This is a genomic window from Lunatimonas lonarensis, from assembly GCF_000390185.1.
GTDB classification, from domain to species: Bacteria; Bacteroidota; Bacteroidia; order Cytophagales; family Cyclobacteriaceae; genus Lunatimonas; species Lunatimonas lonarensis.
Genome location: NZ_AQHR01000056.1, coordinates 1 through 57671, shown reverse-complemented (window position 1 = coordinate 57671; position 57671 = coordinate 1). Strand labels below are relative to the sequence as shown.

General features: G+C 48.4%; 38 protein-coding genes (1 of these 38 running past the window's edge). 21 read left to right on the top strand and 17 right to left on the bottom strand.

Annotated features, from left to right (window positions below; genetic code table 11):
• The 6 genes from ADIS_RS09445 to ADIS_RS09420 form a co-directional block, all read right to left on the bottom strand.
• On the bottom strand, positions 1-1559 hold the 5' portion of the coding sequence (locus ADIS_RS09445) for a DUF1553 domain-containing protein (RefSeq protein ID WP_010854238.1). It extends 1258 nt beyond the left edge of the window; the window shows 1559 of its 2817 coding nt (coding positions 1-1559); it begins with the start codon at positions 1557-1559; its stop codon lies off the left edge, out of view.
• Positions 1560-1741: 182 nt separating this feature from the next.
• Entirely contained in the window at positions 1742-3511 is a 1770-nt protein-coding gene (locus tag ADIS_RS09440; RefSeq protein ID WP_010854237.1) for an arylsulfatase, read from the bottom strand.
• 157 nt (positions 3512-3668) lie between these two features.
• Entirely contained in the window at positions 3669-5150 is a 1482-nt protein-coding gene (locus ADIS_RS09435) for an alkaline phosphatase D family protein (protein WP_051113295.1), read from the bottom strand.
• Between the two features lie 35 nt (positions 5151-5185).
• The gene (locus ADIS_RS09430; RefSeq protein ID WP_010854234.1) at positions 5186-7060 is read right to left on the bottom strand and encodes a sulfatase family protein; all 1875 of its coding nucleotides are present in this window, start codon (positions 7058-7060) and stop codon (positions 5186-5188) included.
• 126 nt (positions 7061-7186) lie between these two features.
• On the bottom strand, positions 7187-9346 hold the full coding sequence (locus tag ADIS_RS09425; RefSeq protein ID WP_010854233.1) for a glycoside hydrolase family 31 protein: 2160 nt from the start codon (positions 9344-9346) through the stop codon (positions 7187-7189).
• Between the two features lie 21 nt (positions 9347-9367).
• Positions 9368-10645, bottom strand: coding sequence for a Gfo/Idh/MocA family protein (locus ADIS_RS09420; protein WP_010854232.1), 1278 nt, complete (start codon positions 10643-10645; stop codon positions 9368-9370).
• Between the two features lie 368 nt (positions 10646-11013).
• Between ADIS_RS09420 and ADIS_RS09415 the strand changes: the two genes are divergently transcribed.
• From ADIS_RS09415 to ADIS_RS09390, 6 genes are read left to right on the top strand one after another with little or no spacing between them, the layout of a single operon-like run.
• Entirely contained in the window at positions 11014-11862 is an 849-nt protein-coding gene (locus ADIS_RS09415) for a heme/hemin ABC transporter substrate-binding protein (protein ID WP_010854231.1), read from the top strand.
• Positions 11863-11912: 50 nt separating this feature from the next.
• On the top strand, positions 11913-12941 hold the full coding sequence (locus ADIS_RS09410; protein ID WP_010854230.1) for a FecCD family ABC transporter permease: 1029 nt from the start codon (positions 11913-11915) through the stop codon (positions 12939-12941).
• 1 nt (position 12942) lies between these two features.
• Positions 12943-13749: a heme ABC transporter ATP-binding protein gene (locus ADIS_RS09405; protein ID WP_010854229.1), complete on the top strand. Its 807-nt coding sequence runs from the start codon at positions 12943-12945 to the stop codon at positions 13747-13749.
• Between the two features lie 2 nt (positions 13750-13751).
• On the top strand, positions 13752-14798 hold the full coding sequence (locus ADIS_RS09400; RefSeq protein WP_010854228.1) for a hemin-degrading factor: 1047 nt from the start codon (positions 13752-13754) through the stop codon (positions 14796-14798).
• Between the two features lie 42 nt (positions 14799-14840).
• Positions 14841-17165, top strand: coding sequence for a TonB-dependent receptor plug domain-containing protein (locus ADIS_RS23555; protein ID WP_035805404.1), 2325 nt, complete (start codon positions 14841-14843; stop codon positions 17163-17165).
• Positions 17166-17184: 19 nt separating this feature from the next.
• Positions 17185-17958 (top strand): HmuY family protein, encoded by a 774-nt coding sequence (locus tag ADIS_RS09390; RefSeq protein ID WP_238325418.1) that lies wholly within the window; start codon positions 17185-17187, stop codon positions 17956-17958.
• Between the two features lie 201 nt (positions 17959-18159).
• Here the strand turns inward: ADIS_RS09390 and ADIS_RS09385 are convergent, their stop codons facing one another.
• Positions 18160-19710, bottom strand: a complete 1551-nt coding sequence (locus ADIS_RS09385) for a RagB/SusD family nutrient uptake outer membrane protein (protein WP_010854224.1) — start codon at positions 19708-19710, stop codon at positions 18160-18162.
• Positions 19711-19750: 40 nt separating this feature from the next.
• Positions 19751-22951, bottom strand: a complete 3201-nt coding sequence (locus ADIS_RS09380; protein ID WP_155907337.1) for a SusC/RagA family TonB-linked outer membrane protein — start codon at positions 22949-22951, stop codon at positions 19751-19753.
• A gap of 814 nt (positions 22952-23765) precedes the next feature.
• On the opposite strand from ADIS_RS09380, the gene ADIS_RS09375 reads away from it, so the two are divergent.
• Together ADIS_RS09375 and ADIS_RS09370 are read left to right on the top strand one after the other, a co-directional pair.
• Positions 23766-26912, top strand: a complete 3147-nt coding sequence (locus ADIS_RS09375) for a SusC/RagA family TonB-linked outer membrane protein (protein ID WP_010854222.1) — start codon at positions 23766-23768, stop codon at positions 26910-26912.
• 26 nt (positions 26913-26938) lie between these two features.
• Positions 26939-28780 (top strand): RagB/SusD family nutrient uptake outer membrane protein, encoded by a 1842-nt coding sequence (locus ADIS_RS09370; protein ID WP_155907335.1) that lies wholly within the window; start codon positions 26939-26941, stop codon positions 28778-28780.
• 104 nt (positions 28781-28884) lie between these two features.
• Here ADIS_RS09370 and ADIS_RS09365 read toward each other — a convergent pair whose 3' ends face one another.
• Positions 28885-30162, bottom strand: a complete 1278-nt coding sequence (locus tag ADIS_RS09365; protein WP_010854220.1) for an ADP-ribosylglycohydrolase family protein — start codon at positions 30160-30162, stop codon at positions 28885-28887.
• A 129-nt stretch (positions 30163-30291) separates the two neighbouring features.
• A complete protein-coding gene (locus tag ADIS_RS09360) occupies positions 30292-30999 on the bottom strand; it encodes a glycosyltransferase family 2 protein (protein ID WP_010854219.1) in 708 nt (235 codons plus the stop codon).
• A gap of 278 nt (positions 31000-31277) precedes the next feature.
• Between ADIS_RS09360 and ADIS_RS09355 the strand changes: the two genes are divergently transcribed.
• A complete protein-coding gene (locus ADIS_RS09355; RefSeq protein ID WP_010854218.1) occupies positions 31278-32789 on the top strand; it encodes a Gfo/Idh/MocA family protein in 1512 nt (503 codons plus the stop codon).
• Between the two features lie 124 nt (positions 32790-32913).
• Here the strand turns inward: ADIS_RS09355 and ADIS_RS09350 are convergent, their stop codons facing one another.
• From ADIS_RS09350 to ADIS_RS09325, 6 genes are all read right to left on the bottom strand, one after another.
• Complete coding sequence (locus tag ADIS_RS09350; RefSeq protein ID WP_010854217.1) at positions 32914-34599, bottom strand: L-lactate permease; 1686 nt, start codon at positions 34597-34599, stop codon at positions 32914-32916.
• Between the two features lie 26 nt (positions 34600-34625).
• Positions 34626-36515, bottom strand: a complete 1890-nt coding sequence (locus tag ADIS_RS09345; RefSeq protein ID WP_010854216.1) for an aldolase/citrate lyase/malate synthase family protein — start codon at positions 36513-36515, stop codon at positions 34626-34628.
• Positions 36516-36779: 264 nt separating this feature from the next.
• Positions 36780-37940: a mannonate dehydratase gene (gene uxuA / locus ADIS_RS09340; RefSeq protein WP_010854215.1), complete on the bottom strand. Its 1161-nt coding sequence runs from the start codon at positions 37938-37940 to the stop codon at positions 36780-36782.
• Positions 37941-38113: 173 nt separating this feature from the next.
• Entirely contained in the window at positions 38114-39535 is a 1422-nt protein-coding gene (locus ADIS_RS09335; protein WP_010854214.1) for a Gfo/Idh/MocA family protein, read from the bottom strand.
• A 37-nt stretch (positions 39536-39572) separates the two neighbouring features.
• The gene (locus ADIS_RS09330) at positions 39573-40412 is read right to left on the bottom strand and encodes a ThuA domain-containing protein (protein WP_010854213.1); all 840 of its coding nucleotides are present in this window, start codon (positions 40410-40412) and stop codon (positions 39573-39575) included.
• A 40-nt stretch (positions 40413-40452) separates the two neighbouring features.
• Positions 40453-41703: a DUF6807 domain-containing protein gene (locus ADIS_RS09325; RefSeq protein ID WP_081634903.1), complete on the bottom strand. Its 1251-nt coding sequence runs from the start codon at positions 41701-41703 to the stop codon at positions 40453-40455.
• 154 nt (positions 41704-41857) lie between these two features.
• Here ADIS_RS09325 and ADIS_RS09320 point away from each other — a divergent pair, with 154 nt between their 5' ends.
• Both ADIS_RS09320 and ADIS_RS09315 read left to right on the top strand, forming a co-directional pair.
• The gene (locus ADIS_RS09320) at positions 41858-42883 is read left to right on the top strand and encodes a LacI family DNA-binding transcriptional regulator (protein ID WP_010854211.1); all 1026 of its coding nucleotides are present in this window, start codon (positions 41858-41860) and stop codon (positions 42881-42883) included.
• Positions 42884-42894: 11 nt separating this feature from the next.
• The gene (locus ADIS_RS09315) at positions 42895-44031 is read left to right on the top strand and encodes an endo-1,4-beta-xylanase (RefSeq protein ID WP_010854210.1); all 1137 of its coding nucleotides are present in this window, start codon (positions 42895-42897) and stop codon (positions 44029-44031) included.
• Positions 44032-44152: 121 nt separating this feature from the next.
• Here the strand turns inward: ADIS_RS09315 and ADIS_RS09310 are convergent, their stop codons facing one another.
• Positions 44153-46501, bottom strand: coding sequence for a PSD1 and planctomycete cytochrome C domain-containing protein (locus tag ADIS_RS09310; RefSeq protein ID WP_081634901.1), 2349 nt, complete (start codon positions 46499-46501; stop codon positions 44153-44155).
• Between the two features lie 397 nt (positions 46502-46898).
• On the opposite strand from ADIS_RS09310, the gene ADIS_RS09305 reads away from it, so the two are divergent.
• The 10 genes from ADIS_RS09305 (at position 46899) to ADIS_RS09260 (ending at position 57594) form a co-directional block, all read left to right on the top strand.
• Positions 46899-47372 carry an Lrp/AsnC ligand binding domain-containing protein gene (locus tag ADIS_RS09305; RefSeq protein ID WP_010854208.1) on the top strand — a complete coding sequence of 158 codons (474 nt, stop codon included), beginning with the start codon at positions 46899-46901 and terminating at the stop codon, positions 47370-47372.
• A gap of 257 nt (positions 47373-47629) precedes the next feature.
• On the top strand, positions 47630-49075 hold the full coding sequence (gene sufB, locus ADIS_RS09300) for a Fe-S cluster assembly protein SufB (protein ID WP_010854207.1): 1446 nt from the start codon (positions 47630-47632) through the stop codon (positions 49073-49075).
• A gap of 18 nt (positions 49076-49093) precedes the next feature.
• Positions 49094-49855 (top strand): Fe-S cluster assembly ATPase SufC, encoded by a 762-nt coding sequence (sufC, locus tag ADIS_RS09295; protein WP_010854206.1) that lies wholly within the window; start codon positions 49094-49096, stop codon positions 49853-49855.
• A 211-nt stretch (positions 49856-50066) separates the two neighbouring features.
• Entirely contained in the window at positions 50067-51374 is a 1308-nt protein-coding gene (sufD, locus tag ADIS_RS09290; protein WP_010854205.1) for a Fe-S cluster assembly protein SufD, read from the top strand.
• 4 nt (positions 51375-51378) lie between these two features.
• Positions 51379-52599 carry a cysteine desulfurase gene (locus ADIS_RS09285; protein ID WP_010854204.1) on the top strand — a complete coding sequence of 407 codons (1221 nt, stop codon included), beginning with the start codon at positions 51379-51381 and terminating at the stop codon, positions 52597-52599.
• Positions 52600-53034 carry a SufE family protein gene (locus ADIS_RS09280; RefSeq protein ID WP_010854203.1) on the top strand — a complete coding sequence of 145 codons (435 nt, stop codon included), beginning with the start codon at positions 52600-52602 and terminating at the stop codon, positions 53032-53034.
• 16 nt (positions 53035-53050) lie between these two features.
• Positions 53051-53383, top strand: coding sequence for a DUF59 domain-containing protein (locus ADIS_RS09275; RefSeq protein ID WP_010854202.1), 333 nt, complete (start codon positions 53051-53053; stop codon positions 53381-53383).
• Between the two features lie 14 nt (positions 53384-53397).
• On the top strand, positions 53398-53817 hold the full coding sequence (locus tag ADIS_RS09270; protein ID WP_010854201.1) for a BrxA/BrxB family bacilliredoxin: 420 nt from the start codon (positions 53398-53400) through the stop codon (positions 53815-53817).
• 301 nt (positions 53818-54118) lie between these two features.
• On the top strand, positions 54119-55405 hold the full coding sequence (locus ADIS_RS09265; protein WP_010854200.1) for a citrate synthase: 1287 nt from the start codon (positions 54119-54121) through the stop codon (positions 55403-55405).
• Positions 55406-55881: 476 nt separating this feature from the next.
• Complete coding sequence (locus tag ADIS_RS09260; protein WP_010854199.1) at positions 55882-57594, top strand: DEAD/DEAH box helicase; 1713 nt, start codon at positions 55882-55884, stop codon at positions 57592-57594.
• Positions 57595-57671 lie beyond the last annotated feature (77 nt).

The following is a 57671-nucleotide window of genomic DNA, read 5'->3' as shown; positions in this document are numbered from 1 at the left end:
TACATTCCATACTCTTTGTTCTTTTTTTCCTTTTCGTCGTATTCTGTTCGGAACTTCCTTTCCAAGGGTAGGTTTCCTATGAGTTTGCCTTCTTTCGAATCCAAGCGAAGCTGCATATTCCCCATGCTCTTTTCGGTCCGGTACCTGAGCATCATTCGATTTTTGCCTGTAAAGGGTAGTTGCTTGATGCGGGAGTACACACTATCGGCCACCTTGAAGGTAGATGTGCCCAGCACAGGAAGGCCTTTTTCAATCTGCTCAAAATAATGGGGGTGTAGTTTGGGCTCACCGATCCGGATCAGCTTTTCGAAATAATCGACCTTAGCATCACGTTCAGACGGAGCTACCGTTTCAGCAACCCATTTTTTAATACTTGCAAGCTTTGCCTGATCTTCCTCCTCCTTGTACTGTATCAGTACGGGAGCTTCGCTGGGTATATCTGCATCCGCACTCTGATTAAAAAATGCATAGGAACGGTAAAAGTCCTCATGGCGTATGGGGTCGTAGGGATGACTGTGGCATTGGACACACTCCATCGTCGTACCTTGAAGGACCGACCAAGTCGTGTTGACCCGATCTATCAGAGCCGCCACCCGAAACTCCTCGTTGTCCGTTCCCCCTTCATCGTTGTTCATTGAATTTCGGTGAAACGCCGTGGCAATGTACAGCTCATCGGTTGTATTGGGCAGCAGGTCCCCTGCCAACTGCTCGGTAACAAACCGGTCGAAGGGAATATTATCATTTAGCACCTTGATCAACCAGTCCCTGTACTTCCAAATACTGCGGTGTCGATCAGATTCATAGCCCTTGGAGTCGGCGTACCGGGCCAGATCCATCCACATCGCCGCCCAACGCTCTCCATAGGCGGAGGATGAAAGCAATCGATCCACCACCCGCTCATACGCTTCCGGCGAATCGTCCTCGATAAATGCCGTTACCTCCTCCAAAGTGGGAGGAAGGCCCGTAATATCTAAACTGACACGGCGCAGCAAACTAAACCGATCCGCCTGCGGATTGGGCTGAAGCTTCTCCTGCTGTAATTTTGCCAGGACAAATCGATCTATGTCGTTCTTTACCCAAGGAGAGGAAACGGACGGTACAGTTTGGGGCTTAGGAGGTATGTAGGCCCAGTGGTCCTTCCATTTCGCTCCCTGATTGATCCAACGAGTCAACAGGTCGATCTCGTCATCACTCAAAGGATCTGCTTCCAAAGGCATCCGTAATTCGGGATCATGATGCTTAATGCGTTTGATCAACTCACTTTTGCGCACGCTTCCGGGGACAATGGCACGTTCACCCGATTCGTTCACAACGAGTGCTTCCTCTTCAAAAAGCAAACTGAAGCCACCAGATTTCTTAACCCCGCCGTGACAGGCAATGCATTTCTTGTTAAAAATGGGCCGGATATGGGTATTGAAATCCACCTCCTCTCCCAGGACGAAGGCAGGCAGGTATTTATGCTTATTCTCTAATGAGACCGAATAGGCGATCCAAGAAAACAGCCAAGTGAGGACGATGACGGAAACCAATACTTTCCATCTCTGGGTGATAAAATTCATGGGGATTGAGGCAATACGTTTGATTTTTTTTGGTCTAGCTATTCTCCAATAAACGCCATCAAATTAAGTAAATAAGGGGTCAATTCAAAATCACTTTTTGCAAAATCAAGCAAGTCACCCTCTCCCTCCGTGGCTGGCGAACCAAAGTTGGGGATAAGTGGTCATTTAAACGGATGAAGCACTCATAAATCGGTTCTCTCCACTTCAATCCAAAGTGGAAGGATATTTTTTCCTCCTCCGGCAAAGAAGGGAATCAGGTCACATTCTTCGCCCGAAAGGCGCACCCTTTCCCAAATAATGGTATCCTCCCCCAAGATGGTATGCTCTTTTTGCAGGACTCTGCTGCCCAGCTCTACGTTCATCCTGCCCGGGTGCTCCAAGGGATGTAAAAACCTAAAACGGAACGTATACACGCCTTCTGTAATCTTCACTTTCCAAAGACCAAATACCTCGTCCTGCGTCCAGATACCCCGCTGTCCACCTGCGTCATTTCTATTTAAAAAAACTGGATTTTCATAAACGGTGCCGATCCCTATGGGATGTTCCTTTTTGAAGTTAGGGGAATTGGTCAGCTCCTCCAATAGATTGTCCAGATCCACTTTCATTTTTGCAGTTAGGATTGGATTACGTGCACGTAAGTCATCCTGCTCAAACGGATCTTCTTCTATGTCAAACAACGCGAAGTCGCCCGGCACAGCGTCAAATCCTGCGTTTCCCACCAGCCGCAGGGAGCCTTGTTGGAGTGCCATATTTTGGTAGGGTTCAGGGTATTTTCGTGTCCAATAAAAAAACAGTGATCGGGTATCGAAAACAGGGTCCCCCTTGCCATCTATCAGCGACAGGAAACTCCGTCCATCCACCACCCGGTCAGCCGGTACGCGGGCACCTGTGATTTCCGCCAGCGTGGGCAATACATCGATATGGGCCAAAGTTTGATCTATATCCACCGGTCGACGCTCCATTCCCGGCATCCGCATCAGAAAGGGCACCCTGACTCCTCCGCGAAAAACCGTTCCTTTGAGTCCCCGCATCCCACCGTTGTACCTTCTCTGCTGGGGTCCGTTGTCTGTCATGAATATGAACACTGTATTATCCGCAATATTCAGATCGTCCAAGGCCTGCAGCAGCCTGCCCACGTTATCGTCGATGTTGGACACCATGGCATACACTCTGCGGGCATCTTCCTTGTCCTTTTCTGACATGAGGGAAAAAGGAAGCTCCTCCCCTTCCCAACCACTGGAAGGGTCAATTTCTCTGTACCGCTCATAATATTCATCGGGAACCTGAAGCGGGGTATGCGGCGCATTGAAGGACACGTAACAAAAAAAGGGACTATCCGCTTGCGCTTCAATGAAGCGTATCGCCTCCTCGGTAAATATGTCCGTACAGTAGCCCTCAAACGGTTTCTGTTGGTTGTTTTGCCAAAGAACGGGGTCGAAGTAGCTCCGGTCTCCTTGGAAAAAAGTAGTGAAATCGCCCGGCTGGCCCATTCCCCCTGCCAAATGGATCAGCGACTCGTCAAAACCCTGCTCACTGGGCCGGTAAGGGTAGTTGTCCCCAAGGTGCCACTTGCCAAATATCCCGGTGCGATAACCCGCTTCCTTCAGCATTTCAGCGATGGTCACCTCGTCGGAAGCCATGGTGGCGCCGCCGTTATAGGTATCACGAACACCTGTTCGTAGGGAATAGCGGCCCGTCATCAGGCTAGACCGTGTAGGCGCGCACACCGGGGACACATAAAACTGGTTTAACCGTACACTCTCTCCGGCCAATGCATCCAACACAGGTGTTTGGACATGGGGATTGCCTGTATATCCCAGGTCTCCATAGCCCTGATCGTCAGTGATGATAAGTATGACATTGGGAGATATGGCCGATTGGGAAAAGACACTGAAAATGGGAAAAAACAAAAACGTCAATAGGACGGAAATAAGCTTGCAGGCAGGGTTCATGGTTATTCTGGGGAAAAACTTGGTGAAGAGTGACGGTTCCGAAAGCTAAATAAAGGCCTAATGGCTCAAAAACCTAGCAATAATTTATAAATCAACGGCTTAGAACCAGTATATGTGTGCATTATTTTTGAAAGTGGCGAGGACAAGAAAGTCAGGTTCAGGGAGGGGTCAACTCACTTCTTTTTAGGTTTAACGTATATAACACATCGCCATCTTCCCGAACCAACCGAAACGTGACCTCCGGATCGTCCAGGTGGGTTTCAAAGGTAAACTCCCCAAATGCGTAGGTATTGTCAAAACCAAACAACTGGGTTTCCCACGCAGGATCAATGGCTACAGGGCCATGCCTGCCTCCCAAACTTGCAGGCTCAAACTCATAAAACCGAAACCCCGAACTTCTTGGAATCGCAAACCCCCTGGCTCCGTGTCGGTCACCGGAAATCAACAAAACGCCGGGTATCCGGTGCTTTTCGATCAACTGAAAAAACCGCTCCCTTCCGACCGGATCCCAAACTCCCCAAGAGTCTTTTCCACTGGACACATAATCGCTCCACATGGTACCGCAGGATAGAATGATAAACTTTCCGCTCGCAGACAGCAGTTGCTGCTCCAACCATTCCATCTGATCGTTTCCGAGGAAGGCACCGGTTTTTTCATCCCTGAAGTATCGGTTATCAACCATTATTACATCCACAGACCCGATGGAGGTCTTAAAATATACGCCCTCCTGCTTTCGCTCGTTTCCAAAGCCTGGATTGGCCCAGGAGCGGGTAAAAACTTCCCGGATCGCCGATCGGTCCGCTTCAGTAAACCCGTCGGGAACCCCCGACAGATCATCGTCCATGTAATCATGATCGTCCCAGGTAGCATATACAGGAACCCGTGAACTTAACTGCCGCCATGCAGGAAACTGGTCACGCATTAAATAATCAAAGCGGTGCATACCAATCTGATTCCGCCGATCCTGAACAGCAATATCACCGCCCAACAACATGGCATGTGGCTTTCTGGCCAGAATCTGTGTCACTTGATGGGTATTGCCCAAGCCCCATCGGTGAAAACAGGTTCCAAACGCAACGCGAAGGGATGAATCCCTCGGCAGGGTATTCAGGGTCAATATGGAATCCCCTGCCCATTCTACCTTATTTATGATTATCTTGACCGGATAGGATCTGCCTGCTTCCAAACCGGAGATCTGAAAAACAGCGCTCAGGTCGGTTTTTACCTCCGTTCGGATAGGCCCAAGTGTTCGCCTCTCCTGCCCATCCTGCACCCATATCTCCACTTCTGCGGGTTGGGCTGTACGCAGCCAAAGATCGGCACCTTCTTCCGACACTGCTCCCCAAATCGGCCCTCCCAGAAGCAGTTCTTTTCCGGATTCCACCCAGTCCAGGTAGCCAGGATCGCCCACTAAGTCTCCAAAGTCGGCCTGTATATCACCGGAGAAAACAGTATAGGCAATGGCAGCCAATTCATTTTCCCTAGCCAGATCCAGGTCCGGTGTCCAATGGTTCAGCATATATAGACTGGTTTCCAGAGACCGGTTTTTGCTTAACTGCTGATGGGTTCGATCGCCCACCAGCTGCCCAAAGGAAAAAAGCGGCACCCAAACAAGCAGCAATACCAAGCTTGATCTCATGTACTTTACGTTTTGAAATTCATGACACCTACCCATTACCAGTTTATATCTATGCCTACCGATGCCGGCTCAATGGCCCATTTTGAAAGCAGAAACCTCGCCATGCGCAGGTCATAGTTATGGTTCTTAAACTCCCCAATCCGCTTCACCATCGCCACAACCGCATTGCGGACAGCTGGACTGTTATCATCGACGTTGTCGATCACATTGAGCGCATGGGCACGCAAAAATGCATTTTCTGACTGCAACGCCCGTAAAAGGGTTTGCCTACCAGTTTGAATCTCCCGTAACCCATAAAGGCACTCTGCGGCCACAATTGCCCCGTTGTGGTCGTAGTCCGATGCGAGCAAGATCAGCTGATCTTTGACCGGTTCGGCTGCCTTTCCCTGAATCAACAAGCCCGTAGCGCCCCAATAGGACAGGGCCGGATCAGTGGACTCCAGCAACGCCACCAATTGGGAAATTTCAGCATTCGGCCCAACGGCAAAATCCGCTGCATCGACCAACGTCTCGAGATCAACCGAACCCGAACGCATATATTCGTATGCAGATGTATGTTGGGTTAGGTCTACCAAAGTGGCCTCAGGTATAAACCCTGCATCCCGAATACCCAGTATCCAATTGCGGTTGGCATTGCGCATTCGGGACAACACGGCTTGGTAGGCAGGATCAGCGGCGAGATTAGTCACTTCCCAAGGGTCATTTTCCGTATCATATAGCTCTTCTACCGGTTTGGTATTCCAGAAGACGGATTGCACTTCGTTGCATTCGCCGGCCAAATAGGCCTGCTCCCAAGATCGGATGGAAGGTGCCCGCCACAGGTATTCTATAAACTGCCCATATATACGGTAAGGCATGTAGTTCTTGATATACCGGTATTTTTTGTCCCGAACTGCCCGACTCATGTCGTACCGCTCATCCATCCGTCCACGAAACATAAAGGCATACTCCGGATCCTCGGTCTTCTGTTTGCCCAAAAACGCATGTCCTTGAAGGTAGTCGGGGATGTCTGTACCTATGATACTAAGCAGCGTAGGTACCAAGTCTACAAAACTGACAAGCCTATCCACCTTGGAACCGGGCTTTTCGGCGGGATACAGATGCTTGTATTTTTCAGGAATATACACGATAAAAGGTACCCGGGTGCCAGACTCGTACACAAATCGCTTGCTTCGCGCCAGCACGCCACCATGGTCTCCGTAGTAGAAGATGATGGTGTTTTCCTTTTCTCCCATCTCTTCCAATTCCTGGAGTATCCCCCCCATCCAGGTGTCCATATCCTCTACCTTGTCGTAATATTGGGCCCAGTCGTGGCGCATGTCCGGCGTATCCGGGTGATAGGGAGGCAGCTTTACCTGCTCCGGATCATGCCTCAGCTCATTCAAGGGCGTTCGGGTATGTAGGGAACTCTCATGGGAAACGGTGGAGTTAAATATGGCGAAAAACGGTTTGCCCTCAGGTCTGTTCTTGTAGTGAGCCTCTCTTCCCAGTTCGTCCCAGGTATTTTTGGTCAACTCAGGATTAATGTTAAAATCCTCCTTTTGGTTATTGGTACAATAATAACCCGCTTCCCGCAGGTATTCGGGATAAAGCTTCACAATCGATGACTTGTCGTAATAGCTCCGCATGTGTTCATGACCACCCGAATTGGCATACACACCGGTGATAATGGTATTGCGGGTAGGTGCGCAGACAGGCGCATTGGCGTAAGCGTGGGTATACAGGAACCCTTCTGCCGCCAATCTATCCATGTGGGGAGTAGTGGCAAAATCATCTCCGTAACAGCCGGCAAAGGGGCTGTTATCCTCGCTGGTAATCCAGAGAATATTAGGCAGGGGCAACTCGCTCTCTTCGGGGGGCGTACAGAAAAAACACAAAAATGGAAGCACCCATAAGCAAAGATTTTTCATATCGGGTTATATTGGATTAAACGGAAACAATTGGGAAGATAGAAAATATTTCTACCGAAGGCCAATTTCCCAACGATTTCTAGGGCATTTCACGAGGATTTTTAGTCTATCAACACCTTTTCAGGTTTATCTTACCGTCATGAAACGCCAGGATATGGATGCCAAATTGTCCGGCTTCCCTTTCTCCGGCTTGGAAACCTCACCCTTCCATGCACCGTTCCTCTGCTTTGTGACAGAAAGACGCCTCCAAGAATAGGCTCCTTGCTCAAAATCGAAGGTTTCCCCGTCATCATCGTACAACAGGTATTCACCCGGCCTCTCCCCATAATGCCTGACTTCCAACGTGTATTTCTCTCCCTTTTTGGGAGCATGCATCCGTACCTCCGTCATCGGAATGATTCCTCCATCCTTCACAAACACCGGAATCTTGTCCAAACCGGGGGTCACCGTAATGATCTCTCCATCCCCTACATAATCCCCGGTATAAAAATCAAACCATTTGCCGGATGGCAATACCACCTGCCTGGAGGTTTCTCCTGCAAACATAGGTGCCACCAAGAGGTATTCGCCCGCCATATACTGGTCCTTTACCTCCTTTCGGGTTGCTTGGGCATAGGGATTGGTTTCCAAATCGGCGTCCTGGTCGGAAACAGTAATAAGCTGGGAAGCATCCGAAAAACCTGGCTCCAAGCTCATTCCCCGAAAGGGAGGTGTTCCCTCAAAGTGGTACTTGGCAAATTCGGAATACCAGTACGGCATCATCTGCATCCGCAGGCGAGCCATGAGCCTGACCTCATCTTCCACTTCCGGGAAGGACCATGGTTTGGTGCCACTGGCCCAGGCATTGATCATCGCCATAGGTGAAAAAACCACCGTCTGCATGCGTCGCAGCCATTCTTCGGCCGTCTTGGATGCCCTCGCTTCCGGCGTCCACAACACGCCGGCGTAGCCGCTATTGATCAGTGCTGTGATAAAATCCCTATGATCGTAGTTATCATTATAAATAACATAGGGAAAAGACGTACCGCCCCCATTCGAAGCACGAACCAGCCCATAAGTCCGTTGGTTTTTTTGCCGAAAGAGATCCATACTCTGTTTTTGAACCAATAAGCCATAGGTCTGCCGCATCTGCTCTGCGGAGTATCCGGAGGGAAATCGCGCCACGTCGGGCCACAGCCACTCGTCAAAGCCGTCCACCTCGTCGATCTTATACCCACTGGCTCCTTTGTCCAGGTGTTCCTGCTCAAAAATCCCCCAAAATATCCGTTGACTCGCTTGAATCGTAAGGTCTGGCACCACACCGGCCCATACCGTATGGGAACCCGTAAACGGCAATATATCCCCATAAATGGGCGAATCCGGAGACACAAAGGGGTTTACCCAAAGATTGATCCGAACGCCTCTGTCCTTTAAATCCCGCATAAACCCTTCGGGATCGGGAAATCGCACCGGATCCCAAACAAAGGTGTTGGGATAGGATTTGCTTAACCATCCGGGTTCCAACCCCACGAAATCCAAGGGAAAACCCCGCTCCTCAAACGCATCGACCTCTTCCCTAACCTGCTCATCCGAAAACAGGCGATGGACACGTTGGGTAAAACCCAAGCCCCAACGGGGAGGCAAAGGCCCACCCCCCGTAAACAGATTATATCGGCGTACCGCCTCCAAAGGAGTTGGCCCCGCAAAAACAAACACTTCCACACCAGCCGAGGGGATGCGCATCTCTACCGCATCGGAATAGGGATTGGCACTCCAGTCCTTATCCGTGTTACGGTCACGCGCCTCGGGCGGGTTGGGGCTGTCCCTACGGGAAGCTGTGCCGGCATAGACATCGATGTACCTGGCTGCGTTGACAAAAACACCATACCCGCGGGACGACACATAAAAGGGCACCGGTGCATGGGTGCGTCCATTGTCCGCATTGCCATAGTGATCTACATGCAGTCTAAGAATCCTGCCCCGTTGGTGTACGGTTTTGAACTGTAGACCAAATCCGAACAGCTGCTCTACCCGCTCGAGGGGAAACCGCAACTGTGTTTGATTTTCCGTCACTTCGCCCACGATTTGTCCTGCATCTAACGGAAAGGTCACTTCGCTCATCGCTGCCAATGCTTCCATTTTCGGGGCGATACCCGCCGCGGTGAGCAGGGTAAACTCATCGGGTACGCCGACCACCGTCCTCCAAACCCCGGGGGCCACCTTCTCCCACTTCGCTTGACCGAAAGAAGGCAAAATAAACAGAGTGACAACACCAAAAAAGCAGATATTACGTTTGGTAAGGATCATCTTCGGTAAATCAGGTTTTAACTAACGATCAAATTGTAGTAGATTTAAACGAGGGTCCAAAGATTCATTGGAGAAAAGCATCTCGTTCCAAGTAACCGATCGCTGACCCGTAGCTGCCTGCCGCCCCAAAATGGCAGTCAGCGTGGAATCTACGGCAGCGTCCAGTTCATTTAGGTGGTTGCCGGATACGATGCTGTTTATAAAACTGCTCACCTTCTTTTCGTTCGAGTCATGGAGGGAAGACGTAAATACGCCCGCTGCCTGTGCCTCGCGGCTCGCCTGACTGGTGCTTTCACGCAAAATCCCCGAATCCCATGTATTTTCTCCATTTATATACACTCCCCCACTGTAGGTCGCTACGGCAATGCCTTTCGATCCGATAAAGCGGGCACATACATCTCCAAAGGTGCTTCCAAACTGGGTAGAATGGAAACTGACAGTGATGTCCTTTGGATATCGGTAGATCACTTGGTAGTTTTTGAAAGCGTCGCCAAACCCATTGCCCCCGTTATATCCGCCCATTCCAATGGCGCTTATCGGCGTTGTACCCAAGGCCCAGTTGCAGACATCCAGCATATGTACCCCCTGATCCAACAATATTCCACCGGACAGATCCCGGAAGAAGAACTGATTCCTGATGCGCACCTCATCATGGGACATGTCAGGTGATTGGATAATCGGTAGTCCTGAAGAGAAATAGTACAACTGCGCATTGACAACATCTCCAATCGCTCCCTCGTGGATACGCTTCATCAACTCCACGTAGGGCGTTGCATAGCGGATCTGAAACCCAAACACGGCACTTAGATTGGTGATGCCTTTACCGGCAGCCGTGATCCGACGGCACCCCGCAACGTCCATGGCGGCAGGCTTTTCACAATAAAAATGTTTGTTTGCGGCAATGGCTGCTTCTACAAATTCCGGATGGGTATAGGCGGGGGATGCAATGATGACGGCGTCCAATTCCTTCATTTCCAATAGACGTAGATAGGCCTTTGACCCTTGGTACACATGGGAGGCTGATACGGGAGAAAGCCCTTTGGCAGTATTAAGCGCATCCAGTTTAGGCTTGGCGGTCTGAAGTTTATCCCCAAAAAGGTCTGCCATCCCTACAATATGTATAGGGGTATGTTTGGACATGGCGGTGATTACCGAGGTACCCCGGTTGCCACAGCCGATGATGCCTACACGGATCGCCGTGTTTGCTTTGGTGCCAAAAGCCGCCGCAGGGCTCAGCACGGTAATAGCGGAAAGAGCAGCGGCGCCTTTTATAAAGGATCTTCTGTTTGTTGAAATCATTTGCTTTTTATCTATTCCCGGATTGGTTATGACAAATGCCGCTAAGCCATCAGACCAGACACAAGGCTGATACATCAGGAAAAACGGCGTGTTCCAATTTAGCGGTTTTTGCCGACTATTCCCTGCACAAACTACGGATTCCTTACATCGTCTAATAGGTTGTTTCTGCAAAACAACACCGCTTGTTGTCTAAAGGATAAATGATAATCAACTGCTTGATAGGGATTTATAGATATTCTCTATCGCTATTTTCGTCTAATTGACGCCTTATCAAAAATCCGTCACGATAGAAATTATCAATTAATTTTTATTTGGATTTAATCTAATTAGTTTGATATTTGCCTATTATTTAAAATTGATCTTAATAAATGAAATATACGCAACTCCTTTTCCTTCTCCCTTTGGTGCTTGCCTGTTCGTCACCGAAGACCGAAACCCCGGCTAACGAAAAAAAGCTGATCACTGCGGGTGGTACCATTACAGAAATTGTGCACGAACTTGGATACGGTTCCGGTATTATTGCCACAGACATTACATCCACCTATCCGATTACCATGCAGGAACTCCCCTCTATTGGCTACCGCAACCAAATCAAGGCTGAGGGTATCCTTGCACTTGGAGCCGATATCCTGCTTGTAGAAAAGGGGTACCTCACAGAAGATGTGGTACGACAGCTAAAGCAGGCAAACGTAGCGCTGCATGAATTTGAAAAGCCAAAGGACCTGAACGGTACCTTTCGTATCATCGGAGAGTTGGCAGAATTTCTTCAGGTTCCGGACAGGGGCGAAAAGCTGAGCGGCCGACTTCGTGAAGATATCGCTGATTTGGAAGCCTATCTTGCCACCGTTGATCGGCAACCTACCGCGGCCTTCGTGATGGCCCGGGGCACCGAGACCGTGTTTATAGCGGGCGAAGGTACTTTTGCCGAATCGCTTTTTGAGCTCGCAGGTTTTCGGTCGGTCGGTAAGGGCTTCAAAGACTTTATACCACTTACTCCCGAGGCATTGATCAAGATGAATCCGGATTATCTTCTCTTTTTTGAATCAGGTCTACAGTCCCTGGGCGGCCTGGAGGGGGTTAGACAAATACGGGGCATTGAAGAAACCAACGCATTAAAAAACAACGGCATACTTGCTTTTGACGGCCTTTATCTTTCCGGTTTTGGCCCGAGGGTGGGAAAAGCAGCATTGGAGCTTGCAAAAAGTGCCAGAAACTAAACGATATGTACACCGTCAGTTCTCCTCCTAAGCACGCTTCAAAGAAATCAATGCAAAACTGGGTTTTATCAGGGATGGGTATTGGCTTACTCGTTCTAGCCGTATTTTCAGTGACCATAGGTGCATTCCCGGTATCCATACAAAATACCCTTTCTGTTTTGCTTAACCAGCTGGGATTGCCGATCCATTGGCATTCCACGCAAGAGGCCAATGTGCTATGGCATATTCGGATCCCCCGGATTTTGCTGGCTTTGTTGGTAGGTGGGGGGCTGGGCGTATCGGGTGCGGCGCTCCAAGGACTATTCAGGAATCCGCTTGTGGAACCCGGACTGATCGGTGTGAGCAGCGGAGGTGCCCTTTTTGCCGTTGTTTTTATTGTATTTGGTTCCCTTTTTCCCTGGGCTTTGAACCTGTTCGGTAGTCTGGGGCTTCCCCTCTTTGCTTTCGTGGGCGGGCTTGTAAACGTACTGCTGGTCTATCACCTGGCAAACCATGGTGGAAGAACCGATATTTCGCTTTTGATTTTGGCCGGGGTTGCGCTTACCGCCCTCTCGGGTGCATTAATAGGACTATCGTTGTTTTATGCCGATGAAGCAGCACTAAGAAACTTCACTTTTTGGAGTCTAGGAGATGTGGGGGGAGCAGACTGGGGCAAAGTACAGATAGGCTTATTGTTCATATTGATTCCCTCTTTTGCCATTGTTTTTCAGTACCGAAACCTGAATGCACTTGCCTTAGGAGAAAATGAGGCCTTTCACATGGGGGTAAGTGTACAACGGGTAAAATATACTATCCTGTTTCTTAGTGCATTGACAGTGGGCGTAGGCGTTTCCATGACAGGCACAATCGGATTTGTAGGGCTGATCGTACCCCACTTGATCCGGCTAAAATTTGGAGCAGATCACAGGTTGGTGCTGCCGGGTTCCTTTTTGCTTGGGGCCGGACTCCTTACCGGTGCTGATCTGCTGGCCCGCACCTTGGTTATGCCCGCCGAACTCCCCATTGGCATCATTACCGCCATCCTTGGATCTCCCTTTTTCATTTGGCTGATTATAAACGTAAAAAAAATCCGAACCTAACATGCTCGAGGCAAAAAAACTTCATTTCTGCATAAAGAAAAGGCCGATTTTACAACAAGCGGATTTCTACATTGAGGCAGGAAAAATGACCGCCTTAGTAGGCCCAAATGGTGCCGGCAAATCCACGCTGTTCAAACTACTTTCCGGAGAGGTCAAGTGTCAGCACGGTTCTATTACCTACAATGGACGCCGTTTAGAACATCTGAAAACCAACCAATTGGCGACGATAAGGGCTGTAATGCCCCAGCACAGTACCGTTATCTTTCCATTTCGGGCACGTGAGATCGTTGAGTTGGGATTGGTGCTTTCCAATAAGTCCTTTGCTCCTGACACCCTCCAAGAAGTAATGACTGCAACATCCACCTGGCATCTCCGCGATCAGCTGATGGAAAACCTTTCTGGAGGCGAGAGGCAACGCGTGCAATTGGCACGCGTGCTCGCACAGATCTGGGGGACTAGTCCCTTTCCTCGATACCTCCTCTTGGATGAACCCACTTCAAGCATGGACATTGCCCAGCAACATCAGGTGATGCAGGTAATCTCCCAGCTTAAGGAAAGAAACATTGGTATCCTGGTGATCCTGCATGACCTCAACTTGGCCGCCAATTATGCCGATAAGGTGGTACTGCTGAAAAACGGCACCATGGTGAATCATGGGCCAACCCGGGAGATCATGACCCCAAAAAACCTGCATCAGGTATTTGACTACCCGATTCAGGTCAGTACAGGTGATCCCCATCAACCCCTCATTATCAGCAGCCTTCCTACCAATAAGCCTGCACCTATGTACAACTACAAACTAGCATAAAGATGGAAACAACACTGCATGAAACAACCGCAAACGCGCTTAAAGACGCTTGGGCATCGCTAAGGGCAACCCAACCAACCCTTCGGATACGAGATGCGGCAAAGGCACTGAACGTATCCGAACTGGAACTTCTATCCACCACGCTGGGAAAGGACACAATTCGACTAAAAGAAGATTGGTCGGCCATACTGTCAGCATGTAAAACCCTCGGAAAAGTAATGTCCCTGACAAGAAACGAAGGATGTGTGTTGGAACATAAAGGCAGCTTCCAAAAGATAAGTATTCATGGCAGAGCCCCGCATCAAATCGCCACCGTTATTGGGCCTATCGAACAACGGGTATTCTTTAGCAAATGGAAATATGGATTTGCGGTCGTGAATGAAACGCCAAGAGGCCCCCTGAAAAGCCTACAGTTCTTTGATCAAGCGGGTGACGCAATTTTAAAAATCTACCTACAAGAAAAAAGCAACTTGGATGCATACGCCCTATTGGTGGATTCATTCAAAATGGAGGACCAAAACCAGCCGGTTCTTGTAAATCCATTTCCACCTGAAAACTACGCAGGTTCTGTAGACCACCTTGCATTGACCGAAGCCTGGGAAACGATGAAGGACACCCATGACTTTTTTGGGATGCTCCAAACCTTTAATATCCATCGACTTGATGCCATCAAGTGGATTGGGAAAAAATGGGCCTATCCAGTTAATAGGCTGGTCATCCGCACGGTTCTGGAATCTGCTTCGGCTGAGCAAATTCCCATCATGATCTTTGTCGGAAACAAAGGCAATATTCAAATACACCAGGGAAAAGTACGAACTATCCGGCAGATGGGTAACTGGCTCAACGTATTGGATCCTGAATTTAACATGCACCTGGATGAATCTCAGATCGATGCTGCGTGGGTAGTCCACAAAAATACAGCGGATGGGTTGGTGTCTTCTATAGAACTATTCGACAAAAATAAAGACCTGATTGCCCAGTTTTTTGGACTTAGAAAACCCGGCCTCGCCCAAAGTGCCCGTTGGAAAGAATTGGTAGATAGCCTTTGATTCCTCCCGGTGGACTTACCCGCCAGGATTAAATTTTACCTTATGAATAGAAGTAGGCTTATTATAATCAAAGGCGTATTCTGCCTGGTTTTCTTTGCCGGGCTTGAGGTATGGGCGATTTCGGACTACCCTATCGTGCTGAGAGATCGGGGTGGAAATCCCATCCCTCATGCCATCATACGTATTGAAGGCAGCGAAACGATTGAAATGATTAAGGTTTCAGCAGATGGCAGCTTTGAGTTACCCGACCACCTGGATCCAGCGAGTTGGGTTGAAATAACTGCCATGGGTTACGATCCCTTGAAGGTCCAACTCAAAGACCTAAGGTCAGTGTCGGCGATAAACCTCAACGAAAGAGTCGGCCAGCTGAATGAAATAGTCGTTTCGGCCACCCGAACAGATCGCAGTCTGGAAAATCTACCTATGCCGGTTACGATCATCGGAAAAAGCCAAATTCAGGAGACAGGAGGCATGCGCCTTTCGGAGGTGCTCCGAGAGCAAACCGGCCTACAAGTGATTGCCGACCATGGTGCAGGCCTCCAAATGCAGGGGTTATCTTCCGACTATATCCTGATTTTGCTGGATGGTGAACCTCTGGTGGGGCGAACAGCAGGCACCTTCGACCTAGACCGACTCGCAGTTTCCAATATCGAGCGCATAGAAGTTCTTCGGGGGCCCTCCAGTGCTATCTACGGCAGCGAAGCCATGGCGGGCGTGATCAATATCATCACCAAAAGCAGCCAACACGTTGTTTCCGCCAACCTTGATGCCCGGTTTCGGTCGTTCAATACCAGCGATGTCAGTGCCGATCTCGGCCTTACCAAAAGCGACTGGAGTGTCTACGCGTATATCAACCACTACGCTACCGACGGATTTGACCTCACCCCAGAAGTGGTGGGCATGACGCAAAGCCCCTTTCAGGCCAATACCGGACAGGTCAAAATCGGCAGAAAATCCAACAAATGGGATATAAAGGTTTATTCCCGCCTTTACCGCGAAAACTCGACCAATGCAATGGAAGTAAGGGAAGGATCTAATCAGCGGCTCGTGGACATGCAGGGGCAACGGAACGACCTTAACCTCAACCCTACCGTTAGCTTCCGTCCCAATGAACATTGGCTACTGACCCTGCGGACCATGAGCTCTGTATTTGAAACCGAAATGCTCTCCCTGTTCCAGGAAGACGACTCCTTGCTAGACCGTCAGGATTTCCGCCAACAATACCATCGGTCTGAGCTGCAAATAGACCATCAACTAGCCAAAAAACAGTTGCTCACCCTTGGATTGGGCCACCTGATAGAGTCAGTAGACGCTACTAGATACGACGATAAAAACCGCTTTGATGCCGGTTATATGTTTCTGCAACATCAGTGGGATCCGACCGAAAAGTGGAATCTCGTGTCCGGGATCCGTGCCGACATCCATAGCCAGTATGGTCGGCAGGTTAGTCCGAAAGTATCCGCCATGTATGCCTTTAATGGGAAGTTTCGCTGGCAGGCCTCGATAGGAGCGGGGTTCAAGGCACCTGATTTCCGCCAGTTGTTGTTGAATTTCAACAATGCCTCATCGGGATATTATGTTTTTGGTGCCAATTTGGTCCAAGATGGCATCCAACGCCTACAGTCCCAAGGATTGGTGCAGCAAATTCTGCTGGAACCCGGCCAGTTTGGGGCGTTGGAAGCGGAAACCTCACGCGCTGTCAATACCGGGTTCCGATGGAACATACATAAGGATTTGTTATTTACAGGAAACTTCTTCCTCAACCACATCACAAACCTAATAGAGACCGCACCGGTAGCCAGACTCACCTCCGGACAGAACGCCTTCTCCTACTTAAACGTAGCCAGCGTGGTAACGCGTGGACTTGAAGTAGACTGGAACTACCGGCTATCCGCAAGCCTTCAGCTATCCCTTGGCTACATGTTTTTGGATGCCCAAGACTTGGACGTAGTAGCGAAAATATCAAATGGCGAATTATTTACCCGTGATGCCCAAAACCGAACACGACGGGTAACACGTGCCGATTATGGAGGCCTTTTTAACAGAAGCCGACACAGCGGAAATATAAAGGTAAACTACCGAGAACAGCATACGGACATACACGTAGCGCTAAGGGGTATCTACCGGGGCCGATTTGGATTCGGAGACCTGAATGGGAACATGATTTTGGATGACCCTTCAGAATATGCAAGGGGCCTGACAGCTTGGAATATAACGCTGCACAAAACCCTATCAAACGGCCTAACCCTGGAACTAGGCGGAACCAATCTTTTGAATCAACTAAATACGTTCGATCCGACCAATCCGGGAAGGACGCTATTTGCGGGAGCCCGGATCCCCCTTCATCAACTGGTCAAAAACAACTGAAAACAATAAATTTCTATATATGATTAAATCAAGCCCACCGTGGGCGGACGGGCATGCCGTAGACGTCACACGCGGGGATGACTATCAGCAATGCTGTCTGCAGGTAGACAGGGATTTCCCCGCAGTTTCGGGACAAAGTATGATCACAAAAAAAAACAAGTATAGACAGATGAAAAAAATGATTTCCTCACTCTCCAGTTTCGTGCTAGTAGCCTTTATGGCCGGTTGCAACAGCAATGACGACAACGCCCCTTCCCTTCCTCTGCAAGCCGTTTTGGTGGAAAACATCCATGCGCCAAACGACCTCATTGACCGGAGCACCGGTGAGATCACAGAAACACGGCCATTCCGCTATTTCAGCCTTGAAAATAACCAATTGGTAGAAAGCCAAAGTGGCAATTGGGATATCGGGTTCAAAGGAACGACCATTATCGTAAACGGTGGCATCAGCGGATCCGGTAACGCACAGGGAGCGGTTGTTTCCGCTATCTTTGACGAAATAGAAGTTGTTCCGTCATCCGCTACCTTTGTAAGCGATGGCCCGGAAGGATTGGCGATTCCCTCGGGATCCGGCAACGGGTGGTACAACTATAATTTTCAAACTCATATCGTAAGTCCCATACCGGGAAGGGTTTTGTTGTTTAAAACCAATGCAGGTAACTATGCAAAAGTTGAGATTCTTTCCTACTACCGGGATAATCCACCATTGGCTGAAGTAAATGGCCTTACAACTCCAAGTCCATACTATTCTTTTAGATACGTTCTACAGCCTAATGGGTCAAAAACTTTCTAGCGGGCAATTTATGGTTGTTCTCCCCTGAGCATTTAGGAAAACTTTATGCCCAATGAATGCCACGCAACGGAATGATAATAATGGGGCATTCCATCCCGATAAACCGGCACAAGTTGTGACCGCTAAAAAACAATTATAGACAGATGAAAAAGCGGTCGAAATTCGACCGCTTTTTTACTTTTATCCTAGTTCGTCCCTTTTTTACGGATAGTCCGGATTCTGGGGAGTCAAATTGGGGTTGTTCTGCATCTCAGGCAGTGGATAAGGCATCAGTAGGTGCATGTTACGTAGCGGCTGATTAGAGCTAAGGTTAACGTGTCCCACGAAATTGTCGAAGCCATTGGTCAGCTCGTTATACACCTTCCTGAGTCGGATCATATCAAACCAGGTAATCTGCTCGTAACACAACTCATGCCAGCGTTCTCTCCAAACGGCCTCCCGGAAGCTGTTTGCATTGAATTCACCCAGTGCAGGGGTTTCCAATCTGGCACGGTCCCGGATGCGCTTTAGGCTTGCGTGGGCCAGTGCATTGGGCCCACCCACCTCATTTTGCGCCTCGGCATACATAAGCAATACCTCGGCATAGCGGATCAGCGGAACGTTCAGGTTGTTGGCACGGTTGCCGGGAACCCCGAAGGTACCGAGGGCTGCCCGGTTAAAGTGCTTGAATATGTAGGGAGCACCCAAATCAAAGGGGGCACCGCTTCCGTTCGTAAAGTAACTAGTGTAGAAGAAGCCTTCCTGGTTGATCACTCTTCTATCACCCGGCTCGTAGGAATTGTAGAATTCGATCGTAGGAACGGTACTACCAGTTCCCGAGGGACCCTGAAACGTTACCGGCTTGAAGTTCGGAAACATATTGTTCATGGGGTTTCCTGCCACAATCACGTTGTATTGGATCATAAAAAGGTGCTCCAACCGGTTGCCGTTGTTTTCATTGTGAAGGTCTCCGTAATTCGGGTATAGGTTGATGGAACCCGGATTACCGTTGGCATATTCGATTACCTCCAGGGACTTATTGGCGGCCAACTGGTAATACTGATTACCTCTGCTCAACGGGAAACCCGCCATGGTTAGGTATACCTTAGCCAATTGGGACTTTACCGCCGCCAAGGATATCCGTCCACTATGGTCCATCCATGGTAGGCCTGCGGCCTCTGCGGCCAACAAATCCTCGACAATCAGCTCATACACCTGTTCTTGGGGGGCTGGAGAAGGTCGGAAATCCTCCGAGCTTGCTGTTTGGGGAGCCGTTATCAGCGGTACATTTCCCCAAAGTCGAACCGCATAGAAGTAAGCCCAAGCGCGCAGGAACCTTGCTTCGCCCAAAATCTTCTTCTTTTGGTTTTCGTTCATGGGAGTAATGCCCGGTACTCGGTCCAAAACCATATTGGCCTGGGCAATGACTTTGTAAAGTCCGTTCCACCAGTTGATCACATGCTGCGTACGACCATCATAGATGAGTCCGTAGAGATTGTTCAAATCGGAATTTTGGGCTGTCTCGGTGGTAGAGGTACCCGTTGGCGCTTCCAATAACTGCCAGGTAGAGGAGAAAATTCCGCCATCCGTCCCAAAAAACCGCATATCGGCATAAACGGACGCCAAGGCAGCCTCCGCATGGTCGGGAATGGTATAAAACGAATCCGGGGTAAGGTTAGATGGATCCTCCTCTTTCAGAAAGTCCGAGCATCCGATCGCTGTGGTCAAGGTAGCTCCTACCAATAGGTACGCAGCACCTTTATATAGGTTCATTAAATTCATTTTTTCAATCGTTAAGGGTTAAACCGTACTTTTACAAGGTTACCTGAAGGCCCAGCATATACGTGGTAGGCTTCGGATACGCATGCCAGTTCATGCCTTGTGAGAACACGTTGTTCCCGTCTCCACCACGTATGGGTGCTACTTCGGGATCTCCGATGATGTCTTTGCCCGTAAGTAGGAAGAAGTTCTGTGCGGTAGTATATACCCGTAGCCTGGTAAGCTTGATGCTGTTGGCTACTGCCGCGGGGAAGGTATATCCTATTAACACATTTCTGCCACGAAGAAAAGAAGCATCCTTTACCCAATGGGAATCCACGTTGGTAACATATCCTGCACGTGTATCACGGATCTCGGCGATTGGCGTGTTTTGGTTGGTGGGTGTCCAGGCATTTAGAACGGTACGGTAGCTATTGGCCAAGGCCTGTCGGTCTTCACTAGGGTGAAGGTTCATATCCAGCAGATCATTGCCATACATATACTGAAATTCCAACGTAAAATCCCAGTTCCTAAACCGGATGTTGTTGTTCATGGCACCCCACATATTTGGGTTTCCGTTCCCGATGATCATACGGTCGGAATCATTGATCGCTTTGTCACCGTTCACGTCTAGGTATTTGATATCCCCTGGCAGGATGGTAAGCCCATTTCGGTAGCTCACGAATTCAGCGGCCTCATCGCGTTCTGCTTCACTCCAGGTACCTAGGCGCACCAAGCCCCAGAAAGACCCAACAGGCTCCCCTACCCGGATGATATTGGTCTGGTTGGTGAAGTTAGGCCCTCCCACGCCAAAGATATCGGCAGGTGTTGCCAATGAAAGCACTTTGTTTCGGTTTGCAGACAAGTTGAAGGAAGTACTCCAGGTGAAATCACCTTTTTCTACGTTTACGGTGTTGAGGGTAAACTCAATCCCCTTATTCTGCATGGAGCCTACGTTGCTTCGGATCGTAGCGTAGCCACTGGTTCTTGGTACCGGAGAATCCAACAGCATGTCGGTTGTCTTACGGTAATAGTAGTCCATCTCTATGGTTATCCTGTTTTGAAATAAGCCCAATTCGATACCAATATCGCTTTGTGCCGTCTTTTCCCATTTTAGGTTCGGGTTGGCCAATCGGTTGATACCGGTACCTCCCACTTGGGATTCATTGTAGATGGCGGAATAGTTAGAGCTAAGAAGCGCGAGTGAAGAGTATGGAGGGATCTCGGAGTTGCCTGTCAATCCATAACTGGCCCTCAACTTCAGATTGGACACTGTCGCGTTGCCTTTTAAGAAACCTTCTTCGGAAAGTCTCCATGCGACAGCTGTGGAAGGGAAGAATGCAAATTTGTTGTTTTCCCCAAATTTGGAGGCACCATCTGCCCTACCCGTAGCCGTAAACAGGTATTTTCCGTCCAAACTGTAATTGACCCTTGCAAAATAAGAACTCAATGCATGTCTGGATGCACCGGAACCTACCCTAGGCAGCTGCGAACCTGCACCCAGGTTGTCAAACGTAAAGAAGTCTGTGGCGAAATTTTGGATACTCGCACTCATGGAAGTGAGTGTGTTTTCCTGCCATGAAATCCCAAGCAGACCGGTAAATGCATGTCTTTCTGCAAAGGTTTTGTTATAGGTCAGGTAGTTTTCCAATGACCAAAAACTATCCCTTCGCATGCTTTTAGAGGCCGTTCCGTTCTGAGCGATGGAAAGCGTACGGGTACTGGACTGGCTATTTTCCTGGGTCATGATGTTTACGCCCAATACGGTGCGCATCTCCAATCCCTCCGCAAATTTGATATTGGTATAGGCACTGCCCAACGTCGTCTGTGTATTCAGCACATACCTTCTACCGTACAGTCGGTGCATGGAACTCATGGTTCCTTCTGCAAATGGATAATCCCGGTTGTTGGCAAAGGTCCCGTCCTCATACCTCACCGGCATAAAGGGGAAGTCTTCCACGATCTGACGGGGTACGGCGTCCGACACGTCTACCAGGTTTTCCTCCTGATTGTTATAACTGATCGTTCCCCCGATATTAAGCCAGGATTTGACCTGATCGTCTATGGTAAAACGGGTGGAGTACCTTGTCAGGTAGGAGGTTTTCAAAAGTCCCTGATCATCCCTGTATCCCAAGGATAGAGAGTACGTGGTACGTTCATTTCCACCGGTAAATCCTAGCTGATGGTTCTGGGAAATCTTGTTTTGGGTGGTTTCTTTGTACCAGTCCGTGTCGTATTTGGGGTTTCCATTTGCGTCGAAAATACGGGGGTCTGTCCTGCGAAGCGCTGGATTCAAGTAGGCCCATCTGCCTGCGGCCCATCCCTCCGGATCGTATTTGGCCATATTCCGCCAGGCTAGATCTTCTACCTCCAAGTATTCTTTGGCATTCAAGACTTCCGGCCGGTTTGGCCCGATCGTGTTGACGCTGAAGTCCACGTTGTAGGTAACGGTTCCCTCCCCAGCTTTTCCCTTCTTGGTGGTCACCAAGATGACCCCGTTTGCACCCCTGGATCCGTAGATCGCGGTGGAGGAGGCGTCCTTCAGCACCTCTACCGAGACGATATCGTTGGGGTTGATGTAGTCAATGGGGTTACTGGCTTGGTCCATGGTACCCATGGGAAGCATCACACCATCCACCACATAGAGCGGGTTGTTCGAGGAATTGATGGAGCTAAAGCCCCGAATCCGTACGTTGGTCCTTCCTCCAGGACGTCCTGAGTTGGTATTTACCTGTACGCCGGCCACTCTGCCCGCCAATGCCTGGTTCAAAGAGGGCGCTGGGCGCTCGCTGAGTTCCTGCGCACCGACTGAACCAACCGAACCTGTAAGGTCTGATTTTCGCTGCGTACCGTAACCGATCACGACCACTTCCTCCATCGCCGAGGCATCCTGCTTCATGCGAACAGATAGTACCGTTTGGTTGGTGATACGGATGGTTTGGGTTTCGTACCCGATAAATGAAATAACGAGGTTGGAATTTTCCGGCACCTGAATCGAAAACTCGCCGTCTATATCGGACACCGTTCCGCGGGAAGTTCCCTGTACCGAGATGGTGGCTCCCGGCAACGGATCGTTGTTTTCATCGGTGATTTTTCCTCTTACGGTGACATCAAACGCGGATTTATTCACCGTTGGAATCGCTTCGAGGATGGGGGACCAAGCCCGTGCATCCGTCATTTGGCCTGCCAGCAAACATCCGGATGCCAGCATGCCCATAGCCCACCTACGCGTGGGCGTGAGTAAATTTGTAAACATTTGATTGTAGGGTCTGTATCAACAGCCTTCGAAAATGCTGGCTTGGCGGGGTTTCAAAAAATGAATGTTAGTTTAAAAACATTGTAGAAACTCACAAATCAGTTATTTGGGATACTTGTTGATGGTTTTTTAAAATTTGGGTTCAAAAATAATGTTTCTTGGAGCAGCATTACTAGCTGGAATCGATGGTTTTCATGTGATTTTGGGTTTAATTTAAGAAACAGAATGTAAAGATCGACATATTCTGTCAATACAAATCCTTATAAAATATTATTTTAGAAACGAAATATTTATAAAATAGACTTCTTTATTTTTTCATAAAGATAAAATATTTGAATCAAATAAATCAAGTCTTGAAAAAAAATTTTTGTTACCATTTATAGAAGAAAATGCAGAATGGACTGACAAGCAGGAAGGTTGGTAGTTTGAATAAAATACCGGATTATCCGCTCGTGTAATTTTAAAAGAATCCAGCGGTTTTTTTTATGGCAAAGGAAATTAAAATTTAATTCGGCAGTAGGTGAAAATTTGATAAAAGCAGGCAGAATTCCGCCATGTTTTTTTTCAAATAAGATATATTATACCGAAAATTCCTAAATTATTAATTTTTTAATAGTTTTTAACTAATTTGTTAACAATTAAATTTTTATGAAATCGGTTGCATGTTTAGGTATGTATGTTTAATATTAAATGCCTAAGCTTTGGTTTTGAGCAAAAAACAAACATTTAAACATCTATTAATCAACTGCCTATGGACAACAAGAAAGTAAAAAATTAATTTAAAATTTTATTATTATCAATAAACTCAAAATTTATGAAACAACTCATACCTAAACTAAACTGGGCCAAGAATGGCATGGTTTTATTTTCGAGTACCCTTGCCCTAGCATTTTGCTACACGGGATCGAGTGCAGCCACCGGTGGACTTGCAGCGACAATCACCACCGTAAATACGCTAAACGAAGTCGATGTAACCATAAGGGGAATTGTGGTCGATGAGGGAGGTGAACCAATTCCGGGCGTTACCTTGTTCATCGCCGGCACAGGCGTTGGTACAGTTACTGACATTGACGGCAAATACAGCCTAACCGTGCCGGAAGGATCCCAGGTGACGGTTTCCTATGTAGGCTTTATCACCCAAGTTATCCAAATAACCAATCAGAGCGAACTGAACATTACGCTCCTCGCCGATATGGCCTCGCTGGAAGAGGTGGTTGTAATCGGTTACGGTACGGCCCGAAAGCGAGACCTTACCGGAGCAGTTTCCTCGGTAACGGCCACCCGGTTGGAAAATGAAAACCCTAATTCGGTACAGGATATCCTCAGAGGAAATGCCGCCGGCCTTAACGTAGGTTTAAACACATCGGCCAAGGGCGGCGGAAGCCTGGAAGTAAGGGGACGGACGTCCCTAAATGCCGGTGGCAGCCCGTTGATCGTGCTGGATGGAGCTATCTATTATGGTCAGCTCGCGGATATCAATCCGAACGACATTGAGACATTGGACGTGTTGAAGGATGCTTCCTCGGCCGCTGTATTCGGGGCAAAAGCAGCAAATGGCGTTATTCTAATTACCACTAAGCGCGGTACACTGGGCAAACCCACCATCAAAATCAATACCAACTGGGGCACTCAGGGCATGGCCAAACACGAGCGCGTGTATGACGGCGAAGGCTTCCTTTCATGGCGTGAAGACGTGATGAAATCCATCTTTGCCGGCGGATACGAGCCCTATCGCTTTTCCAACCCAAACACCCTACCCTCTGACATCTCCCTACAAACCTGGCTTAGCTACGACGGATCAGAAGGTGACCCTGAGACGGTATGGCTACAGCGTCTGAACTTGCAGCCACTCGAAATAGCCAACTACAAGCGGGGACAGGAAACCGACTGGTATAGCATGATGTTCCAGAATGGACTTCGCCAAGACCATACCGTAAGCCTTGCCGGCCGGGGCGAGGATTTCCAATACTACTGGTCTATGGGGTATCTGGATAACGACGGACTTATCGTAGGTGACAAGTTTACAACGATTCGAAGCCGTTTGAACGTTGAGGGAAAGGTCAACAAATGGCTGACCGTGGGCATGAACACGCAATTCGCCGATCGGGACGAAAGCCAGGTTCCCGTTGCCTGGGGCAACCTAGTAAACCTTTCGCCATGGGCAGAGCCCTTCCGGGAGGATGGAAGCCTTCGTTTTATGCCCAATGAGGAGGTCAGCGGGGGTCGTCATCCCTACTATACGCCGGGATATACAAACCGCCTCCAAAAAGAGACCACCATCAACTCTACCTTGTATGCAGCCATCGATCTGCCGCTAGGATTCAAATTTAGAACCAATTTCACCCCTCGGTATGAGTTTTACGAACGCTACAATCATGAATCCGCCCAACACCAGGACTTTGCCCCTATGGGAGGCCGGGCAAGTAGGCAACAGCGAAAGGTATACTTCTGGCAGGTGGATAACATTTTGAGTTGGAATAAAAGCATCAAGGATATCCACAATTTTGACTTCACTTTCCTCGCCAACGCGGAGAAATTCCAAAGCTGGGACAACACCATGACCAATAATGGGTTCGAGCCGCACGACCGTTTGGGTTTCCATAACATAGGCGCAGGTATCAACCCCATTATCTCCAGCAATGACGAATACCATACGGCAGATGCATTAATGGGCCGGATGATCTATTCGTTCAATGACAAGTACGTGACTACGGTATCTGTTAGAAGGGACGGCTACTCGGCATTTGGTCAAAGTAATCCTCACGCCACGTTTGCATCAGCAGCCTTTGCCTGGCTGTTTACCGATGAGGATTTCATTGATATCCCTTGGTTGGACTACGGTAAGATTCGTGCCTCCTGGGGCAGTAATGGTAACCGGGACATTGGCAGGTATGCGGCCTTGTCAGATCTGCGAACCGGAAAGTACTTCTACCAACGCCCCAATGGACAACTCTATTTCGTAAGCCAGCTGTTTGTGGGTACGATGGAAAACAGAAATCTACGCTGGGAGCGAACCACCTCAGTCAATCTCGGATTGGATTTTTCCTTGTTTAGCAGTGTGCTGGATGGATCCTTGGAAGTGTACGACATGTCTACCACCGATTTGTTGGTGCAGCGAAGCCTTCCGACTGTGACGGGTTTTGATTTTGTGATGGATAACCTGGGTGAGGTTAGGAACCGGGGCGTGGAACTGACCCTAAACTCATTAAACCTCAACCGTTCCAACCTCACCTGGCGATCCAATCTTAATTTCCAAATGAACCGAAACCAAATCGTAAGCCTTTATGGCGACTTGGATGAAAATGGCCGAGAGTTGGACGATATCGGAAACCGTTGGTTTATAGGCAGGGCAATCGATCAGATCTGGGACTATCGAACGCTGGGTATTTGGCAAACCGCCGAAGCCGCACAGGCCGCTGAGTATGGTGTCAGACCAGGTGACTTCAAAGTAGAGGACGTGGATGGGGATGGCCGATTTACCAATGCCGATCGACAGTTTCTGGGATTTACGGAGCCTAGGTCTCGTTGGAGCTTGCGAAACGAATTCAAGTTGTTCAACAACTTCGACGTTTCCTTTATGGCGTATGCCTATTGGGGCCACATGGGAACCTTCAACCAGCGACAAAACCGTCAGGGCTTCCTGGACCGATCAAATTCGTACCGCACCCCTTATTGGACAGAGGATAATCCAAACAACGAATGGGCTAGGTTATACTCCAGCCAAGGCGGTTCCAGTCCATTAAACGTGTATGTTAAGCGATCCTTTATCCGATTTGAAAACGTGGCGATGGCCTACACGGTACCACGTAAAATCGTGAATCAATTTAGCATCCAAAACTTGAGGCTTTACGGAAACATCAGAAACGTAGGCTTCTTTGCGCCTGAATTTAACTTCTGGGATCCAGAAACCGGTGCCCCCACCCCAAGAATATTCACTCTGGGACTGGACATCACCCTTTAACTAATGGAAACCAAAATAATTGAGTCATGAAGAATCAACTAACATATAAGAATTGTATACATTGGGTAATGGGGTTGATCGTACTGGTGATGGCCCCATCCTGCGACGACGATTGGCTTACGCCTAGGCCCCTTTCCTTCTATGCGCCGGAAAACACTTTCAACTCGGCAAGTGGCTTGTGGGGTGCATTGGTAGCCTGTGAGCGCAATATGCGCCATGAGTACACTGGTGACGGGCCTCCCATTTTGACCGAACATATATTCACCGAAGTCGCCGTGGAAGGAACCACCGATAAATCAGGCCCCGCACAGGATTTGAACCTGTTGATCACGCCGGATGCCAACCTAAACAGCGCGGATTTTAACCGAATTGGATGGTATTGGTTAGAGGGTTATAATGGAATCAAATATGCGAACACCGTTATCTCTCGGATCAATGACCCTACCGATTACGCCTCCGAAGCAGAGCGTAACCACATTTTGGGAACTGCCTATTTTCATCGTGCTCTCCGTTATTACCGACTTACCAATCAGTTTGGGGATGTACCGTTGATCCTTCGGGAAATTACGGAGCCAAGACTGGATTTCTATTCGACAGATAGAGAGGTCATCCTTCGCAAGATGAAACAAGACCTGGAATGGGCAGAACCTTGGGTACCAGAGGTGATGGATCGAGGTCAGGTGCAGAAGGGTGCCGTTCAACACCTGCTTACCAAAGTAAACCTAGCGTTAGGTGAGTTCGATGACGCCATCGCTTCAGCGTCCAGGCTAATCAACGGTGGGCAATATGCCCTGATGACCGAACGATTTGGGGCTATTTCCAGCTATCCCGGAAAAAACGTAGTCTGGGACCTTCACCGTCCAGAGAATAAGTCGCTAAGTACGAACAGGGAAGCAATCCTGATGGTAATGGATAGAATCGATACGGACGGGAACTCGGGAGGTATGTCGTCAATGCGACAAGCTGTACCGTTTTGGATCACCAACATAAATACGCCCAATGGCAATCGCGGTACCATAGACCAGCCGGGAATCGAATTTGACCACGTGACCAATTACGGTCGTGGTATCGGGCGACTTCGGGCGACTTGGTATCACCAAAGCATGATCTGGGACGACGAAAACGACCTGCGCCATGCACCCGGAAACTGGATGAACATGGAGGACTTGGTATACAACAATCCCGGCATTAAAGGGATAGACGATTACTATGGCAAACCTCTTCAATTCCGAAATGCACAGGGACAAGTGCTGGTGGTAGACACCATCCGTAGCTGGTTCTCATGGCCTCATTACAAGGTGTTTGTTCCCCAACCACAAAATATCAGACCCGCAGGGGGACACAGCGATTGGTACATATTCCGATTGGCCGAAACGTATTTGTTGAGGGCTGAAGCACATATGTGGAAAGGAAATGCCGCTGCCGCTGCCGCTGACATCAATGCGGTAAGAACCCGTGCGGGGGCAGCCCCCTACTCACCCGAACAGGTTACCATGTCCACGGTGCTGGACGAGCGGGCGAGGGAGCTTTATTACGAAGAACCCCGAAACACGGAACTTACCCGCATAGCGTTTCTTTATGCCAAAACAGGCATTCAGGCACCCAATGGCAAGACCTATAACCGCGCCAGCTTCTCCGAGGACAACTACTACTATGACCGCATCATGTCAGTCACAGACTATTACAACAAAGGGGTGTTTACTCGACACGGAGATACCTATACCATGAGTCCGTATCACGTGCTTTGGCCAATTCCGGCCGACGCCATCAACGCAAACACCTTGGGTGTTATCAACCAAAACAAGGGGTATACCGGGTTTGAAAACAACGTACCAGCATTGACTACCATCGAAGATCCAGGTAACTGATCCTTGTCTATAGTTCAACGAATTTAAAAAGCCGGAGCGTTTTGCTCCGGCTTTTTTTGACTCACTAGGTACAGATTGTGCCATTGTAACGTGTTTTATAAAGCCTACTGAGTATAATCATCTATATCGGAACTAACTACGAAATAGGATTCCCCATTCACCTCCTCCACCCTTCCACCATGAACGATGATGGCTGATTGTGCTACTCCCATGATTCGTTCGACGATGTCACTTATCCTATAGTAGTTTGGCAGTAAATCCCTCGAATAATTAATGTAGGTGTCATTGAAGGGCTTTTGCCATCTTCCACGAGACGGCAGATTATGGGTGAATCTCTCCGGTATGGCCGCACCTCCGTGTATCACTCCGAGCAGCCCGCCCAAGGTAGCCGCTTGGTTGTCACAATCATAACCGGTCGAAACCGCAATCCCCAGCGTCCTTTCAAAGTCACCATTTCCATAGAGAAGAGCCATTACACCATTTAGTCCATTCACCATTGAACCCATCATAGGAAAAGGAATTTTGAAGCCCTCAACCTCCTCAAAATAAGCGTCGTGTATCTTTTTGCGACAATCCTTCCAATCCTCCTCTTGCTCGGCCCATGCCATTACGTTGTGTACTCCTTTTTTAAACGGGCTTTCAGGTGGCAATGAAGCCAGTCCGATGGACAATAACCGTTTTATATCATTTTCAAAAAAAGCAGCACTAAACATCGATCCATAAAGGATAGTTGGGTGGGTAGCCCAATCATCATTCGTAATCTTCGCGCCCCACTCCGACTTTTGCGCGGCCATTTGGATCATTCCCGGATATACAACACCCCATATTTCATTGATTAAATGGGAGGTAATCCCATACCACCAGTCATTTTTTTCTTTGCTGCCCGTCTGCGGAGGCATCTCACCTTTGTGTAATAGCTCCCTCACCCTAGCATTGGAGGCCCAAATAAACCGATTAACATGTTTTTTCCGCAAATCTGCTACTTGTTCGTAGGTCATATCCAATCCATACTCCTCCAATCCATGAAGCATTACAAGTTCTATGTCGGTATCGTCATCACTCCATGCGCCACCCAAGGCATCTGCCATAATATGTATGTAGGCTCTTCGATCGTTTAAATTCATTCGCAACCCATGCCTTTCGGCATCTTCAAACGTGTAGTAACGGTCAACAAATAATGGCAAGGGTTCCTCATCATACAGGTTTTCAAAAGGAAAACCCAGATAATTGCCTACCAATTGCCCGTTCCAATAACCAAACAATTTATCCCTGAAATCTGAAAGGGGAATACGCCGCTCGGTCTGTGCAGATACTTGGACAAAACTCAATAAGCACAAACAATAAAATAAAAAAAACAGATTTCTTCTTATAGAGGTTATCATTACAAGGTTTATAGGTTAATGGTTTAAAAACTTCTGTGAAAAAATACAGATAGCTACACCAAATCTATGTAAATATCCTAATGAATTCAACAAAAAAGCGGTGAGAACCTGCGAATCCAGTTGTTTTCGTTACCGGTACTTCCAAATCGTCCACAATATCTTGTAACCCGCACCAAACACTCCCCTCACCGTACCACTGACCTTCGAAACGCCTATCCGCCTCCTGTAATTCACAGGTACCTCCGCGGCCTTCATTCCCTTCTTCGCTGCCTTGATCTGCATCTCGATCGTCCAGCCATAGCTTCGGTCTTCCATGCCCAGTTCCAAAAGTGATTGCCATCGGATGGCACGAAAAGGACCCAAATCGGTGTAGGCTGTGCCATAGATCCACCGCATCAGTGTAATAGAAAGCCAGTTGCCAAACACCTGCGGGAAGGTCATAGATCCGGCCTCTTTTGTACCCAGTGCCCTGGAACCGATCACGAGATCCTTTCCTTCCATCAAAATGGGATGAATTACCTCGAAAAGTTGCTCGGGAAAATCACTGTAGTCTCCATCCAAAAAAACCAATATATCGGGAGCCACCTCCTGCTGCTTTAGATAGGTTATACCGGTTAAACAGGCTTGGCCATACCCCTTTTTGGGTTCATTTACCACCCAAGCACCCGATTCGGCAGCTACCTCTGCCGTCCTATCACGGGATCCGTTGTTGACAACGACGATACGCCGTACAAACGGGGGTACCTCTGCGATCACTTTACCGATAGATTCTTCCTCGTCAACGGCCGGGATCAATACATCCACTATCGGCGGGTTTCCGCTGTAATAATTCTCCATAACATCAATGTTCGCCCTAAAAGTAGGTATTCACGCTAGAAGCACGCATACCATTTATGCAATTCCCCCTTTTTTCGCCGCGTATTGGAAATCACAGGGTTTCCGCTTAATTTGGGGAGTCCTTGTACACGCCACGGGGTTAGTACTATCCGGCTGAAACGACAGTCGGTGAAGGTGACCTCTAAACCATGGGAAAAAAACTCAAAAACCGGACCTAGCCACACTACCCTGATATTCGAAGATACGGATTAGTGCCGCTGAAAAACAATCATTGACAGATGAACCCAAAAAAAAACCCGACCCAGAAACTGCGCGACCAGCGAAGAAACTTTCTGAAAAAGAGCAGCTCAACCTTAGCTTCCTTCTACATTGTCCCCAGCCACGTGGTAAGCGGGTTGGGCCACACCCCTCCAAGTGACAAACTGAATATTGCCGGGGTAGGTGTAGGAGGAAAAGGCCGACCCAATCTGAACGCGATGAAGAGTGAAAACATCGTCGCGCTCTGTGATGTGGACTGGAACACGGCGGAGGGCTGTTTTTCGGATTTCCCCAACGCCAGAAAATACAAAGACTGGCGGCGCATGCTGGACGAAATGGGCAAGGACATCGATGCGGTAATGGTAGCGACGGCAGACCATACCCATGCGGCCATTGCCGCACATGCCATGACCCTTGGAAAGCATCTGTATTGCCAAAAACCCCTTACCCATTCCATCTATGAATCCAGGTTGCTAACCAAACTGGCAGAACGATATCCGGTTGCCACCCAAATGGGCAATCAGGGCAATTCGGGAATAGATGCCAAAGAGGTTTGTGAATGGATCTGGAACGGTGAAATTGGCGAGATACGCGAAGTACACGCATGGACCAATCGTCCCATTTGGCCGCAGGGCCTAGAAAGACCGACCGAAACCAGGCCAATTCCAGCAACCATGGACTGGGACCTGTTTCTTGGCCCAGCACCCTATCGCCCTTTTCACGAAATCTATACGCCGTGGAACTGGCGGGGATGGTGGGATTTCGGTACCGGGGCCTTTGGGGATATGGCCTGCCACGTGCTGGATCCTGTATATCTTTCCCTCCATTTGGGATACCCTACCCATATTGAGGGAAGTTCATCCCCCATTAACATGGAAAGCGCCCCACAGGCAGAGCAGGTGAAGTTCCGTTTTCCGGAGCGAAAAGATCCTATGGGCAGGTTATTGCCCGAAGTAGATGTTTATTGGTATGACGGAGGACTCCTGCCCTATCGACCGGACCTACTGCCTTCCGGAGTGGATCTGATGGCAGACGGACTGGGCGGCTGTATTTTCGTGGGCAGCAAAGATACCCTATACTGCGGATGCGGAGGTGTGGGCAAGCGCCTTCTTTCCGGGCGCATCCCGAACGTAACTCCCAGCCTACGCAGAATTCCCGATGCAAAAGGATACAAGGATGGCCCCCATGAACAGGATTGGATACGGGCATGCAAGGAATCGCCTGCTAACCGGACAAAAGCAAGCTCTCATTTTGGTGTATCCGGCCCCTTTAACGAGATGGTCCTACTAGGCGTATTGGCTGTCCGGCTTCAGGGTCTCCATAAAACATTGGAATGGGACGGAGATAATATGCAGTTTCGCAACATCCACTCCTCAGACAAATTACGTGTTATCCAAAGCGACCGGTTTTCAATCAAAAATGGCAAGCCGTCTTTCGATAAACAGGTTGCTGAACTGAATGCTGAGGCTGCCGCGAAGGAGTACATCCGGCATACCTACAGGGAAGGCTGGACTCTGCCTCCTATGCCCTAGCATAGGTATAAACCAAACCGCTGATCATGGCTAGTCCAATACTAAGCAATGTTCCGATTAGGCTAAATCGGTGAGCTTTCGATCTATTGACAGCTGCAAATCACCTTACCATTTGCTAACCCCACTAGGGAGACATAAAATCGGAAGCTCCCACCATCATGGCAATAAGCCCAATCAATCCCGTGACCGTGAGGTAATAGAGCGTGGGGAAAAACGTCTTCCTCAATACCATCCCCTCCCTGCCAAGCAGGCCTACCGTAGCCGACGCTGCCACCACATTGTGGATGGCAACCATGTTTCCGGCGGCAGCACCCACCGCCTGAAGCGCCAAAATCCAAGTTGGGGGCATTGCCAGTCTCTCTGCCACCCCGTACTGAAATAGGCTAAACATCAGGTTACTGACTGTATTGCTGCCCGCTATAAAAGCACCGAGCGCACCGATCAACGGGGAGAACAAGGGATAAATACCCCCTACCTTCATGGCTACCCACTCGGCCATCACGATGGGCATAGAGGCCAGCTCAATCTCGTTTTGGCCGGAATTGATATACACCCTCACCATGGCAACGGCAAACAGCAATACCGATCCAGCCCTTAGAATCATACCCGAACTCTCCTTCCAGGCCGAATACGCCTGCTTCCTCTTCATACCATGTAAGAAAAATGTTGCCAAACAAACCACAAGGATGATAGACCCCGGGAGGTAAAGTGGTGTACTGCTGGCTGAGATACCGGTACCTAGTATTTCATTCCAGCTGACAGAAATCGAAGTAAGGAAAGCCTTCAAGGGCAATTGGGGCAACCGACTCAATACCAGTAAACCTGCTAGCAGAATATAGGGAAACCACGCCTTAACGAGTGACAAGGACCTTTCCTCTTGGGCCAGCCCAAAACGGAGCGTACCCATCCACTCGCTGGGCCAATCTTCCCTCTTCTCCATTTGCCATTCCCGAGAGGGTACTAGAAAACGCTTTCGGGCAGCAAAAACCACCACCCCCATTCCCACCAAGGAGCCTAGCAGTGAAGGAAACTCGGGGCCTAAGAAAACACCGGTAAGGACATAGGGAACGGTAAAGGCCAAGCCACCAAACAGGGCAAAAGGCAACATCTCAAATCCCTCCCGCCACGACCTGTTTTTACCGAAAAAGCGGGTTAACATAAGTACCATCAAAAATGGCATGATGGTCCCTACCAAACCATGCGCTAGGGCGGCCTTTATGGTTACCTCCTGGATCAAATCGGAAAAAGAAAAGCCCAAGGCGGCCAACTTACCGTCTATTACCTCACTCTGAAGGCCGCCCCGAATACCCACAAGAATCGGAGTGCCCACGGCACCAAAGGTAACCGCAGTGCTTTGAACCATCATACCAAGGATAACCGCCGCCAAAGCAGGAAAACCCAAGGCCACCAGTAAAGGAGCTACGATGGCTGCAGGAGTGCCAAAACCCGCCGCACCCTCTATAAACGAACCAAACAACCAAACAATCAGTATCACCTGCACCCGCCTGTCCGAACTGATGCCCGCAAAACCAGACCGAATCGCCTCCACTCCACCGGAGTACTTGAGAAAATTAAGCAGAAGAATTGCGGCAAAGACGATGTAGAGAATATCAAATGTGATAAAAAGACTCTGTATCGCAGAAGCTATCAGGTTAAGCCAGGACATTTCCCATACCAAAACTGCTATGGAAGCGGTCATAAAGAAAGTGACCGGCATGGTCTTACGGGCGGATACCCTGAACCCTACCAACATAACAGCCGCCACGAGAATGGGCATAGCAGAAAGCAAAAATAACCCGGTCAACGACATAGCTTCTTGATTTGCCAACAAATTGATTAGACCTGAAAATCCAAATTTTCGGTAACCCGCTCATGCTTTGAGCGAAGGGTGTCCAGGTAAAACCGGATACGCTGCTTTGCCAAAGGGAGGTCCAGGTTGTTCAAGTTGATGTTCAGAAGATCGATGAACCAGGGTATCTTTTGGGGAGAGGCTACATAGACCTCTGCGATCTCCCGCGCAATGGGAAGAGTGGTTGTTTTGGAAGCATTATGGACGTCCTTATCGCCCGCATCGAGCAACTTTGCGTATTCCTCGGCGAGCAGCTGATAAAAAAGTTCGAGGCTGAAAACCGTACCAGCTTTAAGGTCTGTCTCGGGATCATCTTCGGTAAGCTTGGCTTGCTTATGCACCCACTCCCAAAGAATGCTCAGACGGATCTCTCCCGTTGCCATATCCTCCATCAAGTACAGCACATCTTCGTTTCCAAAAAAATCGGACGGCTTCAATGCCGCGGCTTGCATGCCCTGGCCAAATGCATTGCCATATTGTACGGCTACGCTGATTAGATTTCTGGCGCCCCGAATGGTTCGGGGAGCTGGCTCCAGCAGAATAAGTCCATCTGCATCCACTTGCGTGTAGGTAAGCGGGGGAAAGCTTCGTCCCATTTGGTTTGGTTCACCCACCTGCTCCCAGACGGGCCTTACGATATGAACCATCTTCCAGTGTGCTACCCATTTCCCACTGGCTCCTTCCCGCTGTTCGCGCTGTGCACCGGATACAGCTTTCTCCATACTGGAAGCAACCCCTTCTTCAGAGCCCACGGGGATGTTGGGTTCCATCCCTCCCTGCCACAGGGCAAAGTTGCCATTTCGATCCGGCGTATTTACGGCCCGTCTGACCCTGTCTTCGTAGTTTCGCATGTAGCCATAGGTCATGCCCACCGACTCTATATTCGGGTTTACAAAGTCGGGATCCCAGGCCATCGCGTCTGAGACGCTGTTGATATAATCCCACCTTCCGGTGTTATAACCCACAAAATGCTTCCCTAGCGCAGCGCGGATCTCCATGAGTTGGTAGGTAGCCTCAAGCTGTTCTACCAAAACATACACCTTCACGGTTCCCTCATCCAACTCTAAATAGCCCTCCAACGCTGTAATCATACGGTTCCACAAAGCCGCTTCCTCCGCAGTCTGTATTTTGGGCAGGTACAATACGATTGAGGCACCTGATTCGCGTAGTTTTCGATGGTTATTTGTTACATACAGGGTCAGATCCGCAATGGATGCGGCAAATGAGCTCCCATCTACTTCGCGGATGTGTCGGTCATCCAAATGCAGGCCACGGGCGCGGAATATCTTGGTGGTAAACGCCAATTGGCTTCTCCAGTCTTTGATCTTCGGTTCGCCAAAAAACGCCTGCGACCAGGTATTCATTTGGGCAGCCACCTGCTCTGCCACTTTCAGAAATAGGGGATCCAGATGTATCGCAAGTTTGAGGTTTCGTTGATTGTCCAAGGACATAGAACCCGTTTGACCTAAGGCATCCTCCCCATCAAACATCCACCCATCAGCCCCTGAAAGAAGTGCATAGGCTACATTTCGGATGCTGCTCTCCACTGCTGCCCCGGGCTTAGCGCCAGGGCCTGTACCCTGTATCCACTGCCGCTGAAGATCAGCAGGAACCACTCCCCCTTCAAAATTTCCGGCACGGGCATCCGATACGCGGATAGAAGTGCCTCCAATAAAATCATCGTCCTTCAAAAAACCGATCCGCTCTCCTGCTTGCGCCCGCCTATACCTTCGCTCCAGTCGTTTGCCCATCAGCGCCTTTATTTCCTTATTAAAAGGAGTCATAAAATCCAGGGCTGCCAAGGACTCTCTGGTGTAAACATCTGGATAGATTTCCGCCAATTGATCTCTGATAATGATTTTCTTGGGATTGCTCATGAAAACAGATTGTATTTTAGGTTTAGTTGTGGCGATTAAATTACGATTTTATTCCCGTTTTGAAAGACAGTAACCCCGTTTTTCGGATTCAATTAAACAAGGCAAAGCGTCTTTATTAGGGCTATACCAAAAAAAAAGCGAATTCCGCCATAGAAAGAAAACAAGGCGGAAGGCCTCGGAAGAAATCTCCGAACGAGTAGGCGGAAAGGTAGAAGGTAAAAAAGCAAGCTGCACGTGCTGGCAACTTGCTTCTTTTGGTATCAATCAGGAGTGGGACAATCCGAGCATCAGACCCCTTAGCTCCGCCAGCCCTTTCAGTCTACCAATAGCGGAATAGCCTGGATTGGTGACCTTGTCCAAATCATCCAGCATTTGGTGGCCGTGGTCGGGCCTGAAGGGAATGGGTGTGCTTCTGCGGCTGTTGATGCGCAGCAACTTTTCCATGACAGCCACCATGTCCACGTCGCCGTCCAAATGGTCTGATTCGTAAAAATTCCCCATTGCATCTTTGCGCACATTTCTCAAGTGCACGAACGCTACACGGTCTCCAATTCTATCCAACATGGCAGGGAGATTATTGAATGGACCAGCTCCAAGCGAACCGGTACAGAAACAAATTGCGTTGTAGGATTCGGGAACGGCCGAAATCAGGAACTCAAGGTCTTCTACATTCGACACGATTCGGGGAAGACCCAAAATAGCGTAGGGAGGATCATCCGGGTGCATGGTCATCGTGATACCCTCCTCTTGGCATACCTCGCCGATGGATTGCATAAAATGCACCCAGTTGTCCCGAAGCCCCTGCTTCCCAATCTGCGCATAGAGGTCAATACTATGCCTGAGCTCTTCCAGGGAGATGCCTTTTTCGGTAGGCACACCCATCAGCACGATATCAGAAAGCTCTGCTTTCCGTTTAGGCGACATGGAGGATAAACGCTCCTGAACCTGCTCCAATACCTGCGGAGAATAATCCTTCTCGGCTCCCTCTCGCTTCAACTCGTACAAGTCGAATACGGCGAGATCTCTCCAGTCAAAATACAGGGCCTTTGCCCCATTTGGAAGCGAAATGGCCAGATCTGTTCGAGTCCAATCCAGCACCGGCATGAAATTATAGCATACCAGCCGAAGCCCACAGGATGCAAGGTTACGTAAAGAGGCACGGTAGTTTTCCAAGTAAATGGCACAGTCAGACCGGCGGGTTTTAATTGCCTCATGGACCGGAACACTTTCCACCACCAGCCATTCCAAACCAGCCTGTTCTATGAGTTCCTTCCTCTCCCGGATCTCCTCAACTGTCCAAACCTCCCCGTGGGGAAGGTGGTGTAAGGCAGAAACCACTCCCTTGGCACCTGCCTGACGAATATCCGATAGGCTAACTGGATCATTGGGACCAAACCAACGCCAGGTCTCCACTAAAGCACTCATTTTAGGAATTTTATAGGTTATGTATTAAACTGACTTGTATAAAAAAACCATGATTTTATAACCCAAGAAGGTATCCCAAAGACATCCTACTTGTAAAACCATGGTAATTAATGCCTTGTTTTATCGCGATCAAGAGATCTATGAATCATCCCTAAGCATAGCGTTAGGGCAAATTAAATGACATAATCCACCCCATAAGGGTAACGCTGTGGCCTTGCCAACATAGAATTTGCCTCATCGTCATTCTTGAAACGTTCCCTAACCGGATCCCAGTACAGTTTGCGGGGCAGCTTCATAGCAATGTGGGAAAGGAGACAGGCACTATTGGAACGCTGGGCCACTTCAGCGGGCGTAATCGTCTGCTGTCGGCTTACGATACAGTCCAGCCAGTTTTTATGGTGCTCCTCACTTTCATACAGGTGTATTTCGTTCGGCCCGATTACGGAAGTCAGGATTTTCGGATCGCTGGCCTTAAAAGCTTCACTCGGCTTGCCTCCGGGCACCGGATCCGAGGCGGTGACGCCCACATTTCCTCTTGCCACAAATATCCATCCCTCGGTTCCTTCAAACCGCACCCCATTGGGGTACGCACCACTTACCAGCATGGTAACACCATTTGCGTATTTTGCGGATACCTCAAAATCGCCGTGCACATCCCACAGTCCCTCGGTAGGGAAGCTGGCGTTGGCCTCGATTTCAATCGGACCGGTATATTCGGTTCCCATGCCCCAGTGGGCAATATCCAGATGGTGTGCCCCCCATCCGGTAATCATGCCGGCTCCAAACTGTTCACATCTCAGCCATCCGGGACGGTCATTTAGGTTGGTCTGGGAATGCACCCGATCCAACGTGTAGGGCACCATGGGAGTAGACCCCAGCCACATATCGTAATTCAGATTGGAGGGGATGGGCATCTCCTTGGGATTACCTCCGGCAGGATCCCCTGGCAATCCAACCAGAATACGCTGTATCTCCCCTATTCTTCCATTGCGCACCAACTCACAGGCTCTTTTGAACTGGGGCCAAGGATTCACGGAACGTTGCTGGCTTCCGATCTGGAATATGGCTCCTGTTCGATGAATGGTATCGCTCATCACCCTTCCTTCTGAAATGGTTAGGGATGTAGGCTTTTGCATATAAATGTCTTTGCCCAACAAGGCGGCCTCCATGGCCGGCTGCGCGTGCCAATGATCCGGCGTACTGATGATGACGGCATCGATGTCCTTTCTTAGGAGCATCTCTTTATAATCTCCATATACCTGCACGTCTACGTAATTGGGCTTGTTGTATCGTTCGGCGTATTGCTTTTCGATCCATTGCTTACCCATCTCACCACGCTTGCTATCGACATCTGCCACAGCAACTACCCTGGCTATCTCATTTTTCATGGTCTCCGGAAGATCATGCGTCATTCCTATCCGACCAAACCCAATTTGGCCTATCTGTATTTTGTTACTGGGGGCGTTTTTACCGAAAACGGAGGCAGGCACGATCGTGGGAAAGCCTGTCACCGCCAGTGTGGCAGCCAATGCTCCTTTCGTTCCTGATTTCATAAAACCCCTCCTCGAAAGCTTGTTATTACTGTTTTCCTTCATCGATTTGTATGGTTATTTAGTTATTGTCTATATTTTTCTAGTTATTGAGAAAACGTACCGGAGTATCCCGATCGGTAGCGTAGGATTTGCTGTAATCCCGCTTATCAATTTTTCCCGCTACGTATTTCATGCCTTGGTACAGGTGATTGACAAAATCAGGATCCTCGTAATCCTTGATATGATGTCCCAAAGCGGTCACCCATACCACGCCTCCATCAAAGTCCTGGTGCCATACAGCAGGATAATATCTTCCGAAATTTCCCGCCAACTCGCGCACACGCTCCTCCTGATCTTTATTCAACGACTCCAAGTCATGCGCCATGATCACCCGTATACCGGGATAAAGCTCGTGCATCAGGTAACACTCGTCTTCTTTTTCCCACACATTGGGAACTCCCTCCATGGAGGGATGGGCATGATCCAGCTTATTGATTCGAAACCGCTGAAACCTCGGATGCCATACAAACCGGCCTCCGATCATCATTTTGAACCACTCCCACTTACGCTCTGTACCTACTACCGAGTGGATGCCGACCAATCCACCGCCTGCCTGCATGTACCTTCTAAAGGCCAAGCGCTGCTCGTCGGTATCAAACACCTCGTTATTTGTACTGGTGAAGACCATAAAGTCTACGTCCTTCAAATAACCTTCTGTGAAAATAACGGGATCATCGGAAACCTCTACATCAAAACCGTGGGCTTTTCCCAAGCGCTTCACGCTTTCCACTGCGTAGGGTATATTATCGTGCACAAACCCTTCTCCATTTTTGGTATACACCAACACTTTTTTTCCTTTCAACGTATCGTCGGCATAAGATCCGAGTGCCCCCCACACTAGCAGGGACAAGGTCAGCAATAGGGTTTTGATTTGATTCATAAAGACGCGATAACAACGTTAGATGTAACTAGTCGGTTTTTTAAGGATGGATCTGAATGGTGGGTTTGGGAGGATAGGCGAAATTCCGCCATGCCTTCTCGGCCTGCTCTGCGGAAAGCTTTTTGGAAGAAACGAGAAACCGGTAATTCAATTCGTATGCCTTGCCCGGCGCGATAATCCAGTCCATATTTTTTGTGGGAGCAAAATTGGCATACATATCGCCTCTGTCATACTGATTTTCAGGCCATATCCGCAAAGGCTCCGGGTGGTTATAATTGGTAGGTGAAGACATCATGATCACCGAGGCATAATCGTCATCAATCTCCCCTTGGACAATACACCAGGTAGCGAGTGTTCCATCTGCGTCTTTCCTGCTTTTTCCTTCGGAAGTGATGACCTCGCTGTTATATCGGTCCCACTTTTCGGTCGTCCTCCATCCCAAACTACCGTAACGATACTCTTTCAAAACGACAGGATCATCAGTTGCCGAATTGAGGGAAATGGAGATATCCGCCAGATATAGGTCGGAATTGGTATCCATTGCGAAAATACGCGTCCCCTGCTTCTCAACCATGGCAACTACAGGCTCTGGCTGATCCTTTAGCACCACATGCTCATGCAATACCTGATAGCCCGCAAAAACCGGCCCCTGAAGCCTAGCAATGGTGTTGGCGAAGCGGACGGTTCCCTGCCGATCTGCCAAATTCCAGAAATCTATTGTCTGTCCACGGAACTCCGCCCGTGTCCACGGATTCCAAAGTCCGTAATGGTGATAATGGTCGGGAGGTTGAATCCTTGTCAGGGCTTTGCCAGTGGGCGACCACATGGGATGCACAAAACCACTCCTTGCGTAGGCAGGATCCACCCCTTCGGGCGGGTAATTCACGGCATGGTTGTATTGCCACAGGTCCCTTCCCCTGGAGCGCACGTAAATCGCCCGGTCATCCATCGCCACCTGAAGGGAACTGGCCACTGCTTCACCCCTGCGGTGCCGAATCTCAAAGGTTCGTTTAGTTCCCCCACCAGGTGCCACCATCCAATGGAGGGTTCGCCCGGAATCCTCGTGAATCTGATAGGCAATAGATGATGGTACGCCAGCGTTGATTTCCACCAACTCGATTAGAGAATCGGCCAAATGCGTGATCCCATCCAAATTTACCGATAGCGGAAAGGCAAAAACCGGATCCTCATCCAACTCATAAGACAACGTGGCAATCCGCTGGGCAAAAAGCCCGTGACTGGAAAGCAAAACCAGGCTACAAAAAACTCCGGAAAGCAAAGTTCGAATCATTTTGGGATATTTAACACGGTAAATTATAACGAACGTAAACATAGAGATATATTTGCTTCGATACAATATAATTTAAAAAAATTATGCAATCGGTTTCATTCCAAAGATTCATTGCCTATATTTCTGTTTTAAAGTTCGGATACTAGTCAAATCGATGAAAAAAGATATTACTATTTATGACATAGCGGAAGATATCGGCGTCTCTCCCACAACGGTAAGCCGGGCGTTAAGCAACCATCCCCGGGTAAAAGAAAAGACGAAAAAAAGAATATTTGACTCAGCTCAGAAACTCGGCTACCAATCCAATATCTTTGCCACCAACCTTCGACGAAAAAACACGCACACCATCGGCGTGATTGTCCCCAGGCTAAACAGTCCCTTTCAGTCTTCCGCGCTTTCGGGCATGGAGAAGGTTGCCAATGAAGCCGGCTATAACCTGGTCATTAGCCAGTCACTGGAATCCATGGACAAGGAAGTGGCCAACGCCAAGACCATGTTCAACAGCCGTGTAGATGGACTGATCGTGTCACTGGCCGGCAATACCGAGCAGATAGAGCATTTTCGCCCCTTTTTAAAAAAGGAAATCCCTCTTGTTTTTTTTGACAGGGTGCCAAAGCAACCAGAAATATCCGGCGTAGTCATTGACAATGTCGCAGCAACCCATCAAGCAACCTCTCACCTTATCGAGCAGGGATGCAAACGGATTGTGCATGTACTTGGAAGGCTGGAAATCAATGTATATGCTGACCGCCTTGCGGGATATCGCAGAGCATTGACAGAAAACGGGATACCTCTAAGGCGTTCAGACATTATTGTTTCCGATTTGAGTGAAGAAGCAGGGGAAAAGGTGGTATCCCAACTGATCAAAATGAAACCCATGCCCGATGGACTGCTGGTCTCAAATGACAACTGTGCTTCTGCCTGTCTCGCTGCACTCAAGCAACGTCAAATCCGCGTTCCGGATGATATCGCATTGGTAGGTTTCAATAACGACATGATTTCCCGCATGGTAGAACCGAACCTAACCACCATCAGCTATCCGGGCTTCCAGATGGGACAAACTGCCATGGAGCTCCTCTTCTCCCGCTTGAAGCCATCGATTGGCACCGACCAAAATCCACCGAAAATGACGGTACTCGAATCGCAGCTAATCGTACGGGAATCCTCAAAACGCCAATAACCATAAAAACTATGCTCATCAAACCTATAGTTTCCAGTTGTTTTTCCTATCTCCTACTCCTGATTGCCTTCGCCTGCAATGCTCCAAAGACACCAGACCATGAATCTTTGAAAGACGTGTTCAGGGATGACTTTCTGGTCGGCACAGCCCTAAATTTGAGACAGATTGAAAAACGTGACAGCATTGCGCTACCAATCATACGGCAGCACTTTAATACGATCACCGCCGAAAACCACATGAAATGGGTACATATCCACCCAGAGGACGAGAAATTTAACTGGGAGCCTGCCGATGCGTTTGTTGCCTTAGGAGAGGAACTAAATGCTTTCATCGTGGGGCACACACTGGTATGGCATCAGCAGATACCCCGTTCTGTCTTTGAAGGATCCGAAGGCCAACTTATATCCAAAGATGCACTCCTCCAAAAAATGATGCGTCATATTGAACAGGTAGTGGGCCGTTACGCCGGACGGGTTCATGCTTGGGACGTACTCAATGAAGCGATCAATGAAGATGGCAGCTACCGGCAGTCTGATTGGTTTAACCTCGCGGGTACAGATTACATCCATTTGGCATTTCAAGCAGCAGAAAAGGCAGATCCAAACGCCGAACTCTATTATAATGATTATAATCTGTGGAAACCGGAAAAACGGGACGCGGCTATCAGACTTTGTCAGGAGTTGCGGAGCAAGGGCGTTCGGGTAGATGGAATAGGTATGCAGGGACACTATAGCCTGGCCGTACCTGATGTGGAACAGATCCGGGCATCCATTCACGCCATCCACGACGCAGGCTTCAAGGTGATGGTCACAGAACTTGACGTCGAGGTTCTTCCCCGGCCACAAGACAGACCAGGTGCGGATATTGATGTGCGCTTTGACGAGGACAAAAAATACAACCCCTACCCAGAGGGCTTGCCGGCAGAAGTGCACCAACAACTGGCAGACCGCTACGTGGATATATTTCGGGTTTTTTACGAAGAGCGGGACAAAATCCACCGGGTCACGTTCTGGGGGGTAACCGACGCCAACAGCTGGTTAAACAACTGGCCTATTCGACGGAGAACCAATTATCCACTGCTTTTCGACCGGGAAGGAAACCCCAAAGAGGATATACTACAGCGTATCTATCATCTTCCCAACCTCTAATAAACAAGTCTTCTTTCCAACTTCCTGCCAACATGGCAATGGATTCAAACGAGAATGGAGCGTTGGTCTAGATGCGCTGATTGGACGACAATCTGACCCCAATATACCTGTTAACAGGCTATTAGGTCTTGGTGGTGGCCTCTTCCAAATTATAAATCGCGACGATGACCTGCATCATAGCCGCATCTGCCAACGGATCGTTTGATGGCTCAAGAGGAAACTTGCCTACTCGGACTATCCGTTCAGCCCGCTGTGGATCCTCTTGGAAGCGGTCATATTCATCATGGAAGAAGTCAAGCATAAGTTGCCGCTCCTGCTGCTTCGGCTCTCTGCCCAAAATACGCCGATAGGCTTCCTGAATGGCATTTTCCGGTGAGGAGTGGGCTTTCGCGAGCCTGGCTCCCAATACACGGGCCGCTTCCAATACCATAGGGTCATTCATTAAGGCCAAGGCCTGTAATGGCGTGTTTGTCCTGTTTCGCTTGATTTGACATAAATCGCGGTTGCTACCGTCAAAAATCAGGAGGGCGGGTGGAGGTAAGGTCAATTTAATAAAAGTGTACATTCCCCGCCTATACAGCTTATCACCAGAATCCATACGGTAAACGGCCAGTTCACCCCTGCCTGAGGAGGAGGCCTCCCAAAGCCCTTCCGGCTGATAGGGCTTTACGCTTGGACCTCCCAGCTCATGTACGAGCAAACCACTGCTTTCGAGCACAAAATCCCGTATATGTTCGGCGGGAAGTCGCAGGCGTGGAAACCTGGCCAGATATACGTTGTCCGGATCTTTCTCCAGTAATTCCTTAGATACCTTTCCGGATTGTCTGTAGGCAGCCGATTGCATGATCTTTTTTAGGAGGTAACGGATATCCCATCCGTTTTCCCTAAAATCCACTGCCAGCCAGTCTAGCAGCTCGGGATGCGAAGGGAGGTCACCCTGCAGACCAAAATCCCCGGAGGAAGCCACAATCCCCTTCCCAAAAAGCTCCTGCCAGATCAAATTGACAAACACACGGGCTGTCAGAGGGTTTTCCTCCGAAAAGGTCCATTCGGCCAGCCCCAAGCGGTTGGTTTTGAAGCGGTTTTCATCAAATGCCAACACCGAAGTCGGGGTTCTGGGCGTAACTACCTGATCGGTAGGTGCATCGTAGGCACCTCGGGCAAGCACGTAGGTGGTTCGCAGGGTATCCCGAAACTCTTCCATTACAGAAACCACAACCGATGTGGTGTCTTTATGATTGATGAAGCTTAAGATACCTTCCAAATCCTTTGGTTCAATGGTCATTAGTGGGGTTTTGGACCGCACTGCGGAGCCAGCTCCGCCTTCGAACCCTTTTTCAGGAGTGTTGTTGAAAAACGCGTACAGGCTAAAGTAATCCTCTTGGGAAACAGGATCGTATTTGTGGTCATGGCATTGCGCACATTCCATCGTAAGGCCAAGTATGGCCTTCGAAAAGGTGTTGGTCTTATCCACCACATACTCTACCCGATACTCCTCATCTATCACGCCTTCTTCCTCGGTGTACTTATGGTTACGGTTAAATCCAGTCGCTAAAATATGTTCCTTGGTGGGATTAGGCAGCAGGTCACCTGCCAATTGCCAAGTGATAAACTCATCGTATGGCATATTTTTGCGAAAGGCATGTATAACCCAATCCCGGTAAGGCCATTGGGTTCTATAATTATCGTTCTGGTACCCGAAGGAATCGGAATACCTGGAAACATCCAACCAAAAACCCGCCATCCGCTCTGCAAAAGCAGGGGTCATGAGCAAGGAATCGACCAGCTGATCCATCGCCTGATCCACAGACATACCGGTGTACTTAATAAGTGCGTCACTTGATAGTGGCAATCCGGTCAGATCCAGTGCCACACGCTTCAGTAAAAAAGGAATTTCTGCCTGCTCGTTTGGTTTGAGGCCTTGATGCTTCATGCTTCTCCATAGAAACCGGTCAATCTCATTCCTCGACCACTGGTCTTTTCGATCTACGGGTACATCTGCTTTTTGGGGCACTACGAACGCCCAGTGAGGCTCGTAGGCAGCCCCTTGTTTTACCCAGCGAAGCAACAAGTCCTTCTCAGATTCGGTCAGCGAAAGATTGGACTCGGGCGGAGGCATCAATTCACCGGGATCAGAAGAAAAAATCCTCGCTATCGCCTCAGAACTTGCGGGCTTTCCGGGCACGATTGCATGTGCGGAAGGTCTATCTTTAAGTGCTGCATAGGCACCTTCCGGCGTATCCAACCTCAAGCCTGCCTCCCGTTTCTTAGAATCCGGCCCGTGACAGGCAAAACACTTGTCAGAAAGAATGGGCCTTACGTGGAAATTGTAACTTAGCACGCCGTCACCAGACAAACTGACGTCTCTCTGTGGGTTGTCACAGGCGAAGTTTATGAAACCAAAAACAGCAGTAAAGAGGTAAACAAATAAACTTCGTCCCAAAGGTCGAAAGCACGGCGAGAATGGCATGGTAATTATCGTATAGGTAAATTTCGGATTATTCGCACTACAATATAATAAAGCGATACGTAACCTCAAAAAAATCGAACTACTTGGCTCACATCCTCAGGTTAAAAGACCAAAAATCTACGAAAATCCGGATTCAAAACCACTTTAATCGCGGGATCTTCCACCAGCGGTAGCTCTCAAAGATTGCTCGGAAAAAAAGGGGAACATTCTGAATTTTTCGAAAAATAGGTTGAAACTCGAGCATTCATAAAACCCAAAAATAACAGGAACCCAGAATCAAAAATTCAGAAAATTTTACCTAAAGTATTAGCGATAGAAAAAAAGATTGCGTTTATTTTGACAAATCAGTAATTTAACCGCATCTTTATTTTGAAACCGACAAAGAACCCTCAAAAAAATGGATAAAATTTTAGACATTGACAATATAGACCTAAAAATCATCTCATTACTCAATGAAGATGCGAAAACACCGTATACTGAAATCGCAAAAAAGGTTTTTGTTTCTTCCGGAACCGTACACGTCAGAATGAGGAAATTGGAAGACATGGGCATTGTAAAAAGTGCCACCTTAAACATAGACTTTTCCAAATTGGGTTATGATATCTCGGCTTTTTTGGGCATTTACTTGGAAAAAAGCTCCCTCTATGACAACGTAATCGAACGACTCAAAGAAATAGCCGAGGTTATACACGCTTACTACACCACCGGTAACTACAGCATATTTGCCAAGATCATCTGCAAAGACACCAACCACCTTCGGGACGTCCTCAACAAGATTCAGCAAGTGGAAGGGATAGACCGTACGGAAACGCTGATTGTTTTGGAGGAAAGTATTAACCGTCCTATTCAGCTATTTGATCCGTCGACCTAAACCATCCTAAAGTTAATTATTTAGATTAAATCTAAATAAATTACATTTTGCGTTATTTATTGTTTTATTTATCCTTTTCAAATAGACAGATATCACCTTCACATAGGCATCGAAAATTATAAACCAATGTAATTCAGTATATTAGTTAACGAAAAATCATTTTGTTGAGCTAAATAAGCCGTACAATGAACAATATAAATTAGATATTCGTTGTATATTTGTCCGGTTGAATATAATTAGTCTAAATAACTCAGCAAATGGCTAAAGATAACGAAATATTAGAAGAATTCACCTCGAAAGAATACGAGCACGGCTGGTCCGTCAACTACGAAGCCGACGAGGCTCCTGTAGGGCTGAATGAAGACATTATCCGTTGGATTTCTGCAAAGAAAGAAGAGCCTCAGTGGTTGCTCGATTGGAGGCTGAAAGCTTTTAGACATTGGGAGACGATGACGGAGCCTTCCTGGGCGAACGTAGATTATCCTAAGGTTGACTTACAAAAACTGAAATATTATTCCGCTCCAAAGCAGGCAAAAAAAGCCAAGTCACTCGATGAGATAGATCCCGAATTATTGAAGATATATGAGCGATTGGGCATTTCCCTAAACGAACAGAAGCGACTTCAGGGAATTGCCGTAGACGCCGTACTGGATTCGGTTTCCGTAGGCACCACATTCAAAGATACGCTGTCCAAGCTAGGAATTGTTTTCTGTTCATTTAGCGAGGCCGTTCAGGAACATCCTGAACTGGTGAAAAAATACCTAGGGTCGGTAGTTCCCATCACCGATAATTACTACGCAGCCCTTAATTCTGCTGTCTTTTCCGACGGGTCATTCTGTTACATCCCAAAGGGCGTTCGATGTCCTATGGAACTTTCCACCTATTTCCGTATCAATGCCGCCAATACCGGTCAATTTGAGCGTACCCTTATCGTAGCCGAAGAGGATTCGTATGTCTCCTATCTGGAAGGATGTACCGCGCCCCAAAGAGACGAAAACCAACTACACGCAGCTGTGGTGGAGATCTACGCTGAAAAAAATGCCGAAGTAAAATATTCCACCGTGCAAAACTGGTATCCCGGCGACAAAGAAGGCAAGGGAGGTATTTACAATTTTGTCACTAAACGTGGTATCTGTGCGGGTGATCATTCCAAAATTTCTTGGACACAGGTTGAAACCGGGTCAGCTGTTACCTGGAAGTATCCCTCATGTATTCTAAAAGGGGATCACAGTGTGGGTGAATTTTACTCCGTAGCGGTAACCAACAATTACCAACAAGCCGACACGGGAACCAAAATGATACATATTGGCAAAAATACCCGATCCAGGATCGTATCCAAGGGCATCTCTGCAGGTCACTCCCAAAACTCCTACCGTGGACAGGTACAAGTGATGAAACGTGCGGTAAATGCAAGGAATTTTTCCCAGTGTGACTCCCTGTTGATGGGATCCCATTGCGGTGCCCATACCTTTCCATACATTGATATTGCCAATTCCAGTGCCAAAGTTGAGCATGAGGCCACTACTTCCAAGATTGGCGAAGATCAGATATTTTATTGCAATCAACGAGGGATAGCTACGGAGGATGCCGTTGCACTGATTGTAAACGGGTACGCCAAGGAAGTATTGAACCAACTTCCCATGGAGTTTGCCGTGGAAGCTCAAAAATTATTGGCGCTTACCCTAGAGGGAAGTGTAGGATAATATAAACTAAAACCGACCATGCTAAGCATACGAAATCTTCATGCCTCAATTGATGGCACCCCTATATTACAGGGTATTAATTTAGAAATCAATCCCGGAGAAGTACACGCCATCATGGGGCCAAACGGATCCGGAAAATCAACCCTTGCATCGGTACTGGCCGGCAGGGAAGAATATGAAGTAACAGAAGGTGAAGTTATTTTCAAAGGGAAGGATCTATTGGAACTTAGCCCTGAAGACCGCGCACGCGAAGGGGTTTTCCTGGCTTTTCAGTATCCTGTCGAAATCCCTGGAGTGAGCTCCACCAACTTCCTTCGCACCGCGGTAAACCAGGTAAGGGAATATCGTGGGCAGGAGCCACTGGACGCCGTTAAGTTCCTCTCCCTGATGAAGGAGAAAATGAAGCTCGTAGAAATTGATCAGAAACTGCTAAGCCGCTCACTCAACGAAGGTTTTTCGGGAGGAGAAAAAAAGCGGAATGAGATCTTCCAAATGGCCATATTGGAGCCTACTCTTTCTATTTTGGATGAAACAGACTCCGGGTTGGATATTGATGCACTCAAAGTCGTATCGAACGGTGTTAACCAACTGAAATCTAAAGAAAATGCTACCATCGTCGTAACCCATTATCAGCGGCTTCTTGATTACATCGTACCCGATTTCGTTCACGTATTGTACAAGGGAAGAATCGTAAAGTCGGGAGGCAAAGAGTTGGCGCTGGAACTGGAAGAAAAGGGATATGACTGGATCAAGGAGGAAGTAGCGGGCACCATCGCGTAGGAACTTCTCCCAATTGGGTTCGATTGGCACGTACATAACAAATCACAGCGGGTTCGGTCTGGTGATTAGACGCATACCTGAACGTAATGGAAATTGGAAATCGCCAATTCGCTCCGGTTAGATTCTGAAAAAAAAAGTATTCAACTGCGTGACGATTTCGTCAAATTCGCCTGATCTTGGCGGGCTCGACTTCATCTGAAAACCAATGCAAATGACAGCCATAGTCAAACAAAATGATACACTTGCCTCCGCGTTTTTGGAGGCTTTTTATAGTCATAAACCAGCTGCACCTTGGGCTGAAATGGCCATTCAGGGAGCCGGCTTTATCCAAAAGGACGGATTCCCTGCTGCCAAAAGCGAGGAGTACAAGTTCACTCCTATAACGAAGCGTATTGAGTCGACAATTGAAAACGTCGGTCACGCTTCCCCGTCAGCTCATCTCGATCATGATTTGGTACGCAGACATCTTATACCCAACTTGGATGCCCACCTTTTGGTGTTCAACAATGGAAGTTGGTCTGCCGAACTAAGTTCCAACCCGAAAGACGAGTTTACCACAAGCCTTTTTTCCGATGGGGTAATGCCGCAGGAATTGGGCACGATCGCTAAACCCTCGAAGGATCCTTTCGTTGCATTAAATCAGATGGCCTTTCGTGATGGACTATATGTGGACATTCCGGCAAACACCCGAGTTTCCAAACCGATTCTGGTATTACACCTGATTTCTTCCTCCTCCACCGGTCAGACGGTCCATCCCCGGCTATTTTTGCGCACAGGAGTGCATTCAGAGGTCACTGTCATTGAGCGAATGGTAAATCTGGACGAAAGTCCAGTTTTGGTCAACGGGGTAATGGAAGTGGCCGTGGGGCAGAACTCCCATGTACATCATTATAAACTGCAGGACGAGAGCAAGCAAACCATTGAAGTAAACAATACGGAGGTGAATATTACCAAAGATGCCACCTTCACATCACTTGTTGTTTCCCTGCAAGGCCTATTGATCCGAAACAACCTTACCCTAAACCTGTTGGATTCCAATACGGTCGGTAACATGTACGGGCTGTATCTTCTCAACGGAACTACCCATGTGGACAACCACACCAATGTGGATCACACCAAGCCTCACGCCGAATCAAACGAACTGTATAAGGGCATTTTGGCCGATCGTTCAAGAGGGGTATTTAACGGAAAGATATTTGTGCGCCAGGACGCCCAGAAAACCAATGCGTTTCAGCAAAACAACAACATCCTTCTTTCAGAAGATGCTGTGATCAATACCAAACCTCAGTTGGAGATTTGGGCTGATGATGTCAAGTGTTCGCATGGATGTACGACCGGACAACTGGATGAAGAGGCACTGTTTTACCTCCGGGCCCGTGGTATATCCAAGGAGGCGGGCAAAGCATTGCTACTTTATGCATTTGCAGGTGAGGTACTAGACCATATCAAAAACGATGATTTCAGGGAATACTGTGTCAACCTTATCCAAGAACGGCTCGGAAGCAACTACTCCGTATGACCTGATGGATTTTGACATTGAACAACTTCGTAATAGGTTTCCTATACTTCATCAAGAAGTAAATGGGAAACAACTTGTCTATCTGGACAACGCGGCCACAACCCAGAAGCCGGATACGGTCATCCGCGCGCTCACCGGTTATTACGAGAAGGACAACGCCAACATCCATCGGGGAGCGCATACCCTTGCCGCCCGCGCGACCGACTACTTCGAGGAAACCCGTAAGGCCGTGCAACGATTTATTGGGGCCCGGGAGGCAGAAGAAATTATATTTACCAAAGGAACGACTGAGAGCATCAATCTTGTTGCCGCTACCTTTGGCCGAAAGTTCATACAGTCCGGGGACGAGATACTTGTATCCGGCCTGGAACACCACTCCAATATTGTTCCTTGGCAACTTCTTTGTCAGGAAAAGGGAGCTACTTTGCGGGTTATTCCCGTACTTGACTCGGGAGAACTGGACATGGATCGATTGGATGAGGTGCTTTCTGAGAAGACCAAGCTGGTATCCGTAGTGCACGTATCAAACGCCCTTGGCACCATCAATCCGGTAGAGGAGATCATTGCCAAGGCACATGCGGTAGGGGCAAAAGTATTGCTGGACGGCGCCCAGTCCACCTCCCATCTGGAAGTGGATGTAAAAGAGCTGGACTGTGATTTTCTGGCGTTTTCGGCACACAAGCTATATGGACCTACCGGTGTAGGGGTTCTCTACGGAAGACGTGAACTTTTGGAGATCATGCCGCCCTACCAAGGTGGCGGAGAAATGATCAAAGAAGTGGATTTTGCGGGGACAACCTACAACGAGATCCCTTTTAAGTTTGAAGCCGGAACACCCAACATTGGAGATGTGATCGCCTTTCGACAAGCACTTCGGTTTATCGATGAAGTTGGCAAGGCAGCCATTAAAAAACAGGAAGACCATCTATTGCGCTATGCGATTTCGCGACTTTCTGAGATTAAAGGCTTCATTCCGGTAGGCACCGCACGAAACAGGGTTAGTGTATTGAGTTTTCTTATCAATCGGGTGCATCCTTTTGACGTGGGCATGATGTTGGATGCTTCGGGCATTGCCGTTCGCACAGGCCATCATTGCACACAGCCCCTGATGAAAAGACTGGGACTGGAAGGAACCGTCAGGGCTTCCTTTTCTGTTTACAACACGAAGTCAGAAATCGACCGGCTGGCCGAAAGTCTGGAGCGAATTGCAAAAAGAAAAAACTAAATGGCTGACATAAATCAGGTACAGGAAGAGATCATCGAGGAGTTCAGCATTTTGGGCAATGATCGGGAGTCCACCATATTTTATATCATGGAACTCGGAGACAAGTTGCCCCAATTCCCAGATGAACACCGAATAGATGACAACCTGATCAAAGGATGCCAATCGAAGGTTTGGCTTGTGACCGAGATGACAAATAACCGGATTCTGTTCCATGCAGACTCCAACACGGATATCACCAAAGGACTCATCGGTCTTTTGATACGTGTTTTGTCCGGACGGACGCCAGAGGAGATACTACAGGCTGATCTTTATTTTATTGATAAAATCGGCATGGGAGATATCATCGGGTCTCAACGTTCAAACGGGCTGGCGTCCATGATCAAGCAAATGAAACTATATGCACTGGCCTACCAGTCGAAACTAAAGACTTCCTAATAACCCATTCGACACCATGGAAACCACTGTAAATACCGGCGAAACCGCCGAAATGAAGCAAAAAGTCGTCAACGCAATCAAATTGGTGTACGATCCCGAAATCCCGGTGGATGTGTATGAACTGGGGCTGATTTACGAAATCACCGTTTACCCTGTAAACAATGTATATATTCTAATGACCCTTACCTCTCCTAACTGTCCTTCTGCGGAATCCATTCCCTCTGAGGTGAAGCAGCGGGTGCAGGAAATCGAAGGTGTCTCCAATGTAGAGGTGGAACTCACCTTTGATCCTCCCTACTCGCAGGATATGATGTCCGAAGTGGCAAAACTTGAACTAGGCTTTCTATAAAACAACGTTGCATTATGTATCCAGAACAATTGATAGCACCCATGCGTGCAGAACTTACCGATGCCGGTTTTGAGGAGTTTCGAACCGCAGATGATGTGGATAACCACCTGAAATCCCATGAGGGCACGACCCTTATTGTCGTCAATTCGGTGTGCGGCTGTGCCGCTGGTGCCGCAAGGCCCGGTGTGCGGTATGCACTCAACCAAGCATCAAAAAAACCTACCAAGTTGGCTACAGTGTTTGCGGGAAATGACCGGGATGCGGTGGCGAAAGTACGTGAGTATGTACTCCCCTATCCCCCGTCGTCCCCGGCCATGGCACTGTTCAAGGATGGCGAGCTGGTTCATTTCATCGAGCGGCACCACATCGAAGGCCGCAATGCAAAGATGATCGGCGATCACCTTGTAGAAGTTTTCGAGCATTTCTGCGACTAAACAAATAGCCCTCCGGGGCTATTTGTTTTTTGATGCGTTAACGCCGTGATAGAAATTTCTCTCGTTTGTATACCAAGCTGTTTATCAGGCTAATTTTTTTGCTTTTAATTTAAACCAAGCAGGGGCACATGCCGTTTCAAAAGAAAAGTTTGTCGATTAATGAATGGCCAAAAAACCAATGCCAACGCTGCCCATAATGTAATTTTTGCAAAAAAATTGCGCTGTTTTTATTAACTTGACGCCAAATTTCAAATCAGGATTTAATTAGAGCTAATATCAAAAATAGATTAACGAAAACCATATGTCTGAAATTGCTAAGTTGTCCTTCAAAGGTAAAGAATTTGAACTACCGGTAATCACAGGATCAGAAAACGAAGAGGCCATAGATATCGCTAAGCTGAGAGGCCAATCGGGACTGATTACATTGGATCCCGGGTTTAAAAACACCGGTTCTACCCAAAGTGCCATCACGTTTCTGGACGGTGAACAGGGGATCCTGCGATATAGGGGTTACGATATAGAGGAATTAGCAGAAAAATCGAATTTTTTGGAGGTCTCCTACTTATTGATCAATGGAGAACTACCCAGTAAGACACAATACGAACGCTTCTCGCAACGTATTACTACCCATACCTTGGTACACGAGGATATCAAAAAGATCCTCGATGGATTTCCCTCTGTAGCACACCCAATGGGTGTATTGTCCTCATTGATTTGTTCGCTGACTGCCTTTTATCCCAATTCCCTCGATCCAAACAATACGCAGGAGGAAATCGAACTGAGCATCGTAAGGCTGATGGCAAAGATGCCTACCTTTGCCGCATGGGCTTTCAAAAACAAAGTCGGCCATCCGGTAAATTATCCAGACAATGAACTGGACTACTGCAGCAATTTCCTCAAGATGATGTTTGCGCTGCCTGCGGCAAAATACGAGGCGGATCCCGTCATCTCCAAAGCACTGGATAAGTTGCTTATCCTCCATGCCGATCACGAGCAAAACTGCTCGACCTCTACGGTACGTGTAGTGGGTTCTTCCCAGGCTAGCATCTATGCCTCTATTTCTGCCGGTATCAACGCTCTCTGGGGACCCTTGCACGGAGGTGCCAACCAATCTGTAATCGAAATGTTGGAAGCAATAAAAGCCGATGGTGGTGATTCCAAAAAATACCTGGAAAAAGCCAAGGATAAAAACGATCCCTTCCGACTGATGGGTTTTGGACACAGGGTATACAAAAACTTCGACCCAAGGGCAAAAATCATCAAAAAAGCTGCCGATGAGGTATTGGCCAAGCTGGGTATAGACGATCCCGTACTGAACATTGCCAAGGAACTCGAAGAGGCCGCATTGAAAGACCAGTATTTCGTAGACAGAAAACTTTATCCCAACGTAGATTTTTACTCCGGTATCATCTATCGTGCTTTGGGTATTCCCACCGACATGTTTACCGTTATGTTTGCGCTGGGCCGACTTCCGGGCTGGATAGCCCAATGGAAGGAAATGAGAGAAAATGGCGAGCCCATAGGCAGGCCGCGTCAGGTGTATGTTGGGCCGACCCAACGACCATTTGTACCGATTTCTGAAAGATAAGACCTAGTAAAAAGAGGCTGTCCGAAAAGGGCAGCCTTTTTTATGCGGCGAGCTTTCCGGATATCCGGAAAAAGCCTGGAGATGTTGCCGATTTGGTTTTTAAAATCGAAAAATCCTTGTCTTGAAGGCAGGACAGAAAAGATTTCAAGACTGACGTCCTTCACTTTCTCTGATAGTATTTCAATGCTACGCTCTTAACTTGTTTCACTTCGTAGGCGGATGAAGCTTGCCACCTTACAAGCAGGTAAGCCGACTTTTCGGACATCCTCCTTTACTTTTCCGAATATTTTCACCGATAATTAGCTGAACCATTGCATAAAGTTTCTTTTTTGCAGGTAGATAGTTTTATTTCCAAATAATTATCCATACCTTTGCACTTCAATTATTCACAATTTTTCTCCATCGCTGTGGGTTTCCTTACTGTTGCTAGTTAGTGGGATTTGGAAAACCGTAGCTCAGAGAAGTAAGGAAACATCATGGAACAACAATTATTATTTTCAGACCTCGGGGTCTCGGAAGAGATCTTGAGTGCAGTGGAAGATATGGGCTTTACCCAACCTTCCCCCATCCAAGCCCAAACCATCCCCTTGTTGCTGGAAGGTCACGATGTGATCGGTCAGGCCCAGACCGGAACAGGAAAAACGGCTTCCTTCGCCATACCTATCATTGATATGGTGGATGTGGACAGCAACAAGCCACAGGCGCTGATCTTATGCCCCACGCGTGAACTGGCCGTTCAGGTGGAGGGTGAAATCAACAAGCTCGCCAAATACAAGCGACGTCTTTCCTCTACCTGTATCTACGGTGGAGATCCGATTGACCGTCAGATCCGTGCGCTCAAAAAGGGTGTACAGGTGGTAGTGGGCACACCCGGGCGTATCATGGATCATCTTGACCGAGGAACCTTGGACCTTAGGCAAGTTGGCATCGTCGTATTGGATGAGGCGGACGAGATGCTGGACATGGGATTCAGGGACGACATCGAGACCATTCTAAAGACCATGCCCGACGAAAGACAGACCGTTTTTTTCTCGGCAACCATGGCAAAACCCATAATGGATCTTACCAAGAAGTATCAACAAGATCCGAAGATTGTCAAGGTGGTACGTAAAGAGCTGACCGTAGAAAACATCGCCCAGCACTACTACGAAGTAAAGAGTCCTTTGAAAATGGATCTGATCACCCGGTTGATCCATGTAAATCAGTTCAATCTAAGTCTGATTTTCTGCAATACCAAGCGGGCTACCGATGAGGTAACCGAGGAATTGATCGCCCGTGGCATCCAGGCGGAGGCACTGCATGGTGACCTTTCGCAGGCTCAGCGTACCAAAGTAATGAACAAGTTCCGTAAAGGACATTGCAGTGTACTCGTAGCCACTGACGTAGCCGCCAGGGGTATAGACGTGGATAACGTGGAGGCTGTATTCAACTACGACCTACCCCTCGACGAAGAAAACTACGTACACCGTATAGGCCGTACCGGTAGGGCGGGAAAATCCGGAACTGCCATCAACTTTGTAACAGGCCGAAGGGATCTGGGAAGAATCGGAGACCTGGAGCGCTTTATCAAAACATCCATCCAAAAGATGACTCCTCCCTCTGCAGCCGAAATGCTGGAGATGAAGAAAGATCAACTCGTACTGGATGTCAAACGCAAGGTTGCCAAAGAAGAAGACAACAGCGTTTATTCGGCAACTATTGAGAAGATGTTGGAGGAGGGATTGACGCTGGACGAGGTCGCGCTTGGCCTTGTAAAGATGCAGATGAGATCCGCCGTTAAAGAGCTGAACGAGGTAAACTTCAGCCTCGATATAGGCCGAAAGGATAAAGGAGATGGAAGAGGTCGAAGGGACGGAAGGGAATCCCGGTTCGAACGTTCCGACCGGAAAGGACGCACCGAGCGGGGAGACCGTGGTGATCGAGGCCCAAAAGGCAAAAAAGAAAGAGAACCGAACATGGCCAGGTTATTCCTTAACTTGGGCAAGAAAGACCGTATCCGTCCGAATGACATCGTGGGTGCCATAGCTGGCGAAACCGGCGTGCCCGGAAGAAGCATTGGCGGTATAGACATATTTGAGAACTTCTCCTTTGTAGACGTTCCGAAAAAAGATGTAAACCACGTGATCAGCGTGATGAACAGCAATACCATCAAGGGAAAACCGGTAAACTTTGAGATCTCAAAAGGATGATCGGAACAATAAGGGATTGCTGCCCCGCTGTTGAATAATCGAGTAGGAAGATAGGGATTAGTTCCCTATCTGTCCTC

Excerpts from the sequence above, each read along its gene's own strand:
- ADIS_RS09440 (WP_010854237.1), bottom strand. The coding sequence starts at position 3,511 with ATGAACCCTGCCTGCAAGCTTATTTCCGTCCTATTGACGTTTTTGTTT.
- ADIS_RS09435 (WP_051113295.1), bottom strand. The coding sequence starts at position 5,150 with ATGAGATCAAGCTTGGTATTGCTGCTTGTTTGGGTGCCGCTTTTTTCC.
- ADIS_RS09430 (WP_010854234.1), bottom strand. The coding sequence starts at position 7,060 with ATGAAAAATCTTTGCTTATGGGTGCTTCCATTTTTGTGTTTTTTCTGT.
- ADIS_RS09425 (WP_010854233.1), bottom strand. The coding sequence starts at position 9,346 with ATGATCCTTACCAAACGTAATATCTGCTTTTTTGGTGTTGTCACTCTG.
- ADIS_RS09420 (WP_010854232.1), bottom strand. The coding sequence starts at position 10,645 with ATGATTTCAACAAACAGAAGATCCTTTATAAAAGGCGCCGCTGCTCTT.
- ADIS_RS09415 (WP_010854231.1), top strand. The coding sequence starts at position 11,014 with ATGAAATATACGCAACTCCTTTTCCTTCTCCCTTTGGTGCTTGCCTGT.
- ADIS_RS09410 (WP_010854230.1), top strand. The coding sequence starts at position 11,913 with ATGCAAAACTGGGTTTTATCAGGGATGGGTATTGGCTTACTCGTTCTA.
- ADIS_RS09405 (WP_010854229.1), top strand. The coding sequence starts at position 12,943 with ATGCTCGAGGCAAAAAAACTTCATTTCTGCATAAAGAAAAGGCCGATT.
- ADIS_RS09400 (WP_010854228.1), top strand. The coding sequence starts at position 13,752 with ATGGAAACAACACTGCATGAAACAACCGCAAACGCGCTTAAAGACGCT.
- ADIS_RS23555 (WP_035805404.1), top strand. The coding sequence starts at position 14,841 with ATGAATAGAAGTAGGCTTATTATAATCAAAGGCGTATTCTGCCTGGTT.
- ADIS_RS09390 (WP_238325418.1), top strand. The coding sequence starts at position 17,185 with ATGATTAAATCAAGCCCACCGTGGGCGGACGGGCATGCCGTAGACGTC.
- ADIS_RS09385 (WP_010854224.1), bottom strand. The coding sequence starts at position 19,710 with ATGAACCTATATAAAGGTGCTGCGTACCTATTGGTAGGAGCTACCTTG.
- ADIS_RS09380 (WP_155907337.1), bottom strand. The coding sequence starts at position 22,951 with ATGTTTACAAATTTACTCACGCCCACGCGTAGGTGGGCTATGGGCATG.
- ADIS_RS09375 (WP_010854222.1), top strand. The coding sequence starts at position 23,766 with ATGAAACAACTCATACCTAAACTAAACTGGGCCAAGAATGGCATGGTT.
- ADIS_RS09370 (WP_155907335.1), top strand. The coding sequence starts at position 26,939 with ATGAAGAATCAACTAACATATAAGAATTGTATACATTGGGTAATGGGG.
- ADIS_RS09365 (WP_010854220.1), bottom strand. The coding sequence starts at position 30,162 with ATGATAACCTCTATAAGAAGAAATCTGTTTTTTTTATTTTATTGTTTG.
- ADIS_RS09360 (WP_010854219.1), bottom strand. The coding sequence starts at position 30,999 with ATGGAGAATTATTACAGCGGAAACCCGCCGATAGTGGATGTATTGATC.
- ADIS_RS09355 (WP_010854218.1), top strand. The coding sequence starts at position 31,278 with ATGAACCCAAAAAAAAACCCGACCCAGAAACTGCGCGACCAGCGAAGA.
- ADIS_RS09350 (WP_010854217.1), bottom strand. The coding sequence starts at position 34,599 with ATGTCGTTGACCGGGTTATTTTTGCTTTCTGCTATGCCCATTCTCGTG.
- ADIS_RS09345 (WP_010854216.1), bottom strand. The coding sequence starts at position 36,515 with ATGAGCAATCCCAAGAAAATCATTATCAGAGATCAATTGGCGGAAATC.
- uxuA (WP_010854215.1), bottom strand. The coding sequence starts at position 37,940 with ATGAGTGCTTTAGTGGAGACCTGGCGTTGGTTTGGTCCCAATGATCCA.
- ADIS_RS09335 (WP_010854214.1), bottom strand. The coding sequence starts at position 39,535 with ATGAAGGAAAACAGTAATAACAAGCTTTCGAGGAGGGGTTTTATGAAA.
- ADIS_RS09330 (WP_010854213.1), bottom strand. The coding sequence starts at position 40,412 with ATGAATCAAATCAAAACCCTATTGCTGACCTTGTCCCTGCTAGTGTGG.
- ADIS_RS09325 (WP_081634903.1), bottom strand. The coding sequence starts at position 41,703 with ATGATTCGAACTTTGCTTTCCGGAGTTTTTTGTAGCCTGGTTTTGCTT.
- ADIS_RS09320 (WP_010854211.1), top strand. The coding sequence starts at position 41,858 with ATGAAAAAAGATATTACTATTTATGACATAGCGGAAGATATCGGCGTC.
- ADIS_RS09315 (WP_010854210.1), top strand. The coding sequence starts at position 42,895 with ATGCTCATCAAACCTATAGTTTCCAGTTGTTTTTCCTATCTCCTACTC.
- ADIS_RS09310 (WP_081634901.1), bottom strand. The coding sequence starts at position 46,501 with ATGCCATTCTCGCCGTGCTTTCGACCTTTGGGACGAAGTTTATTTGTT.
- ADIS_RS09305 (WP_010854208.1), top strand. The coding sequence starts at position 46,899 with ATGGATAAAATTTTAGACATTGACAATATAGACCTAAAAATCATCTCA.
- sufB (WP_010854207.1), top strand. The coding sequence starts at position 47,630 with ATGGCTAAAGATAACGAAATATTAGAAGAATTCACCTCGAAAGAATAC.
- sufC (WP_010854206.1), top strand. The coding sequence starts at position 49,094 with ATGCTAAGCATACGAAATCTTCATGCCTCAATTGATGGCACCCCTATA.
- sufD (WP_010854205.1), top strand. The coding sequence starts at position 50,067 with ATGACAGCCATAGTCAAACAAAATGATACACTTGCCTCCGCGTTTTTG.
- ADIS_RS09285 (WP_010854204.1), top strand. The coding sequence starts at position 51,379 with ATGGATTTTGACATTGAACAACTTCGTAATAGGTTTCCTATACTTCAT.
- ADIS_RS09280 (WP_010854203.1), top strand. The coding sequence starts at position 52,600 with ATGGCTGACATAAATCAGGTACAGGAAGAGATCATCGAGGAGTTCAGC.
- ADIS_RS09275 (WP_010854202.1), top strand. The coding sequence starts at position 53,051 with ATGGAAACCACTGTAAATACCGGCGAAACCGCCGAAATGAAGCAAAAA.
- ADIS_RS09270 (WP_010854201.1), top strand. The coding sequence starts at position 53,398 with ATGTATCCAGAACAATTGATAGCACCCATGCGTGCAGAACTTACCGAT.
- ADIS_RS09265 (WP_010854200.1), top strand. The coding sequence starts at position 54,119 with ATGTCTGAAATTGCTAAGTTGTCCTTCAAAGGTAAAGAATTTGAACTA.
- ADIS_RS09260 (WP_010854199.1), top strand. The coding sequence starts at position 55,882 with ATGGAACAACAATTATTATTTTCAGACCTCGGGGTCTCGGAAGAGATC.